This is a genomic window from Sphaerisporangium sp. NPDC051011 (assembly GCF_040653595.1).
Classification (GTDB): domain Bacteria; phylum Actinomycetota; class Actinomycetes; order Streptosporangiales; family Streptosporangiaceae; genus Sphaerisporangium.
Genome location: NZ_JBFAGG010000022.1, coordinates 55614 through 113284, shown reverse-complemented (window position 1 = coordinate 113284; position 57671 = coordinate 55614). Strand labels below are relative to the sequence as shown.

The window sequence follows — 57671 nt, the reverse complement described above, 5'->3', positions numbered from 1 at the left end:
TTCCAGGACAGACCGACTCGTTCGGCGTGAGCGCGGTAGCAGTCTTTGACCCGGCGCCCCTCCCGGCCGAGAAGTTCCTGCCGGGTCAGGCCGGCCACGTCCTCCCCAGGGAAGCGCATACGGTACATCTGGCGGGCCACCTCCAATCGGGTGCGCCGGTTGGCCCACTTGGTGGCCTGGGCTTCGACCAGCGCGGAGGAGCGGTTGAGAGATCGGCCTCCGGAGTAGAAGCGCACTCCTTGCTCGCCGACCCAGACCACGCCCGCGCCGCTGTCACCCAGCACACTCATCGCTTGGTGGGTGACCCGGGTGCCGGGGCCGAGTAGCAGGGTGCCGATGGTCGCGGAGGGGATGTGAGTGATGCCGTCGGCGTCTTCGGCGGTGATGGCGTTGTCGTCCCGGTGGAGGGTGCATCGCTCCAGGTAGACGAAGGAGATCCGGTCGCCCATGCGGGTGAGTTCGCGCGGTGAGGATGCCCCGCGCCGGCCGACGGTACTCAACGGGCTATGCCTCCGCCAAGGTCATGAGGCCGCAGCCGTACGCCTTGGCCTTGCCCAGCCCGCGAACGAGCGTACGTCGGAACGCGTCGGCGTCGGTGATCTCCAGCCGTCCGTCGTAAGTTACGGTGACCAGGGTGACCGGCTGGCGCTGGCCGCTCTTTTTGAAGGAGAGCTGGCGGCGGTCGTGCACGATCAGTTCATGCTCGTCTTGGGGAGCGAGCCGCCGCTCCGGTGACTTTTCCACCACTTTAAAGCCCGCGTTCTGCTGGCGTTTGAGCAGCCAGTCTCGTTGGTGGCGTACGCCGACGTGCGCGGTGAGCTTGGTGGGCTCCTCGTCGTTGCGGCGAGCGGTGTGGACGGGGTTGGCGGTGAGCCGAAACGCCCACTGCTGCCCGGTGGTCAGCCGTTCCAGGAACGTCCCGTAGTCGAAGGTCTGCCATCCGCCGGTCTGCGGCCAGCCGGCTTGCTCCACCAGGTGGGTGAGATCGGGTTTGTCCGGGCTGACCAAGTACAGGTAGGTCTCGGCCTTGCTGTTGCGGTCGATCCGCCAGAGGACCCGCGCGCCGTCCTCGCCGGGCTGAGGGATCTCGGCGAAGGACGACATGACCGCGGCGTGCAGCATCTGAGGCGAGGACAGCACCCGACGGGCACCGATGCGTGCGGTGTTGAACCGGAACCGGGTCAGATGCATCGCACGCCTCCCAGGACGGACGTCGGGTCATGGTCGGGCACCGCTGCTCGCGGGGCGCGGAATGCGGGGTTGTTGACGTTGCACGACCGGTTGCGCACACCGCGCAGCGCGTATTGGCGGTGCAGGGGGTCGAAGCTGATCGGCTGGTCGCGGAGTGTGTCCACCGGCCCGTCCGCGGGCGTGGCCTCCTCCAGGATCGTCAGGCTGACGGTGGCCTGGTCGCGGCGGCGCCGCTGGTACCAAGAGGCGGCCAGCCAGGGTTCCTGCTGCAGGGCCTCACTGAGCGTGCGGTTGTGGTGGGCTCCAAGATCTATGCGCCGCGCCGGGGGGCAGGACCGGCGGCCCAGGTAAGGCAGAAAGTGCGGGTTGCGCACCGCTTGGTGCAGGTTCTCGATCAGGTCGCTGTCGTCGCTTTCGACCGCGGCCACGAAGACGGCGTCGGCGAGGTAGAAGCGCTCGGAAACCGGCAGTGCCTCATCGGTGGTGAACCTGTGGGCGGTGTGGAAGTCGCGCAGCGGCGTGCCGGGCTGGTCGATGCGTACCCCGAAACGCAGGTCGACCAAGCCGTGCAGTAGGTCGGTGCGGGGGCGTCCCTGTGCGGCGGCCAGCAGGCCGATCACCCCGCTTTTGGTGGGAGCGGGCTCGGTGGTGCGCCGGGCGAACCGCGAGGAGGCTCCCCAGGACTGCAACGGTCCGGCGAGCTGCAGCAACAGGACGCTCATACGCCGTCCTGCCGCCGGGCAACCTCCGCACCGACGGTCCTGACCAGCTCCGGCAGCGACAGCTGCGTGCCGATGCCGGACAGTGCCTGAGTGTTCTTGCCCACCCGCAACGTCCAGCAGGGGGTGTTCTCTGCGACGCCGTAGGTCTGCTCGATGTCGGGGATGTAGTCGGCCAGCCGTTCGCAGGCCTGTCGCATGTAGCCGCCGACCTCGGGATCGGTGTGGCACGGTTCTTCGAAGGCTCCCACGAAGTTGATCGGCCGCGTGGAGCGGAGCTTCACGACCACCGCTTCCGGCAGAGTGTGGTTACCGAAGGTGTTGATCTTCCCGGTGGGCAGTGAGGTCAGGAAACACTCGACGAACGCCTCGGCGGCCCGCCGGACCGGCTGGGTAAGCGGCTCATCATCGCGCAGCCCCTTGCCCAGATTCCGGGCGAGCAGGTCGACGTCCACGGCGGCGTAGCGGTACAGGGTGGCGGAGTTGAACTCCACCGTGCCGATCATCCCGGCGCCCAGGTCGTCGGTCTCGCGGGTCTTGTAGTCGTCCACGGCGGTGTAGTAATCGGCCTCGTTCTCCGCACGGTGCACGCTGATGGCGTGGGCGACCTGCGCGGCGGCATCGACGTTGATGTCCGCGCCGTCGGCCACCATGCGGCCGAACAAGGCGATGTCGACCGAGTGGCGACTATTGGCCAGTTGCTTGGCCAGGTCTTTGGTCGCCTTGTCCTTGAAGAAACCTGTGCCGGTGCCGTTGGCTTTGACGGCCAGCTCCGCCAGCCCGTCCAGTTGATGGGCGCTGAGGAACATCAGGTACTTCGATTCCGGTGCCGGAGCGGGCTTGTCCTTGGAGGCGTCCGCCTTGCGCTTGGGCGGCTCGATCTTGGAGCCGGTCGCGGTCTGGATCGCCTCGGCGGCCAGTGCCCACGCTTGCGGCCGTTCGATGGAGCCGTCCAGACGCGTGATGCGCTCGGCCAGCAGTTCGGCGACCTTACGGGTACGGACGCCCAGTTCGCTGGGGTCCAGCAGGTCGTGAAAGCCGTGCCTGGTGGCCCTCTTCCATGCCTGGCTGGAGACCCGCGCCCGCGGCACGCCTCCGTAAGTCGCGGTCTTGGGTGATCCGGTGTCGTCGCGATTGAGGCAGCTCGGCGGGACGGTCTGCAGTGCGTGGACTTCGAGGATCGTCCGAGTGCGGGTCATGTCAGGTCCTTTTTGGGGGATTCGGCGTCGCCGGCCGTGGCGGCGGCGCTGGGCCGGTAGGCGTGGAAGCTACGGCCCCAGCTCTGGCGTACTTTGCGCATCCCGTCCGGGAGCTGCGCCTGATAGAGCTGGCCGGCCAACAGCGCGTAGTCGAGCGGAATGGACTTGCCGCGCAGCAGCGAGATCATCTCGCGCAGCCGACTGGCAAGTGCGTCGCGGGTGGTAGCGGTCCCGACCCGGACGAACCGACGCCGGATGGCCTCGTCGATATCCCCATTGGGCATCAACTGGCGCACAGCGGCTCCGAGTTCGGCGTCGCGGTGTCGCCGGTGCATGCCCTTGTCAGGCCGGGACTGCTGGTGGAGTGCGTACAGGGTCACCGCCAGGAAGTGAGCGGCCTCGGCCTTGTCCTTCGCGTGTCCGGGCAGCTCGACATCCTCGGCAAACAAGTTCTCAGTGCCGGTCACACCCCACAATTCGGGCACGTCCTCAGGGACCTTGCCTGCGCCTCGCCTGAGCTGCGCCAGTGCCGCGACCGCGGCCGGCCGGTCCTGGAGGTAGCCGCGCTGCAGCTCAGTGATGTACGCCCCGGTGATCTCTCCGATCACATCGGTGGTCGGCCTACGGTCGGAGGCGGCGGGTGACGAGGTCATGATGGTGCCTCCACGTGGCTTTTGTCGCTGTGACCGGACTGCGGATCGTGTAACGTTCCATTCGCGGCTGCCGTAGGGAGCATTCTGCGAAGCCGGGCGAGGAACGTCAGGTCGGCTTGTGCGGCGTTCAGCCACAGCTTCTGGCCGTTGCGGGTTTCGATGACGCGCCCATCCCAGGCGGCATCACCGGCTTCGCGTACGAGATCGGCGCCCAGCCTGCGGACGGCCTGGTGAACCTGCGTCTGCCAGATGGCGCGCTGCTCGTGCGGGTCATCCTCGGGGCGAAGCGCCGCAAGCCAGACGCGGAAGGGCTCATCCAGGGCGGCGAATCCGACGTAGCGTGCCGCCTCTTTCGTCTGACCGGATCCCGCTCCCCCGGCGCGGGCGAGGTCAGCGGCGAGATCACCGAGCGCGGTCACCGCGTCTTCGGCATCTCTGACCGCGCCGATGGCGGCCTGGCCCAGGCCGGTGTCGCGCTGATGCAGCAGCACCACAGGCATCGTCACGCCGTCGTCGATGACCTCATCGAAGACCGACTGCTGAGTGCCGTAGACGGCGCCGAACAGCCGCGCCCTGATCAAGAAGTTCGCGGGCAGGTCGCCCTCGACGGTCGTGCGGGCGACCCAGTCCAGGATGCGAGGCCGGACGATGTGCGCGGCCTCACCGCGCTGCTCACTCCACTGAGTGCGCCCGGCGACCAGTGCTCCAAGGCCGCGCCAGGCGCTGCGACTGGGGTCGTGCTCACGCGGCAGATACACCTGGGCCAAGCCGAGCTTCTTCTCCTGTGCCTCGCTGCGCCGCCAGCCGGTCATCGGCTCCCGGTCGTGCCGGTTATGCGGGGCCAATGGATCGCCATAAGCCAGGATGACCCCGTATACGCCCTCGGCGTCGTGCAGGTAGCGCACCCGGCGGGACTGCCAGGTGTACAGGTCCCGCACCCCGGCCGGGCGGCGACTCAACGCCACCGGATCCATCTGACCTGCACCGGCCGGTGCGTGCCGCCAGGCCGGAAGGTCGGGATCGGGCCCGATGCGCAGCGTGTCGGTGTCGAAGGCGATCAGATTGAGCAGCAACGTCTCGCGCAGATTGTTGCCCTCGGCACACACCCCGCCCAGGTTGCCGGCCCAGGCGACGCCCTGCGGGTACACCTTGCCGCCCTTGACTCGGGGGTCGCCCACGGCTCCGGTCTTAATGCCGGAGGTGTCGAAGGTGTGCGCGTGTACCAGCCAGCGCGCGGCCTCGGCGAAAGTGAGCCGTGGGGTGCCGTGGGCCCGCATCGTGAAGAACCGTGCCCCGTTGGGCACATCGGCGACGATGCGATCCAGCGAGGTGAACTCGCCCGTGGCCGTGCGCAGATCGGCCGTCTGGAAGAACGGCGTCTGAGGGTGAAGCAGATCGAACCGCCCCAGGTGCTTGTCCAGGTACGACGTGATGCGTCCGACCGGCAGCCCGCCATCCCAAAGCTCCTGCCACTCCTCGACATCCCCTGGCCCGTCGATCGCGTCATGCAAAATCGCCAGCAGCAGTCGCAGCAGCGCGAACTCCTGAGTGGGAACATCCCCCACAAGCCGCCGCAGACCACCGGCCTGCTCGAAGAGCTCTCTGAGGGACAACACATCCCCCGTACCGTCCTCACGCAACACCGGCAGCCACTTGGCGCGGGTCAGATCGAAGGACCCGGTCGCCGGTTCACTCGGCATGCGTCACCTTCAACCCATCGTCAGCGGAGTAATACAGGTCGTAGCCTGCCAGCCGGGTCCGACATTTTTCGTCGAACATCAAGATCAGCTCCCCGGCCAGCCAGTGGCTCTCCTTGGCCTGCCACGCCAGGACGCACTCGGCCTCCAGTTCCTCGATGGCCTGGTCCATGACCTGCGGGATCGAGAACTGGAAGGGAAGCCGCATGCCGGACGCCGCCACGATGCGGGCAAGGCGCGGCTCCGGCACCGAATCCGTAGGCAGCAGACGCCCGCCGCGTCCCCTGCTGAGGTGCGGCATCGTCGACAGTGTCCCGTCGGCGCGACGCTGGACGACCAGCACCTCCAAGGTCTCCCTGCTGTCGCGGACCTGCGCACGGCCCTTCCGGGAATCGTCGGCGTCGCCCACCCCGGCATCCACCCAGCCGATCAGCGCCCGGCCGGCCTTCCCCACACCATGGAGCTGGAACCGCTCCGCCTTCTCCCTCTGGTCAGCGCGATGAACCTCCTGGTCGGCCTCCGCGCGGTCCATCGCCTCCTGCCACTCCTCCGGACCGACCCGCTCGCCCCCGTACGCGCGCTGGACGAGCGTGCTGATGTCCTCAGGAAGCCGCACGACATGCCCGGTGTCGGCCGTTCCGGAAAGGTACGGCTCCAGTACGGCCGCCGAACGTAGCAACGCGTGCGTCCGGTAGATCCGCCGTGAGCCGCGTACCGGCTCAACCGGAACCGCGTCCCAATCGGCGCCGGTCAGCAGGCAGCGGGCTTCGCGCAGCGGCAGCGGGCGCTCGCACTGCCCCTTCCCTCGCCGGTGCCGGTGCAGCCGCCCCATCCGCTGCAACAACAGGTCCACGGGACACAGATCGGACACCAGGAGATCGAAGTCGATGTCCAGTGATTGCTCCGCCACCTGACTGGCCACCACGATGTGAGCGCTAGAAGGCCGGTGCCCGGCGCTCTTGTCCGGCGGGCCGAAACGCCTCAGCAGATCGGCGTCCTTCTCCGCGCGGTCAAGATCGAGAAACCGGGCGTGCGCCACTGTGACGTTATCGGCACCGAACCGTTCACGCAGGTACTCGGCTGTCTCCAGCACGCGGTCCACCGTGTTCCGGACCACTAGGACGCAGCCGCCTTCGGATAGCTCCTTGGCCAGGCGATCCCCCAGGGCTGCAAGATCGTCTGTGAGTCGCTCGAGGGTTACCTTCACCTCGCGACCTGACGGCGCCACGGTCTCGGTATTGGGCCGGTGGCCTGGCTCGACGACCGTCAGCAGTGGGTAACCATCCGCGCACTCCACCTCATCGAACCGAGCATCGCCCAGAGAGGCTCCCGCGTACGCCTCGGCCAGCTCGCGTCGCCGCCGCGTCGGCAACGTGGCCGACAGCACCACCACCGGCACGCGATAGGCGCCTAGCCACGACAACACCCGGTCCAGATACGAGTTCATGTACGTGTCGTAGGCGTGGGCCTCGTCGATGATGACGACCTTGCCTGCCAAAGCCAGGTGCCGCAGCGCCAGATGCCGGCTCTTCAAGCCCATGAACAGCAACTGGTCGATCGTGCCCACCACGAAGGAGGCGAGCATCCCCTTCTTCTTGCCTCGCAGCCACTGATGCGCGACCAACTCGGCAGACGAGACTCGGCGGTCACCCCGCTGACTCCAGCGCCCCTCCGAGCCATCGGAATCCACACCGCGCACAGCCTGCCGCCCGGCGCGCACCAACCCGGCATAGTCCTCGTTCAGCGCCGCCTTGGAATGCGCCAGCAAAACCGAACGCGGGCCGTGACCGACCTCCGCATCGGGGAGCCGACGCAGCCACTCAATCAGCCGAGGGAACATCGCATTGCTCGTGGCCATGGTCGGCAGCGCGACAAAACAACCACCGGCTCCCGACAGACCGGCGAAGATCTCCGCTACCGCGAGCGCGGCCTCCGTCTTGCCCTCCCCCATGGGAGCCTCGATCACCATCAGACCAGCCGATCCCATGGCACGAGCAAGCGACACCGCTTGCTCCTGCACCGGCCGGATACGCGCACCTTCGGGCAGCTCAAACCGTGAGGAAAACAGCTCAGCCGTGTCGCTCGCAGTGGCGAGGGCCTGCCACGGGGCGGGCAGATCAAGGCCCTGCCATGCGCCGTCGACCCGCTCTTCGTCACTGCGGGATTCCGACTCGGGAAAATACGGAAACAGGTCCGAATTGCTGGCGATCCAGTCGGCCACAATGACCAGCCCAGTTAGCAATACCTGTGCCGGCTGCGAAAGCCTGACTGTCTGCCAGTCACCGAGACGATCCTTGACGTCGCACACCTCCGCACAACGATCGAGAATCTCCCACTGCACGCTCCGCCATAATGACGCGCACCCAGGAGTCCGCAATAGCTCCGGATGCGCGTTCAGCTCGTGAATATCGCTGCTCGTGGGCGGCACACCGTGATGACCACCAGCGATGATCGTGAACTGCGGAGCACGGGTTTTCGGCCACTCATACCGATCCGCCAGCCACTCCTGGAGCAGCGCTTGCCCCGCCAGACCATGCGGCGCAAGCTTGCGGTCGACGAGTTGCTTGTAGGACGGCATGTCAAGCCCGGCCGCGCGCATACGCTCGGCGAGCGATTCCACCTGGCAGGCGAACGCGGGTGTCGCCTTGCCGATATCGTGAGTCATCGCCAGCCACACAACCAGCCGCCGCGCATCCTGGTCCCCTGCAGGCAACTCTTCAGCGATCAGCCGCCGTACCTGCAGCGGAACCCACTCATCCCACAGCAGCCCCGCCACCGCACCGCTATCCGCGAGATGTCGCCACAACGGCAACCACCCGTCGGCATCCCGATCGTGCTTGGCCCACACCGAACGCGCTGCCTGGGAAAGCCCGTACACGAAGCGACCAGCGGGAAGACCCACATTCCCCATGGCCGCATCTAAGGTCTTGCTCACAGCCGGACTGATCTCAAATGCACAGATCCTTATCGAATCGAGATATGGAGAGAAGAGAATGCTTAATTTTGTCCAGTTTTGCACCACAAGTGCGAGAGAACCAACACCCTTGCCAGGATGGCACAGCCATGGCGTCATGCCGCCGCCACGACGGAACTGCGCTCCCATAGACGTTGCCATGACGCCGAAGCAGTCAGGAGACGAGCTACCGCGATGAGGCGGTTCACCACCGACCTCGGACGCAGGCAAGCTAGCGCTCGACCAGGCCGATTCCCCATAGCGAGAACATTCGTCGGCACATAACCTCGATGGGGTCAGCGCCACGACGTCAAATGATCACACCTAGAAACCACACGTCCGAAATGTCCAAATCTTCGAAAGTGCCAAAACTGCGCCCCCTCGGCCGACAACGGTGCAGGTCAGCCAGTGTGCTCCCCGCGCACGCGGGGATGGTCCCATCGCGGCGTTCCTCACTGCCGCGCGCAGTGGGTGCTCCCCGCGCACGCGGGGATGGTCCCCGCCCCGACCAGAGCGGCAGGACCCTCAGTCTGTGCTCCCCGCGCACGCGGGGATGGTCCCCCCGTCGGCGGTGGCGTGCAGCACCACCTGCTGTGCTCCCCGCGCACGCGGGGATGGTCCCTACTCGTGGTGGTCGGGCCGGGCGGACGAGCAGTGCTCCCCGCGCACGCGGGGATGGTCCCGGGACGGCCGAGAACGCCCCCGCGTCCGGGCCGTGCTCCCCGCGCACGCGGGGATGGTCCCCGGAAGTGGCGGAGACCGTGAAGAAGTACATCGTGCTCCCCGCGCACGCGGGGATGGTCCCACGCGAAGCCTGCCTTGACACGGTCAGGGCGAGTGCTCCCCGCGCACGCGGGGATGGTCCCAGCTACGTCACCCCGGACGGGGCTGCAAAGCTGTGCTCCCCGCGCACGCGGGGATGGTCCCGGATTCGGCCTAACACTGGTCGATCTCATAGAGTGCTCCCCGCGCACGCGGGGATGGTCCCGATCATCGGGGCTCAGTAATCGAATCGTGACCGTGCTCCCCGCGCACGCGGGGATGGTCCCTTCTCGAAGACGCTCATTTCCCTCCCTCCCAGATGCTCCCCGCGCACGCGGGGATGGTCCCATCTCGTTCGTGGCGGGCAACACGGCGGAGAAGTGCTCCCCGCGCACGCGGGGATGGTCCCCGACGTACCGGCAGATGGCGCCCGCCTTCTCCGTGCTCCCCGCGCACGCGGGGATGGTCCCGCGTCAGTCTGAGGTGTCCGATCGCGAACCGCGTGCTCCCCGCGCACGCGGGGATGGTCCCCCTCGGCGCCGCCCTTGATGATCGTGTCGCAGGTGCTCCCCGCGCACGCCGGGCACGCGGGGATGGTCCCGGGGGCAACGGGGACGAAATCGCGGTTTCCGCGTGCTCCCCGCGCACGCGGGGATGGTCCCGGGTTGTAGTCGAGCTCCTCGAACTTCACCGGGTGCTCCCCGCGCACGCGGGGATGGTCCCGGGCGCGCCGCCTGGGAAACCCACCGTTCCCGGTGCTCCCCGCGCACGCGGGGATGGTCCCCGCCGCGACCGGGAACGTGTCGCCGTTGTAGTGTGATCCCCGCGCACGCGGGAATGGTCCCATTGGCCGGCCTGGTCGAGCGCTAGCCTGCCTGCGCTCCCCGCGCACGCGGGGATGGTCCCCTGGGCGGGATCTCGAATGTGACGGTGGTGCGGTGCTCCCCGCGCACGCGGGGATGGTCCCCTGGGCGGGATCTCGAATGTGACGGTGGTGCGGTGCTCCCCGCGCACGCGGGGATGGTCCCTTCAAGTTCATCGTGCGGATCCCCGTGGAGATGTGCTCCCCGCGCACGCGGGGATGGTCCCGTGCGATGATCGCGCAGCACCATGCAAAAGAAGTGCTCCCCGCGAACGTGGGGATGGTTCCTGCAGGCCCGCCTAAGGATCCGCGCCGACAGCCACCTGTGGGACAGGGGGTCAGTGCCGGCCGCCCACCACCATCGCGCTCCGGCGAGGCGATCCTTGGCATTCGGCTCCGCGAAGCAGGATGAAAAGCTCAGTGATCGTCCCAGTGGCTTTCGTGGAGGGCGTGCCGGTGGCCGTCGTGAATGTAATCCACGTGGTCCTCGTGGGGTACGGAAACGTGACCACATGCCGGGCCATGCTGGTGATCGTGATGTGAATGGACGGTATGCGTCGCCGGCTCGCATTCATCGACGTGGTCTTCATGCAATTTGTGCAGACATCCGTCATGGACGTAATCGACGTGATCACCGTGGGGCACCGCCACGTGCCCGCAGCCCGGCCCGTGCTGGTGACTGTGGCCCGCATGAGGGCGGTGCTCGGTAGAAGCCGTCATGATTCCCCCTGGTATGCCTACCGGCGAGGTGACGCTCACCGACGCCCTATTCCCCCCTCACGATACTCAGAGGATCAGCTCCGATCCCCAAAGCGACTGCGTACCGCGATAAAACTAGCCGGAAAGGTTTTCGGAATCCCTCAAAAGACTCTGAAAGCGCAGGTACGGGACAACACTCCTCAACTTCTCGCATGTTTCTTCGTATTCGCGCTCGGGAGCGGACTGCCCCATCACTCCGGCTCCGGCACGGAGCCAGGTGCGCCGTCCCCGGCCGAACAGCGTCCGCAGGACCAGCGCGGCATCGAGTGAGCCGTCCGTCCCCGCCCGGAAGACGGCGCCGCCGTAGAGCCCCCTGGGCCCTGCCTCATGCCGGGTCAGGGCCGTGAGGGCGGCGGCTCTCGGCACACCGGTCGCCGTGATGGCCGGGAAGAGAGCCCCGAACGCCGGCCAGGGGCCGACGGCCTCCTCCAACCTCCCGGCGACCCGGGACGCGAGGTGCTGCACCGACCCACGCTCCTTGACCGTCATGAACTCCTCGACGATCACCGACCCGGGCCTGCAGATCGATTCCATCTGCTCGCAGGCGAGCCGTACGGAGATCGCGTGCTCGTGCACCTCCTTCGCGTCGGTGAGGAGTTCGCCGCGCAGACGCTCGTTCTCCTCCGGGTCCGGCCCGAGAGCGCGGGTCCCCGCGAGCGGCTGGGTGGAGACGCGGCCGCTCGGGTCGACCTCGACCACGGTCTCCGGACTGAAGCCGGCCGCCTGCCAGCCCCCGAGGTTCAGCAGGAACGATCGCGCGGGGGTGTTCGCCCGGCGGCCGACGAGGTAGGTGGCGGCGAAGTCGGGCGCGCCGCCAGGGGGCAGCGGCACGGCCCGCGAGAGGACGGCCTTGCCGATGAGACCCGCGTGAATGTCGGCGACGCCCCGGGCGACGGCCTGCCGGTAGGCGTGCCCGCCCGCGGCGATGAGCCGCTCGGCGTCGGGCAACGCCGGAAGGGCCGCCACGACCTGGACATCGGGCGCGGCCTTCGCATCGGGCGCAGGCTCGGCATCGGGCGCGGGCTCGGACGTGAGGAGGGCGCGGATCTTCCTGGTCCAGGCGTCGCCGTCCGCGCGCACCTCGGCCTTGCCGGGGCGCAGCGCGACCTCGACGCTGGGCACGATGAGGTGCAGGAGCGGCTCGGTCCCCGCTTCGGCGGGGTCGCCGTGGAGCACGTGGGCGAGTTCGAAGGCGGCCCACCCGTACAGGTGACGGTCCGCCGCGCCGGTCCGCCCCAGCGCCGCGACCGCGCCGGCGACCTGGTCCAGCGGCCGGCCGTCGACCGGCACGACCCAGGAGCGGCCCCGGGCACGGGCGACGACCCGCGCCGCGTCCACGGTGAGCGTGACGGCGTTCCCCGCGGCGAAGTACCAGATCCCCGCCTGCTCGTAGACCACGTGTTCCTCGCCGAGTCCGGCGCGGGTGAGCAGCACCGCCGCGGCGGCCGGGTCGTCGGGGGCGTCGTGGACGGTCGAGGGCCCGAGGGCGGGCACCGCCCGTGCCCAGTCCGCCCACACCGTAGCGGGCTCGATGCTCATCGTCGTGCTCCTTGTCATGCGGCCACCTCGGCGCGGCCGATCGTGCTCGTCGGCGTGGACGGGTTCATCGGGCGGACTCCAGCCGCCATCCCTCGGCCCGGCCGCGCTGGTCCCAGAAGGTGGCGTAGGTGCCGCGCAGGGCCATCAGCTCGTCGTGGGTGCCGCGTTCGGTGATCCGCCCGCCGTCCATGACGAGCACCTGCTCGGCGGCCAGCACGGTGCTGAGCCGGTGTGTGATGACCAGCAGCGTCTTGTCCGCGGCCAGCGCCCGCACGGTCGAGGTCAGCGCGGCCTCGCTCTCCTGGTCGAGCGCGGCGGTCGCCTCGTCGAGCACGAGGATCGGCGCGTCCTTGAGGAGGGCCCGGGCGATGGCGACACGCTGACGCTGGCCGCCGGACAGGGCGGTTCCGCCTTCTCCGACCACGGTCGACCAGCCGTCGGGCAGCGTCCGGACCACCTGGTCCAGTCCGGCGAGGGCCGCCGCCCGGTGGAGCGCGTCCTCGCTCGCCTCCGGGTCGCCGACGCGCACGTTGTCCTCGATCGTGCCCTCGAAGAGGTAGACGTCCTGGAAGACGATCGAGACCGACGCGGCCAGAACCTCGGGAGAGATGTCCCGCACGTCGACGCCGCCGACGCGCACGACGCCACCGGTAGAGTCCCAGAAGCGGGCGAGCAGGCGGGCGACCGTGGTCTTGCCGGCTCCGGACGGGCCGATGAGCGCGGTCATGCTGCGTTCGGGGATGCGGAAGCTCACGTCGGCGAGCAACGTCCCCCGCCCCGTCCCCACCGGTGTGTCCCGCGGGTAGTCGAAGCTCACCTGATCGAACTCCACGTCGGCACCGCCGGGCGGCCGGGGGTCTGCGGGGCGGGGAAACGGGCGTGTGTCGAGCAGAGCGCGCAGCCGCTGGAGGCTGCCCCGTGCGATCCGCATCCCCGCACCGAGGTCGGCCGCGGTGGACACGCTGTCGGTGAGCCTGCCGACGAGCACCAGCAGGGCGGGCATGGTCGCGGCGTCCAGGGAGCCGTCCAGCGTCCATGACACCGTCAGGGCCAGCAGCAGCGCGAAGACCATCCGGGCGGCGAAGGCGAAGGACACCAGACCGGGGGTGCCGCGGTGGATGAGCCGGCGGTCCCCCCGGGCCTCCTCCACCAGCGCGTCGTCGAGCGCGCCGTAGCCCTCAGCCGTCCTGCCGAACGCGCGCAGCACCGGCTGGTTCCGCACGAACTCCAGGACGCGGTCGGCTGACTCCGCGATCGCGCCGTCGCGGCCGTCGTCCAGCCTGCGCACCACGGAGGTGCTCCACACGTGGACGGCCAGCAGCACGGGGGCGCACAGCACCAGCACGAGCGCGACCCGCGTGTCGAGGAAGAGGCACGCGACGACGATGGTGACCGGAGTCAGCACCGAGGTGACCAGCGGGCGCAGCAGGTGAGCCGGCATGTTCATCACCTGGATGACGTCCTGCCCGGCGAGCCGGCCGAACTCCGCGGCCCGCCCGGCGGTGAACCAGCCGAGGGGCAGGTCCAGGGCATGCCCGGCGAGGCGGCGGTGCAGTACGCGGGACAGCCGGGAACCCGCGGTGAAGCCTTGGCTGAGACCGATCGCCTGCAGGATCGCGTATCCGAGCGAACAGATCACGAGGGCGGTGAGCCACGGCCGGACGTCGCCGGAGACGTCATCGAGCAGGGCCCGCAGGAGCGGCACCAGGAGGGCGAAGGCGACGCCCTGGAGGACGGCGGCACCGGCCTGCACGGCGAGAAGACGGTTCAGCGGCCCCGATCCTTCGGATCCGAGCACGCGGTGAAGATCACGAATCATCGCGGGGTTCCCTCTCGCGGATCGTCGGGTCGTCGGATCGGCCGAGGACGGCCGGAGCCGGGACGGCTGCCTCTTCACGCGTCTCGTCTCGCCCGGTGGACTGCGCCTTCCACAAGGTGGCGTAGCGCCCGCCCGCGGCCAGCAGTTCCCGGTGGCCGCCCCGCTCGGCGACGCGACCGCCGTCGAGCACGACGATCTGGTCGGCGTGGCGGATCGTCGGCAGCCGGTGCGCGATGACGAGGACCGTCCGGCCGGCGGCCAGCGTCGACAGCGCGGTCTGGATCAGCGCCTCGGAGTAGGGGTCGGCATGCGCCGTCGCCTCGTCCAGGACGAGGACGGGCGCGTCGGCCAGCAAGGCGCGGGCGATGGACACGCGCTGCGCCTCCCCGCCGGAGAAGGTGACCCCGGTGCCGACCTCGGTGGCGTAGCCGCCGGGCAGCGCGGCGATCCTGTCGTGGATCTGGGCGGCACGCGCGGCCCGTTCGATCTCCTCGTCGGTGGCCGTGGGCTGGCCGAGACGGATGTTGTCGGCGACTGAGGCACGCAGCAGCCGCACGTCCTGGAGGACGAAGCCGACATTCTGATAGAGGCAGGCGGATGACATGTCGCGGACGTCGACGCCCCCGATGGTCACGGCCCCGGCCGTGACGTCCTGGAAACGGAGCAGCAGGGAGGCGAGGGTGGACTTCCCCGATCCGGAGGGCCCGACGAGCGCGGTGATCGTGCCCGGTTCGAGGTCGAGATCGATGCCGCTCAGCACGTCGGTGTGCCCGTCATAGGAGAAGGAGACCCCGCGCACCGACACGCGGAACCCCTGCGGGGTGAGGGGCGCGTCGGTCTGCGGCAGGGCCGGCATGCCGAGCAGGGCGGAGATCCGGGCCGCCGCCGCCTGTCCGGCCCTGATCTGCTGGACGCGGGTGCCGACCACGCTCATCGGGGCGGCGACTGCGGGCCCCAGCAGCATGAAGGGGACGAGGTCCGCGCCGGTCGTCCATCCGCCGGCCACGAGCGCGGTCCCGGCTGCGGCCAGTAAGAGCAGTACGAGCACCGGGGAGACGACCAGCAGAGCTCCGGTGGAGGTGACCAGCGTGGTCCGGACCCACCTGGTGAAGAAGTCGGAGAAGCCGTCGGTGGCCGCCAGCAACCGGTCGTGGACCCTGCGTCCACGACCGAAGGTCTTCAGCACGGCGATGCCGGTGACGAACTCGACGGCGGTCGAGGAGATCCGGCCGAGGGCCGCGCCGTACTCGGCCATCTGGGCCGCCGCCCCGGACATGGCCCGGCCGAAGAGGTACGCGCCGGCGGCGAGCGGCACGATGCTCAGCAGCGCGAGCCGCCAGTCGACGGTGAACAGGTACACCAGCGCCGCGGCGGGCGCGACGAACAGGGCCGTGACATCGAGCAGGGTGTGGGCGACGAGTGTGTGGAGAGCGCGCACGTCGTCCTGTACGGCCCGCTTGATCTGGCTCGCGCCTCCGGCGCTGATCCAGCCCAGCGGCAACCGTCCGGCGTGATCGGCGAGCCGCCGGCGGAGGGTGAGTTGCAGGTCGTTGTCGGCGATGTGGCTGACGAAACCCGCCGCCGAGCCCAGCGCGAGGGCGGCGAGCCCGGAGACGCAGGCCACGGTGACCAGGGGCCAGAGGTCTCCGGCCTGGGGGCGGGAGCCGCCGGTGAGGTGGGCGGCGATCCGCGCCACGGCGACGAAGGGTGTGACTCCGGCCAGCGCCGCCGCGGCCTGGAGGACGACGGCCGTTGTGAGGCGGCCCCGGACCTGGCGGAGGATGCCGCGCAACGGAGGCGGCGGGGTGTCCGAGGAGTGCGGCGCTGGGGGTGGCTGCGCGACCGGATGGGAGGAATTGCGCATCACTTGACGAGAACTCCGATCTCGGGAATCGCCTGCCCGGCCGCCTCGGTGATGCGACGGCTGGTCATTCCGGACTCACGGGCGAGACGGGCGACGTCGAAGGTGTGCCAGATGTAGTCGTCGGCGACCTCGCGTACGGTTCGGCCGTCCCGGAGCACTTTCCAGGTGGTGGTGAACCGCATGGCGTCGCCCTGCGCGGGCTCGCCACCGATCCACCATTCGTAGGTCTGGCGGCCGATGGTCTCCCGCAGTGACATCACGGGCGGGATGACACGCGGCGAGGAGACGCCCATGAGCTCGACGATGATGAGGCCGCCGTCGGGCAGCCTGCCGGACAGCCGCCGCCACAGCGAGCCCCGTTCGGCGGGGGTGAGGTGCCCCGCCACCCCGAAGATCACGACCGCCGAGAGCCGTTCGGGCGGATCCAGGTTCTGCGCCGAGTGGTCGACGACGGTGACACGGCGGCGCAGGTCGGGGTCGCGGGCCACTCGCGAGGTGAGCATGGCGCGCATGGCGGCGGACGGTTCGGCGGCGATGATCTCCGCGTCCGGAAGCGCGGACGCGATGACCTCGGTGATCCGGCCGGTTCCGGCGCCGATCTCCAGCACGGGACCGTGCGAGACGTCGACGCCGGCGAGCACACGGGCCAGCGGTGGTCCGCTGCTGGCGGTGTGGCGGGTGGCGACCATCTCGTAGAACTCGGCCGACGTCGAGTAATAGTCGATCACGGGAGTGCTCCTGCTCGGAAGGACGGCCTGGCGGTCATGGGAGTGCTCCTGCTCGGAAGGACGGCCTGGCGGTCATGGGAGTGCTCCTGCTCGGAAGGACGGCCTGGCGGTCATGGGGTGCTCGGCCATCTCTGACCGTTCTCGGCCAGCGACGGGTCCAGCCGCCGCAGCAGCGCCGCGACGACCTCCCGGCGCCGCCCGTTGAGGTAGAAGTGGCCGCCCGGGAAGGTGCGGACCTCGGCGCGGGCGGTGGTGAGGTCCGCCCAGCCGCCGGCGCCGCGGGCTGCGCTCCCAGGTGTCAGCTCCGGGTCGGACTCGCCCGTGAAGACCGCGACCGGGCAGCTCAGCGGCGCGCGGGGCGCCGGACGGTAGGTCTCGATAAGGCGGTAGTCATTGCGGATGTAGCCGAGCACCACCGGTCGCAGACCGTCGTCCGCCAGCACTTCGAGGCTGGTGCCGCCGAGCCGCTCCAGCTCCCGGCACAGCACCGCGTCCGTCCGGCGGTGGACCTCTCCGGCCGTGACGGTTCCCGGAGCCTCGCGACCCGAGACGAACAGCCTGCGCGGCCCGGGGGCGCCCCGGCGGCGCAGCTCGTGGGCCAGTTCCCAGGCGACGGCCGAGCCCATGCTGTGGCCGAACATGGCGTAGGGCCGGTCGAGCGCCGACACGAGGGCGTCGGCGATCTGCGTGACCAGTTCCTCCATGTCGTCCACCAGGGGGTCCTGGAAGCGGTCCTCCCGGCCCGGGTACTGGACGGCCAGGAGCTCGACCTCCGGCGGCAGCAGGGCCAGCCAGGGACGGTAGGCGCTCGCGCCGCCCCCGGCGTGCGGCAGGCAGACCAGACGGAACCGGGCCGCCGGACGCGGGCTCCAGCATCTGATCCACGGGCTCGAACGCCATGACGAGCCGTACCCGCCGGCGGCGGGCACGGGCAGGGCGGGGTGGGCGCTCACCAGGTCACCGGCAGCCGTTCGATGCCGAAGGTCGCCGAGTCGTGCTTGAACTCGACCTCCTCGTACGGCACGGCCAGGCGCAGCGTCGGCACGCGGCGGATCAGCGTCTCCAGGGCCACCTCCAGCTCCAGCCGGGCAAGGTGCTGGCCGATGCACTGGTGCACGCCGTAGCCGAAGGCGACGTGATGGTTGTCCGCACGGTGGAAGTCGACGCGGTCCGGGTCGGGGAACTGCTCGGGGTCGTGGTTGGCGGCGGCGAGCAGGCCGATGACGCCGTCGTCGGCGGGCACCACGGCGCCGGAGATCTCGATGTCCTGGGCGGCGACCCGCAGCGGGATCGAATCGGCTATCGACATCACCCGCAGCAGTTCGTCCACGGCGGCGGGCATGAGCGAGGGGTCGGCCCGCAGCTCGTCCGCCAGGTCCGGGCGCTGGATGAGCAGCAGGGCGCTCAGCGCGATCATGTTCGTGCTGGTCTCACGCCCGGCGTTGATGGTGATGCCCACGGTGGACAGAAGCTCCGGCAAGGTGACGTTGCCGGTCCGCAGGTGGCCGGTGACGAGCTTGGACAGCAGGTCGTCGCCCGGCTCCTCCTGGCGCCGCGCCACCAGGTCGGAGATCAGGGCGAACAGTCCGCCGAGGGCCTCGGCGACCTGTTCGGCGGTGCTGGCGCGCGAGCCGGAGACGCGGGTGACGTCGCGGAAGAACTCCAGGTTCTCCTTGGGGATGCCGAGGAGTTCACAGATGACGGAGGTGGAGACCGCGTTCGCGTAGACGGGGACGAAGTCGACGGGCCCTCCGGACGCGAGCATGGAGTCCAGGAGGCCGTCCACGATGGCCTGGACGGCGGGCCGCATGGCGCGGATCCGGCGGACGGTGAACTCCGGGAGCAACATCCGGCGGTAACGGGTGTGCTCGGGGGCATCGGTGCGGATGAAGGGACGCAGCCTGGCCCCGACCTCCTGCTCGCCCTCGCCGAGGGCGGGGAAGTTGGGGCGGCGGATGTCGGCGCTGATCCGCGGGTCGGCGAGCAGCTCGCGCACGTCCTCGTAGCGGGAGACCACCCAGGCCTCGCGTCCGGTGGGCAGGGTGACCCGGGCCACGGGCTCCTCGGTGCGCAGGCGGGCGTAGTCCTCGGGCGGGGAGAAGGGGCAGCCCCGGCGCATGGGGAACCCCTGGGGACGGGCTGCGTCCGCCGCCGGGGCGGCCGCGGACCCGGCGGGCTCGCCGGGTCCGCGCACGGGTACGGCGGTGGGCGGGGTGGGCGGGGTGGGCGGGTTCATCGGTCGTCCTTCGTCGTCGGAGAGAGTGAGCCGGCGGCCGGCCTGTGGGTCAGGATCGCCAGAGGCGGTGCGCCCGGCCGGGTGGGAAGCTCCCGCACCTGGAGCCCGGACTCCTCGGCCACCCGCCGCAGCCCGAAGGGAATCCAGCGGTAGGAGTCGCGCACCTCACGCACCGGCGTGTCGTGGCCGTCCCGGTACACCCGCCAGGTGGTGTGCAGGCGCATCGCGCCCTCGGGGGCACCGTCAAGAGCGCCATCGAGAGCACCGTCGGGAACGCCGTCGAAAGCACCATCGGCACCGCCGTCGAAAGCACCATCGGGAACGCCGGAGAACCACCACTCGTAACGGTGGCGGCCCGCCCGGGCGGTGGCCATCCGGGCTTCGGGAAGGACCAGCGGCGTTTCCAGGCCCATCAGCTCCACGATGACGACACCGCCGGGAGACAGGCGCGGCAGGATCCGCTCCCAGAGCCGCCGGCGCCGCCCTTCGTCCAGATGGCCGAGGACGCCGCACAGCAGGACGGCGCCGACCCGGTCGGGAAGGTCCAGCTCCGGGGCCGCATCGGCGGTGATCGTCACCCGCCGGCGAAGGTGCGGGTCGCTGAAGACGCGGCTGGTGAGCACGGCCCGCATACCGGCGACCGGTTCGCAGGCCAGGATCTCCGCGTCGGGCCGGGCCCGGGCGACGGCCTCGGTCACCAGGCCGGTGCCGGCGCCGATGTCGACCACCGGCCCCTCGGAGAGGTCCACCCCGGCGAGCGCCTCGGTGATGGCGGGAATGCTCGCGGTGGCGGTGTGCCCGGCGGCGACGAGGTCGAAGAACTCGGCCGACGCCGCGTACGGCGCCGCCGCCTCCGCGGCGCCCGGGGGTTCCGGTGACGGCGCCGGTTCCCGCGCCTCGACGGCAACCGAAGGCTCCCGCGCTCCGCCGTCCGGCGACAGGCCGCCGAATACCTCCCGCACTCCGCCCTCTGGCGACAGGCCGCCGAATACCTCCCGCGCTCCGCCGTCCGGCGACAGGTCGGCGAACACCTCGCGTGCTCCGTCGTCCGGCGACAGGTCGGCGAACACCTCGCGGGCGGGGAGCGGGCGCGGGGCGGGGGGCCGGACGATCTCCGGTGGTCCGAGCCGCGCGGCCAGGTCCGACCAGATGCGGCACACCGCCAGGTCGTACTGCGCCGCCCGCAGCGTGTCCCCGCCCTCCGTGACGGCGTCGCGCAGCCCGTCGAGCGCGCGGCCGATGGCACGCGGCCACATCTGGGCGAACACGTCGCGGAACGTCCCGGTGTGACCGGCGACCGTGGTGGTGGCGTGATCGAGGTCCCCGGTGCCGGGCCCGTCCAGGACGAACCGGTGGTCGGCGTCCCGGCCGACGTGCAGCCTCGGGCTCCACAGCAGCGGCCCGTGGGTGTCGGCGAGCGTGAGCACGCCCCCCTCGGTGCCGAGGGACACCCGGTGCCAGTGCAGGGCGTGGTTGTCGCGGTCCGCCGGATCCATCTGGTGGTGGACGCGCAAGGTGAGCGGCACGCCGCCGAGCAGTCCCTGAAGGACGCGGAACGGCTGCGCGCCGAGTTCCTCGGGCACGGCGGCCGGGGCGGCGAACCGCCACGGGCGCAGGGAGCCCAGCGCCCGGCCGAGGATGTCCACCATCGGGTACATCAGGTGGATCGGGGTGGCGGCGTCCACGAACAGGGGTTTCTGGCGGGCGGCGAGCGGGCGGGCGGCCTCGATGAAGGAGAGCACCGGCGCGACGTGCGGGTAGTGCGTGTTGAGCCGGTACTGCACCTTGTGGGCGCGGGCGAGCTTCAGGCATTCGGTCAGCTCGCCGAGGTGGACGGGGTGCTCCTGCAGGACGTGGACGCCCCGGCCGATCAGGGCCTTGGCCAGACCGGTCCCCTCGCCTCCCTGGATCGACGAGCCGACCACGACGCACGCCGCGTCGACGTCGTCCGGCAGCCGGTCGACGTCGGTGTAGTGCGGCACGCCGAGGCGCCGGGCGTGGTCGCGGGAGGCGGCGGAGCCCCGGCTGAGGATTCCGGCCAGGACGTATCCGGGGTGGTCGAGCACGGCCTGGATGTAGAAGCGGCCGAAGTTGGTGCCGCAGACGACCACGCGCAGGGGAGGCGGCCCGCTCACAGCACCCCTTCTTCCACCAGATCGTGCGACCCGCCGGACAGCTCGAACCGGTCGGCGGCCCCGCCGCTCCGGATCCGTCCGGCGACGACGCCGGGGTCGAGCACGTCGCAGGCGAAGTGCACGCCGGGCGGCACGGTTCCCCGCAGGACCGCGTCCACCGCCAGGGCGCCGACGGCCGCGGTGAGCCGGTAGCTGCTGGCGGTGCGCACGGTCAGGCGGCGCTCCGCGGGCTCCCCGCCCGCGGTGCCGGACATGCGGAAGTCGAGCACGTAGTACGGCGTGCGCCCGGCGAGGTCGAGCTCGGCGGCGAGGATCAGCCGCCGGGCGAGCCCGTCCATGTCCTCCCCGGCGGCGAGGCGGGCCGGCAGCAGGTTCAGCAGGGCGTACACCTGAGGGCCGGGGTGGACGTTGAACCAGTCCACCCGGTCCAGCCCGAGGCGCGCGGCGAGGCGTTCGGTCTCACCGCTGAGGTAGGGCTGGACGGCGACCCGGCCGGGGAAGCCGGGCGCCTCGGCGTCCTCGGCGGCCCGCAGCGCGCGGGAGGCCCGGCGCCCGCCGCGGACGGCGGCCAGCGGCTCTCCGTACGCGGCGCCGTCCGCGCCGCCGGAGGTGAGGGAGAGCATCAGGTCCACGGCCACGGTCGGGGAGCAGAACTCCAGCCCGCCGCAGTGGGCGGTCAGCGCGGATACCTCGTCCAGGCCGTGCCGGGCGAGCCATCGGGGAAGGATGGAGGACAGCCCGGGCAGCGCCCCGGCGGACAGGACCACGGTCTTGCCGTTCTCGGCGGGGTCGCCCGCGGCGAGGAGGTCCTCCGCCGCGGGGTCGTCGCCGGCGACGTCGACGCAGTGCGCTCCGGCGGCCAGCGCGGCGGAGGCCACGGTGGCCCTCAGCCGGTAGGTCGGGCCCGCGCAGTTGAGGACGACGTCGCATCCGCCGGCGAAGGCGGCCAGGCTCCGGGGGTCTTCCACGTCCGTCCGCACGACATCGCCAGCGGATTCGTTCACCTCCCGCAGCGCGTCCACGCGGCGGCCACCGAGGCGCAGCGCGGTGTGGCCGAGGTCCCGGAGTTCGCGCACGGCGGCCCGGCCCACCGCTCCGGAGGCGCCCAGCACTCCTACGACACGCCGCCCCGTCATCGGATCACCGCCCCGCCGGTCAGCTCGCCGAGGATCTTCAGGATCGCGGGGGCGTGTTCGACCGACAGGCAGCTGAAGTGGTCGCCGCCGATGTCGATGATGTCCAGGTCGCCGAGGGTCAGTTCCTCCCAGTACTCGGTGACGGCGGCCTTGCTGCCGGGGAAGGGGTACGCCCCGTCGTGCCGGAGGAAGGTGATGTCGCCCGCGTACGGCTCGGCGTTGTAGCGGGTGATGGCGAAGACGCTCTGCCGGAAGGCGGAGAACAGCCGGGTCATGTGGTCCGGCTCGTAGTTCCCGGCGGACGCGGGCACCGCGTCGCACATCCGGGCGATGCGGGTGGCGCGCGGCATGCGGGCGAGGGCACGGAACCGCTCGGCGACGTCGGAGAACTCACCGGTGAGGGCGGCGAGCCCGCCGTCGGGCATGACACCGGGGCTGCCGGCCAGGACGACGTCCGCGGCGGCGGCCACCCGGTACTGGTCTTCGGGGAAACCCAGGTCGGCCGGGTCGATGCCCATCATGACGGCGAACGCGTACTCCGACAGCAGCTCGTCGTCGAGGCGGAATCGGGGGCTGTGGCTGCTGATGACCGTCAGGGTCTCCACCCGCGCGCCCGACTCGGCCAGGTTACGGGCGACCTCGGTCGCGATCAGGCCGCCGAGGCAGTAGCCGACGACGTGGAACCGTCCGCCGCCGCCCGCGTCGAGCGCGCGGGCGTAGTCGGCGGCGAGCCGCTCGATGAGCCCCTCCGGCGGGGCGGCCAGGTAGCCGTCGAGCTCGGGCACCTCCACACCCACGACATTGGCGACGCCCGGGGAGCGGCGCCTGATCTCGGTGATCAGCGCCCGGTACGGCATGATCGTCCCGGTGCCGGCGTGGACCAGGACCGTGGTGGGTTCGCCGGCCGAGCGCGCGCCGTGCAGGTGGATGACGGGGTCGCGCGGCCCCTCGGACCGGGCGGCCGGCGTCTCCCCGGTCAGGCCGCGCAGGAACGCGGCGAGCCCGGCCACCGTGGGCCGTCTCAGCATGTGGCGCAGCACGAGCTCCCATTCGAGCTCGGCGGCCTGGGGGATCCGCTCCCGCAGCCGGCCGACCATGCGGGCGACGAGCAGGGAGTCCCCGCCGAGCGCGAAGAAGTCGTCGCCGCGGCCGACGTGCTTCGTCGCGAGCAGCTCCGCCCACAGCTCGGCGAGCCTGCTCTCCAGCTCGTCCATCGGCCGGTCGTCGGCGGTCGGGGCGGCCTGGGCGGTCTCGCGGGGCAGCCAGGAGCGCAGCAGCGCCCGGTCGGTCTTGCCGTTGGCGGTGCGGGGAAGCGCGTCGACGATCTGCCACACCGAGGGCGCCATGTACTCGGGCAGCCGGGTCGAGGCGCCGCGGGCGAGTTCGCCGATGGTCGTGTGGACGCGGTCGGTCTTCATCCGGGCGAGGAACAGCTCCTGGCCGGTCGCGGCCAGCGGGTCGCCCGGTTCGGGGAGTGTGAGAACGTCCGCGGCGCCGTGACGGGCCAGCACCTCCCGCCACTGGGAGGCGGTGAGGAAGGACTGCCCGGTGTGCGCGCGAAGGTCCGTCCAGGCGCGCCCGGCGACCTCCAGGAACTCCATGGACACCAGCAGCGGCGCGTGGTCGTCCTTGGTGTTCTCGACGAACACCAGATGGCCTCCGGGTACCAGCAGCTCACGCAGCCGGGACATCGCCGTCTCCGCGTCGGACGCCGCGTGGAGCGTGTTGGCGCACACCACGACGTCGAAGGAGTTCGGCACGAACCCCTGTGCGCGGATGTCCTCGTCGACGTCGAAGCGTTCGTAGCGCACCCAGGGGTGGTCGGCGAACCGTTCCCGCGCCTCGTTGAGGAAGAACGCGGAGGAGTCGGTGAACAGGTAGTCCACGCCGAACTCCGCGAGCGCCGGCACGAGCTCGCCGGTCGTGCCGCCGACGCCTCCGCCCACCTCCAGGACGCGCAGCCGCTCCTCCCCCGCGTGGCCCGCGGCGATCTCCCGGACGGCGGCCACGACGCCCTGGTTGAGGTGCCGGATGGCCAGGTTGTCGCGGTAGGCCGCGTCGGCCGCGTCCGTGCCGGCCCCGGGGAAGAGCAGCGCGCGGATGTCGACGTCGCCGGCCACCAGGTCGGCGAGCCGATCAGCGCAGGTGCGCATCACCTCCAGCAGTTCGGTGCTCCAGCCCACCTCGCGTTCCAGGTCGGCCGCCCGCTTCCAGGCGTCGTCCAGTTCCTCCGCCGAGGCGGCGCGCAGCAGGGTGAAGGTGCCGTTGTCGGACGTCATGCGGCCCCGTCCGGACAGCACGCGCAGCCAGCGGCGCACGACGTGCCGGTGACGGGGGGTGGAGCGCAGCGCCGCGCAGACCTCCTCGGCCGTGTGCGCGGCGCCGCCGGCGAACAGCCCGGCCTCGGTGAGCACCCGGCTCATCACCGACAGCGCGACCTCGTCGAGCGCCTCCAGGAATGCGGCCAGCCGCTCGGCGTCGACCTCCGCCGAGGCGTGCCGTACGGCGCCGGCCGCGGCCTCGTGAACTCCGGCGGCGGCCCGGGACCCGGAGGCGCCGGGGTCGCGGCGCGCGGTCTCGACGAACGCCGCCAGGCGGCGTCCACCGGCGGCCGAGTCGTCCACGACGACCGCGCCGGCGGCGACCGCCGGGTGCGCCTGCACGGCGGCCTCCACCTCGGCCAGTTCGATCCGGTAGCCGCGGATCTTCACCTGGGCGTCCTTGCGGCCCAGGAACTCGATGGTCCCGTCCGGAAGGTAACGTCCGAGGTCGCCGGTGCGGTAGATCCGCGCGCCGTCGGCAGGGTCGGTGACGAAGCGCTCGGCCGTACGGGCGTCGTCGTTGAGGTAGCCCATGGCCACCCCGGCGCCGCCGATGTACAGCTCTCCGGTGACCCAGTCGGGCCGGGGCCGCATGGCGTGGTCGAGCACGGCGAAGTACTGGTTCGTCAGGGGCTTGCCGTACGGGATGCTGGGCCTGGCGGTGTCCACCCCGCCAATCGGGTGGGCGATCGACCAGATGGAGCCTTCGGTGGCGCCGCCGAGGGAGACGACCCGCAGGCCGGGGAGGAGCGTGCGCGCCTCGTCGGGCAGCGCCACCGGAATCCAGTCCCCGGACAGCATGGCCAGGCGCAGCGTCCGGCCGGCGCTCGGGGGCTCGGAGCGCAGCCAGTCGCAGAGCATCTGCATCTGGCCGGGCACCGAGTTCCAGACCGTGACACCCTGGCCGGAGATGAGCTCGGCCCAGTGGGAGGGGTCGCCGCGGCGTGCCGCGTCGGGCAGCACGAGGACGCCCCCGGCCGACAGCGGGCCGAAGATGTCGTAGACCGACAGGTCGAAGCCGAGGCCGGCGATGCCGAGCACGCGGTCGTCCCCGGTGACGCCGTATCGGCGGTTGATGTCCTCGACGGTGTTGAGCGCGGCCCGGTGGCTGATCATCACGCCCTTCGGCGTGCCCGTGGAGCCGGAGGTGTAGATGACGTAGGCGAGATCGTCGGGCGCCACGCGGCGTGCGGGCAGGGCATCGGGCGGGGCGCCTTCCGGCAGCCCGTCCACGACGACGGCGGACACGCCCGCGGGCAGGTCGCCGATCTCGGCCAGCCACGACTGGGTGAGCGCGATCCGCACGGCGGCGTCGGCGAGGATGGCGTCGCGGCGGACCACGGGCTGCGCGGTGTCGACGGGCAGGTAGGCGCCCCCCGCCATCAGGGTGCCGAGGACGGCGACGATCTGTTCCCAGCCCTTGTCCATCCACACGGCCACCGGTTCGCCGGGGCGCAGGCCCGCCGCGGCCAGCCGGTCGGCGACCGCCGCCGCCCGACCGAGGAGCCGGCCGTAGGTCAGGGTGCGGTCCGGCGTCTCCACCGCGGTCGCGCCGGGGGCGGCGAGCGCCCGGGCGAGGAAGGCTTCGTGGAGCAGCGCGTCCGGCAGCGGGCCCTCGGTGGCGTTGACCTCGGCCCGCCGGGCGATCTGGGCCGGGGGCGGCTCGACGCGGGCCGGGGCCGTCCACGCGGCGAGCGCCTCGCCGCCCTCCGCGCCCAGAAGCTCCACCAGGGCGACGTAGCTGCCGAACATGTCCTCGGCGAGGCCCTCGGGCAGGACGCCGTCGCGGACGTCCCAGGACAGGACGAGGGCCTCTCCCCGCTCCATGACCTGGCAGTCCAGCCACACCTGCGGGGTCTGGGTGATCGCGTAGGAGACCTCCGGCCCCGTCCCGTCCGGCCCTGTCCCGTCCGGTACGGCCGTCCCGAGGGCGCTGGTGAACACGACGGGCATCAGCACCGGCGCGGCGGCGCGGCGGGACAGCTCGGCCAGCACGTCGGACCCGGTGAACCAGGGTGTGCTCCAGGTCTTCGAGCAGACGGGCGCTCACGGCCCGCACCCGCTCGGTGAAGCCGACGGGCTCGGTCAGGTCCACTTCGAGCAGTTCGAGCGTGGTGAAGTCGCCGACGATCCGGTCGATGTCCTCGTGCAGGGGCGGGCGGTCGACCGTCGGCACGTTGAGGGTGAACCTGGCGCCGCGCGACCAGCGGCCGACGACCTCGGCGTACGCGGTGAGGAGCACCGTCGGCAGGGTCAGGCCGTGCTCGGAGGCGCGCCGGATCAGGCGTTCCCGGGCGGCCGGAGGCAGCGACCGCTCCAGGCGGTGGAACGCGACGGGGCCGGCGGCGGGCCGCTCGCCGGCGGCCCAGGGCTCGGCGAGCGGCAGTTCCGGAGCGGGCGGGAGAGACTCCAGCCGCCCGGTCCAGTACTCGCGGTCGCGGGCGCAGGCGGGGGTGTCGGCCAGGGCCCGCCGGGCGAGCACCACGTCGCGGAAGGTCACCGCGAGCGGCGCCGGCTCGGCCGCGCTCCCCTCGTACAGGGCGTGGAACTCGGCCAGGAGGATCCGCACGCTCGCGTGGTCGACGGCGAGCATGTCGAACGACAGGTGCAGGACGGCCCCACCTGGTCCGCGCGTGATGTGCGCGTCGAAGAGCGGCCACCGGTCGGCCGGGCTCCGGCGCGTCGACATCCTGGCGCGGGTCTCCCGGCGGGCCGCCTCGGCCTCCGGCGCGCCGGCCGCGCGCGTGACGGTGACGGCCAGGCCGGGTACCTCGGGCAGGACCCGCTGGTAGCCGTCGGCGTGCACGACCGCGCGCAGCATGTCGTGTCGTGCGATGAGGCTCCGCCAGACCGCGGCGACGCGCTCCTCGCCGAGGTCGGGGTAGTCCAGCTCGACGTAGGCGTGGCAGGCGACGCCCCCGTAGGCGTAGGCGTCGGCCCGGCCGATCAGGTAGGCGGCCTGGACGCTGGTCAGGGGAAAGGCGTCGTGACGTGCGGCCTCGTCGTGGCGGAGCGTGGCGGCCTCCTCCGTCTCGGCCAGGTGGCGAAGGATCGCGTCCTTGTGCGCGCGCAGCTCCGCCCGCCGTTCCTCGGTCAGGTAGCCCTTCGGCGCGCGGAACCGCAGGTGGCCGTCCTGCGCCCACAGGTCGACACCGTCACGTGCGTACCGGGCCAGCAGCTCGGTGATGGTCACAGCTCCCCGCTTTCGATCTCGGCCGCGTCGGCGGCCACGGTTCTGGTGATCTCGGCGCCCAGGGCGGCGATGGTCGGTGCCGCGAGGAACCTGCGTATCGGGACGCCGGCCCCGAACCGCCGTTCCACGGCGGTGAGCAGGCGGATCGCGGACAGGCTGTCCCCGCCGATGGTGAAGAAGTTGGCGTTCCGGTCCCGGGCCGTGCCGGGCAGCCGGGTCTCCCACAGCTCGGCCAGAGCGGTTTCGACCTCGCCCCGGGGGGCTTCGGCCGCGGTGGACCGCGCCTCCCGCAGGGCCAGGGCGGTCAGGGCGGTGCGGTCGACCTTGCCGTTGGCCGTCAGCGGCAGCGCGGGCAGCGTCAGCACCTGGGAGGGGACGGCGTAGGCGGGCAGGCGCTCGCCGAACCAGGCGTGCAGGCGGTCGGCGAGGACACCTGAGCCGGGCCCGTCCGCAGCACCATTCACAGCACCGACCACAGCACCGTCCACGTCGTCGCGGACGACGGCGAAGGCGACCATCCGCCGGGCGGTGCGCTCCCCCACGGCCACCACGGCGGCGCGCGTGACGTGCGGGTGGGCTTCGGCGACCGCCTCGACCTCGCCGGCCTCGATCCGATGCCCGGCGATCTTGAGCTGGGTGTCCATCCGGCCGAGGAACTCGATCAGCCCGTCCGGGCGGTATCGGCCGAGGTCTCCCGTGCGATACCAGCGCTCCCCGTCCCGCATGACGAACTTCTCCGCCGTTCGCGGCGGGTCGCCCTGGTATCCGTCGGCGAGTCCCGCACCGCCGATCCAGAGTTCTCCTGCCGTCCAGTCAGGGCAGTCGCGGCCGCCGCCGTCGACGACCCAGTAACGCTGACCCGTCAGCGGGCGCCCGTAGGGGATGGACGCCCAGCTCGGGTCCACCTCGTCCACGGTGAAGGTGTTGGACCAGATGGACGCCTCGGTCGCGCCTCCCATGGCGACGAAACGGCACTCGGGTGCGCGCTCGCGCAGCCTGCCCGGCAGGTCGAGGCCGATCCAGTCGCCGGAGATCAGCGCGGCCCGCAGGCCGCGCAGGGCCCCGGTGGGGGCGTGTTCCTCGGCCTCCAGGAGGAGGTCGAGGAGCGCCGGCACGGTGTTCCACACCGTCACGCCGTGCCGGCGCACGAGCTCGGGCCATTTCGCGGGTTCGCGCCGCAGGTCGTCGCCGGGGATCAGCAGGGAGCCGCCCGCCGACAGCAGGCCGAAGACGTCGTAGACCGACAGGTCGAAGTCCAGCGCGGACAACGCGAACACCCGGTCGGCGGGGCCGACGCCGTGGCGCGCGTTGATGTCGAAGACGGTGTTCCAGGCCGCGGCGTGCGTGATCCGCACTCCCTTCGGCTCCCCGGTCGAGCCGGACGTGAAGATCACGTAGGCGAGCGTGTGGACGGGCGGGCGCGCGGGGCCGTCCAGCGGGGAATGCTCCAGCGCCTCGCCGAGGGCCAGCACCCGGTGCCCGGCGGGCCGCGGCGCGGCCTCCCCGAGCGAGGCCGGCCCGATGGTGAGGCGGATCCCCGCGGCGGCCCGCATCCTGTCGCGCCGCTCCGCGGGCTGGTCGAGGCCGATCGGCACGTAGGCCGCTCCGGCCGCGAGGACGCCCAGCACCGCCATGACCTGGTCGGGCCCCTTGGGGAGCGTGACGGCGACGAGGTCGCCCTCGCGGACGCCGTGCGAGCGGAGGGCGGCGGCGACGCGCAGCGCCCCGTCCGCCAGCGCGCCGTACGACGTGGTGGCGCCGTCTGCGGTGACCAGGGCGACCCGCGTCGGCGTCGAGGCCGCGTGCGCGAAGAAGCCCTCGTGAAGCAGCCGCGGCGGGATGGGCATGCCCTGCTCTTCCAGAGCCGCCGCGGCGCGCCGTTCCCGCTGGGCCGCCGGAAGCAGGTCGGGAAGCGCCGCCGCCCAGTCACCGTCGGCCAGGTGGTGGAGCAGCCGCGTGTGGGCGGCGAACATGGCGTCCAGCACGCCCTCGCCGAACAGCTCCTCGACGGCGTCCCACGTGACGACCAGCTCGCCGGACTCCTCGGTGACCTGGTTGTCCAGGCAGACCTGGGGCGACTGGGAAATTCCCCATACCTTCCGCGGGAACCCCTTGGCGGGGTCGGCGAGTGCCGCGTCACCGACGCCGAGCGCGCTGGTGAACACCACAGGCGCGGCGGCGTCCACGGTGCCGGCGCGGCGGGCGAACTCCCGCAGCAGCCACGCGATCGGCACGTCCTGGTGGTCCAGGTCCTCGGCCTGCCGCCGCTGCAGGGCGGAGGCCGCCGCCGGCCAGCCGCCCTCGTCCCGGTGGTAGGCGGCCAGCGACAGGGACGTGAAGTCGCCGAGCACGCGATGGACGTGCGGGTGCACGTCACGGCGGTTGAACAGCGTGAGGGTGACGGTGACCGACTCGGCGCCGCTCCAGGTCGTGAGGACCTCCCCGTACGCCGCGAGCAGGACGGTGGACGGGGTCAGGCCATGGCGCGCCGCCTGATCTCTGACGCGTCCCCAGCGCGCCGCGTCGAGGCGCAGTCGCCTGCGGGTGAACCGGGGCGGTCCCAGCAGCGCCGGATCCCGGCTGAACGGCAGCGCGGGAGCGGGCGGCAACTCCTCCAGTCGTTTCTCCCAGTGGGACCGGGCCCGCTCCACGGACGCCGGGTCGAGCGGGAGCTGGGTGAGGTAGTCGCGGAACGACAGGTCGATGGGGGGCAGCTCGGCCTGGGGATCGGCGTAGAGCGTGTTGAGCTCGGCGTAGAGGTTCGTGATGGACAGCGCGTCCAGCACGAGGTAGTCGAGACCGACGGCGACGCGGGTGCGGGCCTCACCCGCGGGCCCGGGGTAGCGTACGGCGGCGATGTCGAACAGCGGCCACCGCGCCGGGTCGCGCACCTGATGGGACATCCGTTCGCGCAGCGTCGCCAGGGCGCGGGCGGCTCCGGACGCGTCCGCCTCCTCGCACTCGATCACGAACGGGGGCACGGTCTCCAGCACGGTCTGCGTGCCGTCCTCGATGACGGCGCGCAGCATGTCGTGGCGGGTGACGAGGGCGCGCCAGGCCCGGCCGAGCCGTTCCACGTCGACGTCCGTACCGTCGAACTCGCTGTAGTGCCAGGTCCCCACGCCGCCGAGGGCGAACCCGGGGTCGCGTCCGGTGTGATAGGCGGCCTGCACGTCGGTGAGCGGGAACGGGTCGTGGGCGTGACGGCGATCCGGCGTGATGACCGCCCGCGCGGCGTCGCCGGGCTCGCTCCCGTCCCGAAGGTGCGCGCAGAACTCGCGCAGGACCGGGTTGGCGAACAGCGTGGCCACGCGAGCGCCCGCGAGGCCGGCGACGCGCAGGCGGCCGATCACGCGGGTGGCGACCAGCGAGTCGCCGCCGAGGGCGAAGAAGCCGTCGCCGCGCCCCACGTGGGGGACGTCCAGGAGCTCGCGCCACACCTGCGCGACCGCGGCCTCCACCGGTCCGGCCGGTTCCTCCGACCGCACGGGGCGATCCCTGGCGGCGGCGTCCAGGGCCCGCTGGACGGCCGCGCGATCGAGCTTGCCGTTGCCGGTGAGCGGCATCATGTCCAGCACCAGGACGCGATCGGGCAGCATGTGGGCGGGCAGCCGCTGCGCCGCCCGGTCGCGCAACGCCTCCGGGTCCAGCTCGCCGCCCGCCGGCGACACCGCGACGGCGAGACGGCGGGCGGGCGTCTCCACGACGGCGGCCACGGCGTGCAGCACACCGGGATGATCCTCGAGCGCCGCCTCGACCTCGCCGAGCTCGATGCGGTGCCCGCCGATCTTCACCTGGTGGTCCGCGCGGCCGAGGAACTCCAGAACGCCGTCGGGCCGGTATCGGGCCAGGTCGCCGGTGCGGTACCAGCGTTCGCCGTCGTGCTCGACGAACCGGTCCGCGGTGCGCTCCGGATCGCCCCGGTACCCGGTGGCGACGCCGCGACCACCGAACCACAGCTCCCCCGGCACGTGGTCGGGGCAGTCCCGGCCGCGTCCGTCCACGACACGGGCCAGCGTGTCGCGCAACGGCACGCCGTACGGGATGGACCGCCACGAGGGGTCGACCCGCGTCACCTCGAAGACCGTGGAGTGGACGGCGGCCTCGGTCACGCCCCCGAGCGCCACGAACCGGCAGCCGGGGACGAGCGCCCGCAGCCGGGCCGGCTGGTCGAGCCCGACCCAGTCGCCGCCGAGCAGGACCAGGCGCGGCGTGTCACCGAGCCCGGGGCCGGTGGCGGCCGCGAGGAGCAGGTCCAGGAGTGCCGGCACGCACTGGACGATGGTGACGCCATGCTCGCGGACGAGATGGGCCCACTGATGGGCGTCGCGCCGGTACTCCTGGCCGACTGCGACCACCCGCCCGCCGGCCGACAGCGGCGCGAAGATGTCGTAGGCCGCCAGGTCGAAGTCGAGGGCCGAGATCGCGAGCGTGCCGTCGCCGGGGCCGAGATCGAACTGGGCGCCCATCGCCTCGACCGTGTTGACGATGGCGCGGTGCGGGACCTCCACCCCCTTGGGGGTGCCGGTCGACCCCGAGGTGAACAGCAGGTAGGCGGGGCTGTCCGGCCCCGGGCGCGCGACGCTCGCGGGAGCCTCGGCCTCCGCGTCGGCGAGCCGGACGACGGTGAGCCCGGGCACGTCCGCCGACAGGTGCGCGTGAGCGTCGTCGGTGATGATGACGGACGCGCCGGCCACCTCGTGGATGCGGACGCGGCGGACGGCCGGCTGCTCGACGCCGATGGGCGCGTAGGCGGCGCCCGCGGCGAGCACGCCGAGGACGGCGGTGATCTGGTCGGCCCCCTTGGGCAGGGTGACCGTCACGATGTCGCCGTCCCGCACACCATGGCGGCGCAGCAGGGCGGCCATCTTGCGCGCCGAGGTGGACAGCTCGCCGTAGGTCATCGTGGAGCCGTCCTCCCGCACGACGGCGATCCTGGTGGGGTGCTCGTCGGCCAGCCGGAAGAACGGGACGTGCACGGCATGGCCCGGCGGCGGAGACGGCGGCAGCGCGGCGACGGCGCGGACCGCCGGCAGGCGATCGGCCGGCATCGGCTCAAACGGCCGCAGCCAGGCCTCGCCGGTGGTGACGAGGTCGGTGACCAGGCGGCGGTAGGCGTCGAAGGCCGCGTCCGGCACGCCGGAGGCGAGAACGCCGTCGCGGACGTCCCAGTTGAGCAGGAGGCCGCCGTCGAGCTCGGTCACCTGGGCGTCGAGGAAGACCTGAGGCCCCTGGGAGATGATCCAGACAGGGCGTCCGAAGCTCGCCTGCACGTCGGGGGCGAAGATCTCGCCCAGGCCGATGGCGCTGGTGTAGACGACGGGCGCGAGCACCGGGCCGCCTTCGGCGCGGGCGAGGTCGCGCAGCACCTCGACGCCGCCGTAGGCGCCGTGGGAGATCGCCTCGCGCAGGCCGCCCTGGAGCCGCAGGGCCTGCTCGGCGAAGGGCAGCGCGGCACGCAGGTCGGCGTCGAGCAGGACGGAACCGCTGAAGTCGCCGACGAGTCCGGCCACATCGGGGGTGAACATCTCCCGGTCGAACAGCGGGAGATTGAGCAGGAAGCGCTGGGTGTCGCTCCAGGCGGCGATGACCTCGGCGAACGCGGTGGCCAGCACCGCGGCCGGGGTGATGCCCCGTTCCCGCGCCCGGGCGTAGAGCGCGGCCTTGGCGTCGGGGTCGAGCCAGTGGTGCAGCCGCCGCGAGTGGGTGAGCGCGGAGTCGGCGGCCGACACCGGCCGCAGCGGGTCGACGGTCGTCGGCAGCCGGGGCGCCCGCGGAAGCTCGGGAAGCCGGTCCCGCCACCATCGGGCGGCGCGCTCGCGTTCGCCGCCCCGCCTCCGGGGGCGTTCGGCGAGGTATCGCCGGTAGTCGAGGGTCAGGGCGGGCAGCGGCTCGCCGGGGTTCTCGTAGAGCCGGCGCAGGTCCGCGAGCAGGACGCGCAGGCTCATGGCGTCCCCGGCCATCATGTCCAGGTCGAGCTGGAGCCGGGTGCGCCCGCCGGGCAGCAGGCACAGGGAGACCTGGAACACCTGCCCGGCGGCGAGGTCGAGCCGGCCGTGGGTCTGCCGCTCGCGCAGGCTTTCCAGCGTCCGCGCCACGTCGTCCGGCTCCTGATCCCGCAGGTCGTGCACGACGAGGCCGCCCGTGGCGTCGCCGACGTGCTGACGGCCGTCGTCGTCGAACCGGGCCCGCAGCATGCCGTGGCGTTCGGTCAGGGCCCGCAGGGCGACGCCGAGCCGTCCGGGGTCGACGCCCGCGCCGTCGAGTTCGACGTAGAAGTGGGCGGCGACCCCGCCGAGGGGCTGACCGTCCTGCCGGCCGATCCAGTAGGCGTGCTGCATGGTCGCCAGAGGGAACGGCGTCTTCTCGTCGTCCTCGGAGGCCGGCTCGGCGGCGGGCACCGGAACGGGCCCAGGTGATTCGGGCCGAGGTGATTCGGGCCGCGGCGATCTCCGCCTCAGCAGGGCCGACCAGGCGCTGAGCGTCGGTTCCTCGACCAGGTCCTGGAAGGTGACGGCGCTGCCCTCGCGGCGCCAGGCGCCGACGAGCCCCATCAGGGCGAGGGAGTCGAGGCCGATCTCGAAGAGGTCGCGCTCCTCACCGATCTCCTCCGCAGGCAGTTTCAGCGCCTCGGCCACCGCGGCGCGCACGTCGTCCACTGCTCCGGTGGGTGGTGGCGACTCGGGATGGTCCGGCGCGTACTCGATGACGGACTGCTCGTCACTCACGGATGAACACCCCTCGGGTCGGGCTCTCAGATTTGCGCGGGTTCTCGCCGGTACGGCCATCCGGGACGGACATCCAGCGCGATAGTAAGGAAAATGGTTATCATTTTCGTCGCCCGATCTTAGACACAAAACCCGAGCACGCGCCACAACGGATCAGAACTCGAGAAGGGATCACCATGACGACAACCCACCCGGGCTGGCCCGGCGACGCCGCGGAGCGGTACCGCGCCGCCGGCCACTGGACCGGCCGTACGTTCGCCGACCTGCTGGACATATGGGCCGCGGACCGTCCGCTGCGGACCGCCCTCGTCGACGGTGACCGCTGCTGGACCTACTCCCGTCTCCAGGCGGACGTGGACCGGCTCGCGGCGGGATTGCGGCGGCTGGGGCTGCGTCCGGGTGATCGTGTGGTCGTCCAGCTCCCGAACCGCGCGGAGTTCGTCCTGCTCTGGTTCGCCCTGCAGAGGGTCGGCGCCGTGCCGGTGCACGCCATGCCGGGACACCGCCGCACCGAGATCGGCCATCTGCTGCACGTCTCCGGCGCGACGGTCTGCGTCATCCCCGACAGGCACGCCCGCTTCGACTACCGGGAGATGCTCCTGGAGGTCCTCGCCGGGCAGCCGGGCGGCGGCACGCTACGGCGGGCGATCGTGCTCGGCGATCCGGGGAACCATCCGCTGTTCACCGCGTTCGGCGACCTCCTGGAGGGCACCGCGGACGGTCTCGCCCATGGCTCCGCGGACGTGCCGCGGGATCGGCCCCAGGGCGAGCCGGCCGCGGGTGACCTGGCCCTGCTCCTGCACTCCGGAGGCACCACGGGTCTGCCCAAGCTCATCCCGCGCACACACGACGACTACGCCTACAACGCCCGTGCCGCGGCCGAGATCTGCGGTCTCGGCGACGACTCGGTCTACCTCGCCGTCCTGCCGATCGCCTTCAACTTCACCCTGGCCTGCCCGGGCGTGCTCGGCACGCTCACCGCCGGGGGCACGGTCGTGGTGTCGCCCGACCCGAGCCCGCAGACCGCCTTCCCTCTCATCGAGCGTGAGCGCGTGACCATCACCTCGCTCACCCCGCCCCTGGTCCCGCACTGGATGGACGAGGCCGCGTCCACCGACGCGGACCTGAGCAGCCTGAAGGTGCTCCAGGTCGGCGGGGCGCGGCTCCCCGACGACGTCGCCCGCGCCCTCGGTCCCGCGCTCGGCGTGACGGTCCAGCAGGTCTTCGGCATGGCCGAGGGGCTGATCAACCTCACCCGGCTGGACGACCCCGAGGACCTCGTCTGCACCACCCAGGGCCGCCCGATCTCCCCGGACGACGAGATCCTCGTCGTCGACTCCGGCGGCGCCCCGGTGCCGGACGGTGTCGCGGGCGAGTTGCTCACCCGCGGCCCGTACACCCCGCGCGGCTACTACCGGGCCGAGGCGCACAACCGCGTCGCCTTCACCGCGGACGGCTTCTACCGCACCGGAGACGTCGTCCGCGTGCTCCCCTCGGGGCATCTCGTCGTCGTCGGCCGGGTCAAGGACCAGATCAACCGCGGCGGCGAGAAGATCGCGGCGGCCGAAGTGGAGGAGCACCTGCTCGCCCACCCCGCGATCACGTCCGCGGCCCTGGTGGGGGCTCCGGACGAGCGGTGGGGTGAGCGGTCCGTGGCGTTCCTGGTCTCCACGGGAGATCTTCCTGGCACGCGTGAGCTCGCCACCTTCCTCAAGGAGCGGGGCCTGGCGAGCTACAAGAGCCCCGACCAGGTGGTGGAGGTCGCGGCCATGCCGCTGACACCCGTCGGCAAGATCGACAAGCAGGCCCTGGCCGAGATGGTCCCTCCGATGTGAGGCACCCGCAGGGGGCCGGGAGGAGGCGACCACCACGCGTCCTCCCGGCCCCGTTCATTCCGCCGGGTCCGCCGCCGGACGCAGGAGTGGAACACGGAACGGGTCATCGGCCGGGCTCGGCGAAGCCCGCACCAGGCCCGGCACGCCCGCCTCGGCGATCCGGCCGCCGTCGAGCGCGACGACCTGGTCGGCGTACCGCGCCGCCGCGGCCGGGTCGTGCGTCACCAGGAGCACGGTCAGGCCCAGCGTCCGGCGCAGCGAGGTCAGGAGGTCGAGGACGCCGTCGCCGATCTCCCGGTCCAGCGCGGAGGTGATCTCGTCGCAGACCAGCACGCGGGGTGCGCCCGCCAGCGCGCGGGCGAGGTTGACCCGCTGCCGCTCGCCTCCGGACAGCTCCCCCGGCCGCCGCGCGAGGAAACCCGGAGCCAGGCCGACGAGCCCGAGCGTCCGCTCCGCCTCGGCGGCGGCGTCCCGCGCGGGCATGCCGCGCAGGCCCCTGAGCGGCCGGAGCAGAGCCGTCCGCACGGTTTCGCGCGGATTCAGCGCGCCGACGGAATCCTGAGCCACGTACTGCACCGCTCGACCGCGCCCCCGGGCGTGCGGCGTCTCCGCCTCCCTCCACGAGACCGTGCCTCCCGCGATCGGGTGCAGCCCGGCCAGGCAGCGGGCCAGCGTGGTCTTGCCGGAGCCGGACGGCCCGACCAGCGCGGTGCACGTGCCACCGGGGACGGTCAGCGAGACGTCCTGGAGGACCGTGGTGCGGCCGTGCCGCGCGGACAGGCCGCGCACCTCGAGCACGCCGGCTCCAGCGGCGCCCGCCCGCCGGGTCGGGGCGCGCGCGTGGTCCGCCTCCGGCGTGACGCGCGCGGGGAGCACCTCGGCCGGCGACCCGGACGCGACGATCCGTCCGTCCTCCAGCCGGACCACCTCGTCGGCCAGGTCCGCCACCAGGCCGGGATCATGGCTGACGAGCACCATCGCGCGGCCGGCGCGCCGCAGCGAGGCGGCCACGAGTTCCCGCATCTGACGGGCCAGCGGGACGTCCAGTCCGCTGGTCGGCTCGTCCAGCACCAGGAGCCGCGGCGCGCCGGCGAGGGCGGCGGCGAGGGCCACCCGCTGCGCCTGCCCGCCGGAGACCTGATGGGGACGGCGCCGCAGGAACGCCCGGTCGGTCGGCAGCCGCACCGACGCCAGGAGCTCGCGGACCTGCCCGGCGACGTCCGCCGTCCCCGGGGAGCGGACCCGGACCGCCTCCGCCATCTGTGCGCCGATCCGCAGGGCGGGATTGAGCGAGGCGGCCGGGTCCTGCCCCATGTACGACACCACCCGGCCGCGTAGCAGGCGCGGCGCCCGCGGGTCGAACGGATCGAGCCCCGCCACCCGCACCATGCCGGACCGGCGCTCAAGACCGGGCCGCACGCGGCCGAGCAGGCTCAGCGCCAGGCTGCTCTTGCCGGAGCCGGACCGCCCGACCACGCCCAGGACCCGTCCGGGCGCCAGAGTGAGCGTCGCCTCCCGGAGCACGGGCCGGCCGCCGCCGACCGGGCCGAGCGTCAGTCCCGCCACGCGTAGGAGGTCTTCGGCGTCCCCGCTCACCGCCGGCCTCCCGACGCGATGCCGGCGAACCGGTCGGCGAGCAGGCCGACGCACACCGACAGCAGTACGAGGAGCAGCGTCGGCGCGAGGAAGGGCGCGGCGGACAGGGAGGCGCCGGAGAGGTTCTCGCTGACCATGCGCCCCCAGTTCGCAGTCGGTGCCCCGCGGCCGAGGCCGAGAAAGCCGGCCGTCGCCGTGAGGTGGAGGGCCGCGACCAGGCGCAGCGCCGCGTCCGCGAGGGCCGGTCCGGCGATGTTGGGCAGGACGTCATGGAGCAGCACGGCCCACTTGCCGTCTCCGCGGGCCAGCGCCGCCTCGGCGTAACCGGTGGTCGCGATCCGGCGGGTCGCCGCGCCCAGCACTCGGACCGAGAACGGGGCGGTGGCGAGCGCGACGGCGGCCACCACGGCCAGGTCGCTGCCGGGGAAGCCGGCGGCGAGCACGAGGATGAGCAGCAGCGCGGGAAGCACCGTCAGCACGTCCACGAGCCGCGACACGACCTCGCCGGTACGGCGGGACGCGAGCCCGGCCAGCACGCCCGCGGTCATTCCCACGACCGTCGCCACGACGGTCGCGCCGATCGCCGTGAGGACGAGCGTCCGGCCTCCCCACAGCACGCGGCTCAGCACGTCACGTCCGAGGAAGTCGGTGCCCAGCGGGTGCCCGCCGCCGGGGCCCTGAAAGGGCAGTCCGAGCCGCTCGGCCGGACCGTACGGCGCGATCAGGGGTCCGGCCAAGGCGATCGCGACGACCACGAGCGTCCCGGCCGCGGCGAGCAGCGGCGGACGCCGGCCCGGCCGCGCCCGCGGACCGCCGGGCCGGACCCGCGCCTCCAGGGTGGCCGTCACCGCCGCTCCCCCCGCATCGGGTCGAGCGACCGCCCGCAGACGTCCCCCAGCAGAAGGATCAGCAGCATCATCGCGGCCGACGCCATCGCGATGCCCTGCACCATGGGGATGTCCCGGGCGGCGACGGCCTGTTCGAGCTCCCTGCCGATCCCCGGATAGTCGAAGACGGTTTCCACCACCACGGCGCCGCCCACCAGCGCGCCCGCGGCGAGCGTGAGCGCCTGGACGGCGGGGCCGGCGGCGTTGGGCAGGACGTGACGCAGCGCCAGGCGCAGGCCGCGCACGCCGTTGAGCCGGGCCGCCTCCACGTAGGGGGACGCGACGACGTCCGCCACCGACGCCCGGATCAGGCGGGTGGCGGTCGCCGTCACGACCCCGGTGAGGGTGAGGACGGGCAGCACCAGGGTCCGCGGGGCGTCGAAGGGCCCGCCGCCGAGCGGCACGAGCGACACCCGGGGAAGCAGCCCGAGGCGCACCGACAGCACGGTGATCAGCAGTGCCGCCGACACGAACTCCGGGACTCCCGCCGCCACCTGTGCCGAGGTGGTGACCAACCGGTCGGCGGCGCCACCCGCCCGCAGCCCGGACCACAGCCCGAGCAGCACCGCCGCCGGCGCGGCGACGACGAGGGTCAGACCGGCGAGGATCACGCTGTTGGGGAGACGGTCGGCCAGCACCTGGGCGACCGGCCGGTTCCCGACGAACCCGGTGCCCAGATCACCGCGCAGCGCGTGGGACGCCCACGCGGCGTACCTTTCGACCACCGGCCCGTCCAGGCCGAGGCTCGCCCGCACGCGGGCCCGGTCCTCCGCGGACGCGTTCACCCCCGCGACGGCGCTCACCGCGTCCCCCGGCAGCACCGCCGTGGCGGCGAAGACGACGCCCGACAGCACGGCGAGGGACGCGGCCGCGAGCGCGAGACGGCGGCCCACGAAGACCGCCCAGCTCACGGCAGAGCCGCCCGGGAAAAGCCGGGGAACTGCTCGAACAGGTCGTCCTGGATACCGGTCAGCCCCTTCACCTGGGCGTTGACGTAAGGCTTGAAGACCGGCACCACGGTGTTGCCGCCCTCCCACAGCTTCTGCTGCGCCTCGCCACCGGTCTTCTTCGCCTCCGCCGGATCGCTCTGCGCGCGGGCCTCGGACACGAGCGCGTCGACGTCCGGGCGCTTCCAGCCGAAGGCCGCGGGAGTGCCCCCGGCCGTGGTGATCTGGTAGGTCGAAAGGGCGGGGACCGGTACCTGGTAGGACCCCGCCAGCGGCAACCGCGCGTAGGACGCGAAGTCGGCGAAGAGCTGCCCGGGCGGCAGTTCCTTGAGCGTGGCCTTCACCCCGATCTTCTTGAGGTCCTCGACGTAGAGCGTCGCCACCTCCACCATGCCGGGGGTCTCCGGGCCGGTGGTCAGCACGACCTCCATGCCCTCGGCACCCGCCTCCTTCAGCAGGGCGCGGGCCCGGTCCGGGTCGTGCGCGCGCTGCGCAAGACCCTCGGCGTAGTCGGGGAAACCCAGCGCGGGCAGGTCGTTGCCCACGGTGGCGTTGCCGTAGAACACCGTCCGCACCATGGCCTCACGGTCGGCGGCGAGCTTGAACGCCTCGCGAACCCGCTGGTCGTCGAACGGCTTGACGTTCATGTTCATGCGGAAGGACAGGCCCACCAGGTAGGGGCTCTTGGACGGCACGACGTCGATCGCGCTGTTGCCGGACAACGTGTGCGCGGTGACGGGGGCCAGATCGTGCACGAAATCGACCTCGCCGCTGGTCAGCGCACCCGCCCGGGCATCGGAGTCCGCGATCGAGCGCAGTTCCAGCCCGTCGAGGCGAGGGGCGGGGCCGTAGTAGTCGTCGTTCCGCGTGAACGCGGCGCCCTGCCCCGCGGTGAAGGCGGTGAGCTTGAAGGGCCCGCAGCTCGGCATTCCGATCGAGAACTGCTTCGTCCCCTCCTTGACCACGAGGAAGTTGCCCTGGCACAGGATCATGCGTCCGTCCGCGATCGGGCGGACGGCCGGCAGCACCACCTTCAGGTCGCCGTCCGCCTTGGCCTTGGCGAGGTCGAAGTTGGCCGCGGCCATCCGGAAGACCGGCAGCTTGCTCGCGGACGCGAGCGTCGTCAGGGAGTACAGCACGTCGGCGGACGTCAGCGTGGACCCGTCGGTGAACCGCACCCCGGGCCGCAGGTGCAGCGTGTAGGTGCCCAGGTCCTGCGACACGTCGATGCCTTGGAGCACCCCGTAGCGCACGCCGTCCGCGGCGCCGGGGTCGAGATCTCCGAGACCGCCGTGCCACGCGCGGGCCCGCACCAGGTCGAGCGGGGTCGGCCCGTTGAAGAAGTCGAGGGTCTCGGACGCGCCGCCGCCGACGAAGGCCGCGCGCAACGTGCCACCGGCCCGGCGCGTCCCGGAGGAGGCGCCGACGGACGGAGCGGCCACCGGTTCGCCGGAGCCGCAGGCGGAGATCAGGCCACCTCCCGCGGCGATGGTCACGGCGGCCAGGGCCCCCTGGCGCATGAAGAGACGTCGGTTGAGAGGGCGAGACATGGTTCTCCTGTAGGCAGTCGCCCGGCTATGGGAAAGTCCGGGCGGGGCGGGGGGACGCTCAAGGAGCGGAGGCTCGGCGGAGATCGATCACCGGGGACGAGACGAGTACGGGAGCAGGGCCATCTCCCGGGCGTTCTTGATGGCCTGGGCGAGCCGCCGCTGCTGCTGAACGGTCACGCCCGTCACGCGGCGGCTGCGGATCTTGCCCCGATCGGAGATGAACCTGCGCAGCAGATCGGTGTCCTTGTAGTCGATGTAGGTGACCCCGAGCAGCGGGTTGCTCTTCTTCTGGGGAGTACGGCGGGGCTTCACGCGATCTCCTTCATGTCGATGAGGTCGGCGAACGGGTCGGAGTAGGCGGCCCACTCCGCGGAGCCGGGCAGGGCGTCTCGTTCGGTGAGCAGGCAGGAGTCGAGCAGGGCGCAGATGTCCTCGCGGTCGAGGTCGGGCCCGGTGAAGACCAGGTGCTGGATCCGATCGCCGGTGACGGGGTTCCAGTCCAGGGCGGCGGCGGTGCGGCGTGCCGGAGAGGCCAGGTCCCAGGCGGCCTCGGGCAGCGCGGCCAGCCAAGGCCCGGCGTCCTCGACCGAGACGACGCCGGCCACGGCGTCCCAGGCCAGCATCCGCTCATGCCGGTTGGCCAGCCAGAACCGGCCACGGGAGCGGACGGAGCCGGTCACCAGCTCGTCGATCGCGTCGAACAGTCGTCCCGGGTGCAGCGGGCGCAGCCGGCGCCACACCACCGTGGTGATCTCGCCGGTCCGCGCCTCCCCGGGAAGCTGGGCGGTCGCCGGGTCCACTCGTTCTCCGAGTTCGTGCACGCACACAGCGGTGGAGGTCACCTCGGGCAGCGACGTGGAGAAGACCGGGGTGTGCGGAGCCAGGTGGCCGAGCACCGCGGCGGACAGCTCCATGTCCTCCTCGTCGTCGCCGAGGAGGAAGAGTCCCGTGGCGTACTCCACCTGGCGGGCCAGCACCTCGGCGAGGTAGCGCTGGTCGCCGGCGGCGGCACGCTGCCCGGTCTCGGCCAGGGTCTCGCCGCGGCAGATGTCCACCGGCATCAGCGCGGCGTCGAGCGCGGTCAGCACGCCGGTCACGGCCAGCAGGTCGGCCGCGTCCTCGTGGCCCACCGCCTCGGCCACCGGGCGTGGCTCGACCGAGTCCCACAGGTCGGCGATCAGCAGGGACGCCGTTTCCGCGTGCCGTATCAGCCAGGGGAGGAGGTCCTCGCGGACCGTGCAGGTGACGCAGCCGTGGGCCAGGCGCACCTCGGTCCGATCCAGGATGCCTGAGGCGTCGCGGGTGACCCGCTCGACCCGTCCGGCGGCGACGGCGGTCAGATCGTGGTGGATCGCGACGGCTCCCGGGTGTGCGCTGAGCAGCCGATCGACCACGGTCGTCCGGGCGTCGCCGTACAGGCCTGCCACGAGGACGACGGGCGTGGGCATGTGACCTCCCAAGGCCAAAACGAAAACGGTTGTCGTTATCATTACACGACCGTCGACCAGAAGGACGAGAGGGATGGCCAGAAACGAGCTACGACCGGTGATCAAGCTGCGGTCCACCGCGGGCACCGGCTACACGTACGTGACCACCAAGAACCGGCGCAACGACCCCGACCGCATGACACTGCGCAAGTACGACCCGATCATTCGCCGCCACATCGAGTTCCGGGAGGAACGATGAAGAAGGGCATCCATCCCGACTACCAGCCGGTCGTGTTCCGCGACCCCGGCGCGGACTTCGCCTTCCTCACCAGATCCACGATCAGCAGCAGCAAGACCATCGTGTGGGAGGACGGCAAGACCTACCCGGTGGTCGACGTCGACGTCTCCTCGGCGAGCCACCCCTTCTACACCGGCCGCAACCGGGTCCTGGACACCGCCGGCCGGGTCGAGCGGTTCAAGCAGCGATACGGGAGAAGCTGATGTCCGCCCACTGCCAGCTCACCGGCGTCAAACCGGTCTTCGGCAACAACATCTCCCACTCCCACCGCCGCACCCGGCGGCGCTGGAACCCCAACATCCAGCACCGCCGTTACTGGCTGCCGACCGAGAACCGGTTCGTACGGCTCACGCTGAGCGCCCGAGCGATCAAGACGATCGACAAGATCGGCATCGAGAGCGCCGTGGCCCTCATCCGCGCCAGGGGGGAACGCGTCTGATGGCGAAGAAGAGCAAGATCGCGGCCAACGAGCGCAGGAAGACGGTCGTCGCCCGCCACGCCGAGCGCCGCGCGGAGCTGAAGGAGCTCATCCGTACCGGCACCCCGGAGCAGCGGGCCGAGGCCGTACGGCTGCTGAGCCGTCAGCCGCGCGATGCCAGCGCCACCCGGGTGCGCAACCGCGACTCCGTCGACGGCCGTCCTCGCGGCCACCTGCGCGCGTTCGGCCTGTCCCGCATCCGATTCCGTGAGATGGCGCACCGCGGCGAACTGCCCGGCGTCAGGAAGGCGAGCTGGTAACCGTGGCCGTGCCCAAGCGCAAGACCTCCCGCAGCAACACCCGGCACCGCCGCGCCCAGTGGAAGGCACAGCGCCCCGACCTCGTCCCGATCACCATGAACGGGCGAGAACTGCTGGTGCCCCGCCGCCTCGTCCGCGCCTACCAGCACGGTCTGATCGACCCGCCGGCGTGACACGCGCCGCCACCGCTGCTCCGATCCTGACAGCGGTGGCGGCACCACCCAGGGGACCGATGCGCGCCGTCACACCCAGCCCCGGCAGCGCCTGGTCAGCTATCCCGAAACGTCAGGCATCTCGTGGGACTGGACATGGTGCGGTCATCGGTGTCCAGTCCACCTGACGCTTGACGTTCCGTTCCGCGGAACGTCAAGGACGGTCTGCGAAGCCTCGACCGAGGTACGCGGTCCGATGCCAGATTTGGCGCCATTGGTATGCCACACGAGAACGTATGTCGTTTGGAAGCTGGGCAGTGGGGCCACGCGGGTCGACGCCACAACCAACGCAAGGTTCGACCATGGATCGGCTGTGACCACACACCGGGCAGATGGCCGACCAGTCCCCGTCAGAGCTATATGCGTCGATGACCCGGTGCACCACGACGGCAAGGCGTTCGGAGGGATGCACCGTGGGATTCGGGCAGTACGCGAGTTGCCCTGCCCACGAGTACCACCGCTCCGTGCGGCGCGGAGCGCGTCGTCCCACGGACTTCTCCCGGCGACGGCGTGCCGCATAGGCGTTGCTGCACTCCATCCACAGATGGCGGGCCTCGTCGAGTTCGGCGACGGCCCGCACTAGCGAGGCAGAATCGTCCTCCAAGCGCCGAGGGATGCGTGCATTGACCAGCAGGTGATGCCACGTGGCCCGGAATCCGTACGGCGCGAAGTGCACGACGCACTCCCGCAGCGCCAGCAGCCGATCCTGAGGCGGCAGCTCAGCGTCGCGGACCCGACGGGCCTGGGCAGGGAAGCTGGTCATTGCGTGACGCTACCGAAGAACGCAGTGGTTGTGTCGGCCCGTACTCGGTCCTCAGCGGGCCTACCGGCGTCGGAGCGTGGGATGCCGAGGTAGATGAGGCTATCTCGCCGGTGACACGGGGCCGAGGCCCCAGATGAGGTCGAGAGTATGAGTCTGCCAGAGGGCGATGACGTCTGCGACGGTTCGGGGGCGGGCGTACGGGGCGCCGTAGGCGTGGGCGAGGGTTTGCAGGCCGCGGCTGAGCGCAGGAGGTTTGAGGCAGTCGATGAGGCAGGCCGGCGTTATGGCGTCGGTGTCATGAGCTGCTGCGTGCTCGGCAGCCGGGTGCGGGGGGCCAGGTCGCCCGCCATGATCAGGGTTCGTATCTCGGCGGCGATCTGCTGGTGCCTTGGACGACCGTCGGTCTTCGTCGCCACTCTGTCAGCCAACCTTCACTTGGTAGCGGAAGCGCCGGCCCTCCGGGCGCATCGTCATCACACTGACCTCGAACGGTACTCCGTCCTCGCCGAGCACGATCCGAAACAGCACGATGACAAGCGAGCCCGGCGCCAGCCCAAGGGCCTCGGCTTCGTGGTCGGTGGCCGGACGTACGGTGAGTTCTTCGAGGGCGTCCGTGGCGTGGTGGCCGAGTTCGGCGAGGAGTGCAGGAGCACCGCCGGGGATCTTGCGCATGGCGGCCAGATCTGTGCCGCCCGCCACGCTCACCGGGTAGTAGGAATCGGTCAGCTCCACGGGTCGGTCGTCAACGAACAAGCGCTTTTAGCAAGTCTGTTAGCCAAAGGCCCTTGTGGTGGGTTGATCACAAGGGGCCTTTGACGCGGGGGAATCGAACCCTGACCTACGGTTTACAAGCTGGCCGATCAGCGGAGCTGGTCCTTTTCGGCGGGTGAGCAGCAGCCGTCCGAGCACGCGGCGGAGCCGGCGAGCGGGGTGGACGAGGGCGGCGAGGTGGTGGGCGGGGCGCAGCAGGTGTCCCCGCGCCAGGCTTCGCGGCCTTCTTTGACGGCGACGGCGGCGATGACCAGGGCCGCGATCGGGTCCGCCCACGACCAGCCCAGCAGACTGTTGAGCACGAGCCCGGCCAGCAGCACCGCCGACAGGTAGGTGCACAGCAGGGTCTGCTTGGCGTCGGCCACGGCCGAGGCCGAGCCGAGCTCGCGTCCCGCGCGGCGCTGCGCCTGCGACAGGACCGGCATGACGACCAGGGACAGGGCGGCCAGGATCAGGCCCGCCGTGGAGTGCCCGGCCTCGTCCGCGCCGAGAAGAGCACGCACAGCGTCGACGGTGACGTAGGCGGCCAGCGCGAAGAACGACACGGCGATGACGCGCAGCGCGGTCTTCTCGCGGCGCTCGTGGTCGGCGGCGGAGAACTGCCAGGCCACCGCGGCCGCGGAGGCGACCTCCACGACCGAGTCCAGGCCGAAGCCGATCAGCGCCACCGAGGAGGCGACGGTGCCGGCGGTGATGGCGACGGCGGCCTCAATGAGGTTGTAGGTGATGGTGGCGGCCACAAGCAGCCGAATCCGGCGCCTGAGCCTGCCACGACGCTGCGCGGAGGACCCTTGAGCGCCGACCAGGGGGATCGCGCTCATCCGCAGCAGCCTTCATGGTCCGCTTCGACGCAGGTACGGTCGGCGGCCACCGCCAGCACCGTGCCGCGCAGGTCGTCCAGCGCGCGGCCAAGCCGCTCGTCTGCCAGCTCGTATCTCGTGCGGCGGCCGACCGGCACGGCGACCACCAGACCGCAGTCGCGCAGGCAGGCCAGATGGTTGGACAGGCGGGATCGTGAGATGCCCAGCGATTCGGCCAGCTCGGCGGGATGCGCGGGAGCCCGGCGCAGCGCGATCAGGATCCGGCAGCGAATCGGGTCGGCCAGCGCGCGGCCGAACCGCGCGAGCACCTCGATGTCCGAAGCGAGCGTCAACATACCCTCAAAATACAGGCCTTCCTGAATTCAGAGAATGGTGAACCGTTGAGATATCCCTGGCGGGATGTGCAGGAGTGTTACCGCAGACGGCGTACAAGCTGTGGCGTCGTCGTCGGCGGCGTGCCGGTGCCTGGCACAGGATCGTGGCCACGCGGTGGATCGAGGCTGACGCTGTAGTACAAGCCACCCATCACCCGGCTGACCGACCTCCCCGGACATCACACCTAGAACTGGCGGTTCCCGGCGAGGTGCGCTGAGGCGCCTCACCGGGCAACTCCGGGCGCCACAAGTGGCCCGGCCGGCGACCCCTGCAGTCAGCGAGGTGGGAACCGCTCGAACAATTTCTCAACGACCTCCGCTGGAGCAGTGTCCGGGGATCCCGCGTTATAAGGCGGCTCTGGTGCGTACTCGATGATGAGCTGAACGGTCTGCGCCACGACGTCGCCCGCAATCAAACCAGCCAGGGACAAAGCCATGTCGATGCCCGCCGAGACGCCTGCTGCGGTCGCGTAGTGACCGTCGATGACGACCCGCTCGTTCGTCGGCGTCACACCGAACTCGGCGAGTTGCTCGAGCGCGCCCCAGTGGGTCGTCGCCCGACGACCATTGAGGACTCCAGCGGCGGCAAGGATCAAGGACCCCGTGCAGACGGAAGCCGTCCACGCAGAGGTCCGATCGACCGTTCGCAACCACTCGTGCAGGCTCCCGTCAGACATCTGCTCCGCCTGACCCGGGCCTCCACCGATGATCACCACGTCCGGGTTCGGCACGTCGGCGAGACTTGCGACGACGTTGATCGACAGACTACGCAAGTCGTTGATGACAAGGCCCGGATTCTCAGCGGTGAAGACGACCTCGGTGTCCGGGAGGCGGCCCAAGACCTCATAGGGTCCGATAACGTCCAGCGAAGTGAACTCGGGATAGAGAACGATCGCGACCTGCATACAGGGACTCCTTCAGTTGCTCTGGTGCTGGAATAGTTCGAGCGGACGAAAAACTTCCGGCCATGCGGCCGGCTACGCCGGGGCCGGAACCGGCAGCCCCGCCAGGAACTCACCCAGGTCGGGCGGCGTGCCGGCGATGGACAGGAAACGTCGGCTCGGCCGGTCGAAATCCGGCAGTGCCGCGACCAGGGCCCTGCGGGACTGACCTCGCTCATCACTCATACGCGCTCGTCATCGCCTACGGTAGTCATCGGACCGTAGGTGGCGGAGGCGACCGCGATGCGAGGCCGGCCTGTGATCGGGTGGGTGTCGAGTACCGCACGCACCCCGAACACGTCATGCACGAGGTCGGGCGTCAGTACATCGGTCGGGGCCCCCACCGCCACGAGCTTGCCCTCCGCCATGACCGCGACGCGGTCGCAGTAGGAGACCGCATGGTCGAGATCGTGCAGTGCCGTGAGCGTCGTCATGCCCAAGTGCCGAAGCATGTCGAGGACCTCGAACTGTGCACGCACGTCGAGGTGGTTCGTCGGCTCGTCGAGTATCAGCAACCCGGCTTCCTGCGCGAGCGCGCGGGCGAGCAGGACACGCTGTTGTTCGCCGCCGGAGAGCGTCCTGAACGATCGCTGAGCCGCCCAGCGCATGTGCACATCGTCAAGTGCCTGTTCGACTATCTGGTGATCCCGGTCACTGTCTCGATCGAGCATCCCCTTTCGAGGGGTTCGGCCCATGGCGACAACCTCTTTGACGGAGAACTCGGCACCGAGCACGGTGTGCTGGGTGACGATCGCGCGACGGCGTGCGGCCTCCCGCGCAGACATGCTCCACACGCTCTCGCCGCCGATGAGCGCCGCCCCACCGCTGGGTCGAAGCACCCGGTACGCGCTGCGCAGGAGCGTGGATTTCCCGCTGCCGTTGGGTCCGACAAGTCCCACCATCTCACCTGGCGCGATGCGCAACGACACGTCGGAGACGATTCGGGTTGTGGCGATGTTGATGCTGACGCCTTCGAACTCGAGCTGCATCACGATCCCTCCGATCGCCTGGTGCGTTGGAGCAACCACAGCAACACGGGCACGCCGATACCAGCGGTGAAGATGCCGACCGGCAACTCGTTGGGACGAGCGACCGTGCGGCTTGCGAGGTCGACGAGCACGAGGAAGGTCGCCCCTACGAGCATGGACGTTGGCAATACGCGTCGGTGTTCGGCGCCCACGACGAGGCGAGCGATGTGGGGGATCATCAGTCCGACGAATCCGAGCCCGCCGGCGACCACGACGACGGTCGCGGTCATCAGCGACATCACCACGAGCAGCCGACGTCGCAGGCGGTGCACGTCGATTCCGAGCCCGGCCGCCGCGTCATCGCCGATCATGAGCGCGTTGAGGGCGCGCCCCTGAGCGAATAGCCAGATGACGCCCAGCGCGAGGGCAATTGTCGGTATGCGAAGGTCAGACCACGCGGCCCCCGCGAGGCTGCCCATGAGCCAGAACATGATGCCTGCAAGCTGGTTCGCGTTCGTTTGCAGCTGCACAAAGCTCGTGGCTGCGACTGCGAGATAACCTACTGCGACTCCGGCAAGGATCAACCGCGTGTCAGCGAGTTGGCCGCTTCGCTGGGCGATCAGGAACACCGCAGTCATGGTGAGCACCGCCGCGGCGAAGGCGGCGCCGGTCACTCCCAGTCCGTAAAACGCCGCGGAGCCGGTCGCCAGAACGAGTACTGCCCCGAGAGACGCACCAGGAGTTATCCCCAGCATGTAGGGATCTGCGAGCGGATTGCGAACCAGCGCTTGCAGGCCGACCCCTATGACGCTCAAGCTGGCACCGACAACCGCAGCCACGAGGACTCTCGGTAGACGGAGATCCCAGACGATCTGGTTCTGGAGCGGGTCCAGACCGCCGGTGTCGCCCATGATGTGACGCAGGATCACATTCCATACGTCACGCGCGGGGACGGTGACTGTTCCCATTGATACCGCGGCGGTGATAGCCGCCATGAGCGCTACGGCGAGCGTCGCATACAGGACAACCGTCGCGCGGCCCGATACCAGGTGTGGACCGCGCGACGGCGCGTCCTGCCTACTGAGGGTGCGCTTCATCGGCGATCTTCTCCACAGCGTACGCGTTCGTCGGCCCGATGAACGCCCCGTCGGAGATGGTGGTGTAGGTCTTGGTCTTCGATGCCTCCCATTGCGGGTACTTCTTGAACAGTTGGTCGGCGAGTTGCTCTACCTTGTCCTTTTCTGATGGATCAGACAGTCCGATCACGAGCACGTCGACATGAGCGGATGCCAGGGCCTCGGCACTCAGGTTCGAGGTCAGCTCCGGATTCGGCTTGTCGCTGGGGAAGGCGTTCTCGCCGCCTGCCGCCTTGATGATGTCGTCGTAGACACCGCCGGAAAACACAGCAGGCACGTTGTTGGCGCTCATCATCGCCATGCCGGGATACGCCAACAGCACCTTCTTGCGATCCTTGTCCTTGACGCGATCCCTGACGGACGAGATCCGATCCTTGAGCCCGGCGACCAGGTCTGCCGCCTTCTGCTGCTCGTCGAAGATGACCCCGGTCTGCGTGATGAAATCAAAAGTCGATTCGATCGACTGTTGGTCATAGACGGCTTGGTCCGCAGCTGACGGGTTTATCGCTCCGTACGCGCAGTCGACCGGGTTGACGTACGAGTTGATCCCCGCATCCGCCAGCTGTTCTCGGGTAGCGAATCCGCTCTTCGCGTTGAAACTGCCGCTCCACGTCGACACCACGAGGTCAGGCTTGAGTTCGAGCACCTTCTCAGCGGGCACATCGAAATTCTTGTTCCACTCGGCACCTCCGGTCGGCAGCTTTGCGACCTCTGCGACCATCGTCGGGTCATCGGAAATGGTAACGCGTTGCGCATTCGCGAGAATATGACCCTGGAGACCGAGAAGGACGTACGTTTGAACCTCTCCGACGGACGCACCATTCATGATCAGTACACGCTTGGGTGGCCCGTCGAACGTCACCTTCCGGCCGCAGTTCTCAATCGTCAACGGATACGATGTCCTGGTCGGCGCGGCGTGCTTTTCCGTGGCCGCCGCGCTGCCTGAATCGGATCCCGACGAGTCGTCGGACCCGCAGCCCGTGATCAGCAGGCTCAACGTGGCCGTGAGCACGACAACACACCGCTTCGGTCCCACGGACCTGTGCGATATCAAGAGCATCCTTATGTCTACCTTCCGATATTTACAGATCGGCCCGGTCGAGGCCGAGCGGGCCGCGCGCTTCAAAACCGAGAAGGAGCGAGCGCAGCGTTCAACCCGAAGGGATGGAATGCCGCTCAGGACGCCCAGACGGACGCATGGCGGCAAGCGCCGGGCAGGCGCGATCAGACCAGCAGCACGCGTGGCGGCTCACGGCGACCGAGCGCGCGTGAGCACCAGCGGGTGACACGCCAGATCTCAGAAGCCGAAGCGACGATCGAGACGAGTGCCACCCGATATTCGCGACCGCGATGTCCCATAGCCTCGAACAAGCGACACGATTCGCGCCACCACGGCCCGATCGTCCAAACAGGCCCAGCACTCGAGCCGTCGCAGAACCAGGAAGTCGATCACGTTCCGGCGATCACGGCCCAGGGGCACATTCGTACCTGCTCGGTTTACCGGGCCGAAAGCCGAGGCGCCGGCGCGGCGCAGAAAAGTCGACGTGACGTCAGGGTCATGCAGTGCCTCAATTCCGATCAACCGTTGGATCACCAAGCGTAAAAGCGCCCCACCCATGACGTCTATGTCATGCAGACCAACAAATCTGCCATCTCGTAGATCGGGAAGACGCGAGCAGACGGTGCGGCTACTGCCGGTCGCGCGCCGTCCGGAAGGCCATCGCCGTCCGGAAGGCCATCGCCGTCCGGACGGCCATCGCCGTCCGGAAGGCCATCGCTGTCCGGATGGGAGGACGCCGTCCTGCGTTGTGAATCCGGCGGCGCCGGTGTGGCGGGCCAAGGAGCCCGTACGCCCTGGCCGCCTGGCCAAAGCGATCACCCGCACCCGCAATCGCCTGCTCAAACGGCTGATCCCCAACGCGACCCCCCGCGTCTGGCCACGCACGCTCAAGAAGGCCTGGCACCGCTACCAGGCACGCCGGCCCGGCCATCACGGTCGCCGCGTCACCCGCGACCTGGTCACCTACCGAGTCCGCCCAGCCCCAAGCGGATAACCGAATGACATCGAGTCATGACGACAACGCCGTTGGATGGCGGCTTTCCGTGTAGGGCGCTCGGCTCCGAAGTAGATCGCCGACGTCGTCCTATCGAGGGTCAGGGTTGAGCGTCGACGACTTCGCGAATGAACGGCGGTACTCCGTGGGCGAGAGGCCGACTTCACGCATGAACGCGCGACGCATCGCCTCCGGCGTCCCGTATCCGCAACGGCGCGCGATACGGATTACGCCGTCGCGAGTGTCTGTCAGCATGCGCTGCGCGGCCTCCAGACGGATGAGGTCCACGTAGCGGCCTGGGGTCATCCCGACCTGCTCGGCGAACGCGCGAGCGAATTGACGGGTGGACAAGCCGGCGCGCTGCGCGATTGCAGGAACCGACAGGTCGGAAGCCAGGTTGGCGACGGCCCAGTACTGGACCTCACGAAGCGGATCCGAGCGGGCGATCTGCGCCGAAAGCGGCACGCTGAACTGTGCCTGGTTGCCTGGCCGACGCAAGAAGACCACCAGGAGCCGAGCGATCTCGTGTGCCACCGCGCGACCGAAGTCCTCCTCGACCAAGGCCATAGCAAGGTCCACCCCGGCCGTCACTCCCGCCGACGTAGAGATGGAGCCATCCCGGACGAAGATCGGGCTCGGATCAATCTGTATCTGGGGATAGTTGCTCGCGAGGTAGTCACAGGATGCCCAGTGAGTCGTCGCTCTGCGGCCATCGAGCAGCCCGGCCTCAGCCAAGAGATACGCCCCGGTGCACACCGACACCACACGCTTCACGTTAGGGGCACGCTCGCGTAGCCATGTCACGAGTCGGTTGTCGACGTCTCCCACGCCCGGCCCACCTGGTACGAGAAGAAGGTCGGGATCCTCGACATCAGCCAAATCAAGATCAGGAGCCAGCCGCAGACCCCCGGCGGACCGTACGGTCTCGCCTCCAAGCGAAGCCGTGCGAACGATATAGGGAGGCGTGCTCGCGCTTCCGGTGAAGCGCGCTGCCGCCGAGAACACGTCCAGAGGCCCCGCCACATCGAGGGGCTGTACTCCGTCGAACAGGATGACGAGTATCGAATGGGTTCTCACCTCGGCAATACTGCACTGCGGAATCGTTCATCACACCGCCGGGGCTACTGGGTCTTCGCATGTGGCCGGGGTGGTGTTGTGGTCCGGTGCTCACGCCACGGTTCCTGGTCTGCGACGCCCAGACGATGTTTCCGGACCTCCGGCCTGCCGATGTGGCGCCGGCCGGTCGAGGACGGAGACGATCGCGTCGATGTTGCCCGCCACGAAGTCCGCCAGCTCCGGCGGCATGAGGTCGAGCTCGCCGACCGCCTCGGCCGTGAACGGGATGCGGACGATCTCGTACCCGCCGCGCTCCGGCTTGGAGAACTCTGTGCCCGTTCGTGCGGACAGGTCCATGCTCGTCAGGCGGGCGGCGAAGATGTGCTGCACGCCGATGCCGCCCTCCAGTTCGTCGGTGATCAGGTGGACCAGCTCCGCCCGGTCCATCTTGCCGCCCAGTTCCTCGAACACCTCGCGGTTCAGTGCCGCTTCGATGCTGTCGTCCTGATTTTCGACGCCCCCGCCGACGGTGACCCAGTACGGGTCGCGGCCGGGCTTGCTCCGCTTGATCAGGATCAGCTCGTTACCGTCAAGCAGGATGGCGCGGGCGTTGCGCTTGATGATGTTGGACATGTCGAGGTCTCCTCCATTACGGATGCTTTCGTGACCGGCTCCCGCAGCGCGGTGGTTCGGCGGGGGGTTGGCAGGCCAGGGCCGTGACTTCGGCGCGTTGCCAGCCCACTACCGGTGCGGTCGGACTCCGAGAAGGAGGCCGCAATGGAAAGACTCGCCGCGGAAGTCCGCGCACACAAGCCGCACCCTCGACCGGCCGCACGGGAGTAGCGCTTCGGAGGCCTACAAAACTTCCTCGCCCAGCTTCGCGGACGCCCGCACTCCGGCGAGGATCACCTCACCCCTGGGCACGCAACCAGAGCCGAGTCCCTCCAAACGACCTGCGCGCCTTGAACCCAGCGAGAGCAGCTGATATTCACCTATTCACTAAAGAAACGGACACTAATCCAAAAAGTAGACATGAGAGATTAGTTGCCCTGCATCCGATAAGCCATAAATCGGACCGCAATTTAGTCAACCCGTTCGGCGAGATCGAGATTTTGTGATGTAATTCTCAGGCTCTTCAGGGGTTCAGGGTTTGCAAAGAGCGCACAGATGGGATGATGCGCAACATGAGCGTCGTCGTCGACCTCCTCGCACGGCCGACCTACACAATGTCGCAGGTCGATCGTCTGCTCGGCCTGCGCTCAGGCACCGCACGTCGCTGGGTCGACGGATATACCCGCAATGGTCGCGCCTACGATCCGGTTGTCCGGCAGCGCCATACCGGCGAAGAGCTGGCGACGTGGGGAGAGTTCGTCGAGACCCGCTTACTGGCCGGCTACCGCAACGCGGGCGTCCCCATCATCAACATGCGACCGGCCATAGCCAAGCTGCGGGGCGAGACCCGGTCACAGTATCCCCTCGCCCACTCCGCGAATTTCGTGACGCCTCATGGCAAAGAGCTCGTCCAGCGGGTCCAGGAGCAGGTCGGCCTGCAAAGCGAGCTGCTGCTCGTGGTCGTGCGCATCGGTCAACTCGTCATGGCCGATCCGGTCGAGATCTTCGTCAACGCCATGGAGTTCGACGACGGAACCGCCGTGCGTATGCTTCCCGATCCGACGCTCCCCGAAGTCAAGATCGATCCACTGCGGGCGTTCGGTGAGCCGACGGTTCGATCCGTCCCCACCGAAGTGATCGCCGAGCAGGTCAGGGCGGGCGACTCCGAAGAGTTGATCTCCGAGTTGTACGACCTGTCGCCTGAACAGGTACGCGATGCCGTCTTGTTCGAGAAGCGCCGCAGCGCCTGATCTTCTGGAAAGTCGTGCCCCCCACAGATCCGCATAACTTGCGCTTTTTTGTCGACGAGACCTCCCTCGGCGTCGGCCGGGCGTTGGCCCTGCTACGCCGGGACGTCATCCATACCAACCATCGGCTCATCCCCGAAGTGCCTCTCGGCACGCTGGATGACGAGTGGATTCCCAAGGTCGCGGCCAAGGAACTGGTGGTGATCACGCGCGACAAGCGCATCCGTACGAAGCATGCGAAGGCCATGCTCTATGCGGAGAACGGGCTACGCGTGTTCTGGATCGCCGGGAAGAAGGACCTGTCCAACTGGGACACCATGTGTCTGCTCACGCGCCGCTGGAATGACATCGAGCGAGAGATCAAGGAACGCGGTCCGGGGCCTTGGTTCATGGCGGTCAACGACGGCAAGCTCAGTGACATGAAGATCAGACATCGCGACCAATAGGGTGAGCCCCGAGAGGGCACCCACTGGCCTGAGCCGCCGAGCAGCCTTGTGTGCACGTCAGAACTGCTCATCCGAGGAGAAGACCCTGAGCAGCGGCCAAGGACGTCTCGCGATGCCGCGGATGGGCTACTACCCGCCGCATCGCGCGGCAGGACCCCGACGGGGTTACCACGTTTCGCAGGTGTGAGACTCGACCGGGTCGGGCGCCTTCTATCCCCCGGGACCATGGTGCCTACGCGACCGGAACCCCGTAGACGGTCTGGTGCCGATGGCACCTGTCCCCCCACACGAACGCCCCTCAAGCCACCTGACGCCGACCACTCCGACCAGGTCGGGGGACTCCACCGGAGTCGCGGCTCTCAGGGGCCGACGCGGTAGGGGCGCATCATCTCGTTGTCCTCGTGTTCCAGCAGGTGGCAGTGCCAGACGAACAGGCCCGCGCGGTCGAAGTTCGCCACGATGCGGGTGATCTGGCGCGGATAGGCGATGACCGTGTCCTTGTACCCCCGCTCCCACGGCTCGGGCGGCCGCGGGTCGCCGCCGAGGCGCCTTCGGTCGAGGACGTGGAACAAGACCTCGTGCACGTGGATGGGATGGGCGTCCGGGGTGAAGTTGTGGATCTCCCATACTTCGGTGGCGCCCACGGCGGGGTTCTCGGTGATCGGGTCGGACCACATGCGAGGCGAGGGCCTTCCCCGTCCATCGACGGTGCCGAGCAGGACGGCCGTGGGGCCGACGCCGTGCACGACGGCCGAGTCCCGTTCCACCAGGGCGAGCCTTCGCGTCACGCTCGCCGGTCCGAGCGGCGTGAGCGGGGGCAGGGTGAGCCGGTCGGGCGGCACGCTGCGGTCGGGTCCCCGCGCGTCCCGCACGACGAACTTCATCACCTGCCCCGTGGTGGACGGGTCGGCCGGCGCCGCGTGGGGGTCGCCCTTGAACGCGCCGTCCGGGCCCTCGTTGATCAGGTAGAGCTCCGTGCCGGGCCGCACGCCGGTGAAGTCCACGATCACATCGGCCCGCTCGGCCGGGGCGATCAGCACGCGGCCGAGTTCGACCGGAGCGGGCAGGAAGCCGCCCTCCGAGCCGATGTGCCAGAAGGGCAGGGCGGCAGGCGCGGGACGCCTGGCCAGGGGGTCGGCCACGATCTTCAGGTCCAGGACACGGCCGTTGCACCCGTTCAGGAACCGGAAGCGGAACCTGCGCGGCTCGACCTCCAGGAAGGGCCATGTGCGGCCGTTGACCATCATCGCCGTGCCGAAGAACTCCGGGTTCCAGATGGGCGGGATGTCGCTGCGTGGGATGTACGGCCCGCGGAAGCGGTCGAAGAAGACACGGCTCCCGGGGTAGAACAGCGAGCCGTCGGCGGCGAACGACCGGTCCTGGATCACGATCGGGATCTCGTGGTAGGGGCCGCGCCCGCCGTCCCCGGCCGAGGGCGCCGGGCCCGGCAGCACGCCTGGCGGGAGGTCGGCGGGGCCGCCGCGCAGCAGGTAGAAGCCGGCGAGGCCCGCGTAGACGTTCAGCCGGGTGATGCCCAGCGCGTGATCGTGGTACCACATCGTGGCGGCCCGCTGCTCGTTGCGGTAGTGGAACACCGCAGACCCGGGGCTCCAGGACCCGCCGTGCGCGGCGGCGTACCGGGCGGCGAACTCCGCGTACCAGGACCCCTCGGTCGCGTAACCGGCGGGCAGATTCCCGGCCCGGGGCAGGTACCACGCCTCGGGGAACCCGTCACTGTGGTCGGCGCTGTGCCCGCCGTGCAGGTGGGTGACCAGCGGAACCGGCCCCCGATAGCGGCCGGGCGCCGAGCGGAGGCGGGGGCGCCGGTCCCGCCCGGTGGTGCCGCCCTCGGGGTGGGCCCAGTGCAGGGTGGGATCCACGGGCAGCAGGTGCGGCAGGTAACCGCCGTCTCCGTCGACCAGTTCGTTGGACCACTTGACGCGGACCGGGCGGCCGGCGATCGCCTCGATGGTGAAGCCGGGGCTGGCGAAGGTCCGCGGGTCCTGCACGGCTCCGTACCCCCAGACCGTGGTGGGCGGGTGGCCCGGTGGCAGGATCCGCTGCCGGAGCCGGCGCGACCCGATCACGTACCGGTCGACCGGCTCGCCTTCGCCGGACAGCGGCGGCATCACCGGCGGGACGGCCAGCGGCATGGCGTACTTGGTGATCTCGTGAGGGTTCAGCAAGGCCAGGGGGGCCACACCTCTTCCGAGGTCGTACAGCAGGACGGCCGTCCCGCCGATCGTGGCCTTCAGGAATTCGCGTCTTGTGAACACCCCAGCCTCCCCTCACCGGCCCGGGTACGAGGGAGGCGTGGACCGCGGCGGCGCGGTGTGGCAGGACGCACGCTCGCCGAGCGGATGAACCCGCGCGGCCCACAAAGCCCCATATATGGACATATCTACCCAACGGGCCGGGCATCATCCTGACGTGGGGCCGTGCCCAGGACTAGCGACCCTGACGTCAGGGCCCTGACGATAGGGCCCTGACGATAGGGA

The 57671-nt window shown here is 70.7% G+C and carries 44 protein-coding genes, 1 pseudogene and 1 CRISPR repeat array (1 of these 46 only partly in view); of the genes and pseudogenes, 9 read left to right on the top strand and 36 right to left on the bottom strand.

Going from position 1 to position 57671, the window contains the following annotated elements; genetic code table 11:
• The 18 genes and pseudogenes from cas1e to AB0H21_RS36420 all read right to left on the bottom strand — a co-directional run.
• On the bottom strand, positions 1 to 500 hold the 5' portion of the coding sequence (gene cas1e, locus AB0H21_RS36505; protein ID WP_358525994.1) for a type I-E CRISPR-associated endonuclease Cas1e. The gene continues 469 nt to the left of window position 1, outside the view; only the first 500 of its 969 coding nucleotides appear in the window; the start codon lies at positions 498 to 500; its stop codon lies beyond the left edge, outside the window.
• Between the two features lie 4 nt (positions 501 to 504).
• Positions 505 to 1191, bottom strand: a complete 687-nt coding sequence (cas6e, locus tag AB0H21_RS36500) for a type I-E CRISPR-associated protein Cas6/Cse3/CasE (protein ID WP_358525992.1) — start codon at positions 1189 to 1191, stop codon at positions 505 to 507.
• Positions 1182 to 1913 carry a type I-E CRISPR-associated protein Cas5/CasD gene (gene cas5e, locus AB0H21_RS36495; RefSeq protein WP_358525990.1) on the bottom strand — a complete coding sequence of 244 codons (732 nt, stop codon included), beginning with the start codon at positions 1911 to 1913 and terminating at the stop codon, positions 1182 to 1184. Before cas5e ends, cas6e begins: the two co-directional genes overlap by 10 nt.
• A complete protein-coding gene (cas7e, locus tag AB0H21_RS36490) occupies positions 1910 to 3109 on the bottom strand; it encodes a type I-E CRISPR-associated protein Cas7/Cse4/CasC (RefSeq protein ID WP_358525988.1) in 1200 nt (399 codons plus the stop codon). Before cas7e ends, cas5e begins: the two co-directional genes overlap by 4 nt.
• On the bottom strand, positions 3106 to 3762 hold the full coding sequence (gene casB, locus AB0H21_RS36485) for a type I-E CRISPR-associated protein Cse2/CasB (protein WP_358525986.1): 657 nt from the start codon (positions 3760 to 3762) through the stop codon (positions 3106 to 3108). Before casB ends, cas7e begins: the two co-directional genes overlap by 4 nt.
• Entirely contained in the window at positions 3759 to 5462 is a 1704-nt protein-coding gene (gene casA / locus AB0H21_RS36480) for a type I-E CRISPR-associated protein Cse1/CasA (protein WP_358525984.1), read from the bottom strand. The genes casB and casA overlap by 4 nt, the downstream gene beginning before the upstream one ends.
• On the bottom strand, positions 5452 to 8370 hold the full coding sequence (gene cas3, locus AB0H21_RS36475; RefSeq protein ID WP_358526031.1) for a CRISPR-associated helicase Cas3': 2919 nt from the start codon (positions 8368 to 8370) through the stop codon (positions 5452 to 5454). The genes casA and cas3 overlap by 11 nt, the downstream gene beginning before the upstream one ends.
• Positions 8371 to 8822: 452 nt before the next feature.
• Positions 8823 to 10324: direct repeats of the CRISPR family, unit length 29 nt; unit sequence GTGCTCCCCGCGCACGCGGGGATGGTCCC.
• A gap of 546 nt (positions 10325 to 10870) precedes the next feature.
• On the bottom strand, positions 10871 to 12334 hold the full coding sequence (locus AB0H21_RS36470) for a salicylate synthase (RefSeq protein ID WP_358525982.1): 1464 nt from the start codon (positions 12332 to 12334) through the stop codon (positions 10871 to 10873).
• A 64-nt stretch (positions 12335 to 12398) separates the two neighbouring features.
• On the bottom strand, positions 12399 to 14132 hold the full coding sequence (locus tag AB0H21_RS36465) for an ABC transporter ATP-binding protein (RefSeq protein WP_358525980.1): 1734 nt from the start codon (positions 14130 to 14132) through the stop codon (positions 12399 to 12401).
• Between the two features lie 10 nt (positions 14133 to 14142).
• The gene (locus tag AB0H21_RS36460) at positions 14143 to 16017 is read right to left on the bottom strand and encodes an ABC transporter ATP-binding protein (protein ID WP_358525978.1); all 1875 of its coding nucleotides are present in this window, start codon (positions 16015 to 16017) and stop codon (positions 14143 to 14145) included.
• Positions 16017 to 16745, bottom strand: a complete 729-nt coding sequence (locus AB0H21_RS36455; RefSeq protein WP_358525976.1) for a class I SAM-dependent methyltransferase — start codon at positions 16743 to 16745, stop codon at positions 16017 to 16019. Before AB0H21_RS36455 ends, AB0H21_RS36460 begins: the two co-directional genes overlap by 1 nt.
• Positions 16746 to 16855: 110 nt before the next feature.
• Entirely contained in the window at positions 16856 to 17698 is an 843-nt protein-coding gene (locus AB0H21_RS36450) for an alpha/beta fold hydrolase (protein ID WP_358525975.1), read from the bottom strand.
• Positions 17695 to 18981: a cytochrome P450 gene (locus AB0H21_RS36445; RefSeq protein WP_358525973.1), complete on the bottom strand. Its 1287-nt coding sequence runs from the start codon at positions 18979 to 18981 to the stop codon at positions 17695 to 17697. The genes AB0H21_RS36450 and AB0H21_RS36445 overlap by 4 nt, the downstream gene beginning before the upstream one ends.
• Positions 18978 to 21116 (bottom strand): Gfo/Idh/MocA family oxidoreductase, encoded by a 2139-nt coding sequence (locus AB0H21_RS36440; protein WP_358525972.1) that lies wholly within the window; start codon positions 21114 to 21116, stop codon positions 18978 to 18980. The genes AB0H21_RS36445 and AB0H21_RS36440 overlap by 4 nt, the downstream gene beginning before the upstream one ends.
• Positions 21113 to 22252: a saccharopine dehydrogenase NADP-binding domain-containing protein gene (locus AB0H21_RS36435; protein WP_358525970.1), complete on the bottom strand. Its 1140-nt coding sequence runs from the start codon at positions 22250 to 22252 to the stop codon at positions 21113 to 21115. Before AB0H21_RS36435 ends, AB0H21_RS36440 begins: the two co-directional genes overlap by 4 nt.
• The gene (locus tag AB0H21_RS36430; protein WP_358525969.1) at positions 22249 to 26568 is read right to left on the bottom strand and encodes an amino acid adenylation domain-containing protein; all 4320 of its coding nucleotides are present in this window, start codon (positions 26566 to 26568) and stop codon (positions 22249 to 22251) included. The genes AB0H21_RS36435 and AB0H21_RS36430 overlap by 4 nt, the downstream gene beginning before the upstream one ends.
• Positions 26569 to 26650: 82 nt before the next feature.
• A pseudogene (locus tag AB0H21_RS36425) lies at positions 26651 to 27766 on the bottom strand (condensation domain-containing protein); the annotation flags it as partial.
• Positions 27763 to 34494: an amino acid adenylation domain-containing protein gene (locus tag AB0H21_RS36420; protein ID WP_358525968.1), complete on the bottom strand. Its 6732-nt coding sequence runs from the start codon at positions 34492 to 34494 to the stop codon at positions 27763 to 27765. The gene AB0H21_RS36420 and the pseudogene AB0H21_RS36425, both read right to left, overlap by 4 nt.
• 176 nt (positions 34495 to 34670) lie before the next feature.
• On the opposite strand from AB0H21_RS36420, the gene AB0H21_RS36415 reads away from it, so the two are divergent.
• On the top strand, positions 34671 to 36329 hold the full coding sequence (locus AB0H21_RS36415; protein WP_358525965.1) for a (2,3-dihydroxybenzoyl)adenylate synthase: 1659 nt from the start codon (positions 34671 to 34673) through the stop codon (positions 36327 to 36329).
• Between the two features lie 54 nt (positions 36330 to 36383).
• Here AB0H21_RS36415 and AB0H21_RS36410 read toward each other — a convergent pair whose 3' ends face one another.
• The 6 genes from AB0H21_RS36410 to AB0H21_RS36385 all read right to left on the bottom strand — a co-directional run bounded on the left by AB0H21_RS36410 (position 36384) and on the right by AB0H21_RS36385 (position 42757).
• Positions 36384 to 37925 carry an ATP-binding cassette domain-containing protein gene (locus AB0H21_RS36410; RefSeq protein WP_358525964.1) on the bottom strand — a complete coding sequence of 514 codons (1542 nt, stop codon included), beginning with the start codon at positions 37923 to 37925 and terminating at the stop codon, positions 36384 to 36386.
• Positions 37922 to 38773 carry an ABC transporter permease subunit gene (locus AB0H21_RS36405; RefSeq protein WP_358525962.1) on the bottom strand — a complete coding sequence of 284 codons (852 nt, stop codon included), beginning with the start codon at positions 38771 to 38773 and terminating at the stop codon, positions 37922 to 37924. Before AB0H21_RS36405 ends, AB0H21_RS36410 begins: the two co-directional genes overlap by 4 nt.
• The gene (locus AB0H21_RS36400) at positions 38770 to 39723 is read right to left on the bottom strand and encodes an ABC transporter permease (protein ID WP_358525960.1); all 954 of its coding nucleotides are present in this window, start codon (positions 39721 to 39723) and stop codon (positions 38770 to 38772) included. Before AB0H21_RS36400 ends, AB0H21_RS36405 begins: the two co-directional genes overlap by 4 nt.
• Positions 39720 to 41309: an ABC transporter substrate-binding protein gene (locus tag AB0H21_RS36395; protein ID WP_358525959.1), complete on the bottom strand. Its 1590-nt coding sequence runs from the start codon at positions 41307 to 41309 to the stop codon at positions 39720 to 39722. The genes AB0H21_RS36400 and AB0H21_RS36395 overlap by 4 nt, the downstream gene beginning before the upstream one ends.
• Before the next feature lie 87 nt (positions 41310 to 41396).
• The gene (rpsR, locus tag AB0H21_RS36390) at positions 41397 to 41621 is read right to left on the bottom strand and encodes a 30S ribosomal protein S18 (RefSeq protein WP_358525958.1); all 225 of its coding nucleotides are present in this window, start codon (positions 41619 to 41621) and stop codon (positions 41397 to 41399) included.
• Positions 41618 to 42757: a GTP-binding protein gene (locus AB0H21_RS36385; protein WP_358525957.1), complete on the bottom strand. Its 1140-nt coding sequence runs from the start codon at positions 42755 to 42757 to the stop codon at positions 41618 to 41620. Before AB0H21_RS36385 ends, rpsR begins: the two co-directional genes overlap by 4 nt.
• 73 nt (positions 42758 to 42830) lie before the next feature.
• Here AB0H21_RS36385 and rpmG point away from each other — a divergent pair, with 73 nt between their 5' ends.
• The 5 genes from rpmG to rpmF are packed head-to-tail and all read left to right on the top strand — an operon-like array spanning position 42831 to position 43945.
• Positions 42831 to 42995, top strand: coding sequence for a 50S ribosomal protein L33 (rpmG, locus tag AB0H21_RS36380; RefSeq protein WP_358525955.1), 165 nt, complete (start codon positions 42831 to 42833; stop codon positions 42993 to 42995).
• Complete coding sequence (locus tag AB0H21_RS36375; protein WP_358525953.1) at positions 42992 to 43237, top strand: type B 50S ribosomal protein L31; 246 nt, start codon at positions 42992 to 42994, stop codon at positions 43235 to 43237. The genes rpmG and AB0H21_RS36375 overlap by 4 nt, the downstream gene beginning before the upstream one ends.
• Positions 43237 to 43473: a 50S ribosomal protein L28 gene (gene rpmB, locus AB0H21_RS36370; RefSeq protein WP_358525952.1), complete on the top strand. Its 237-nt coding sequence runs from the start codon at positions 43237 to 43239 to the stop codon at positions 43471 to 43473. Before AB0H21_RS36375 ends, rpmB begins: the two co-directional genes overlap by 1 nt.
• Positions 43473 to 43772, top strand: a complete 300-nt coding sequence (gene rpsN, locus AB0H21_RS36365; RefSeq protein WP_358525950.1) for a 30S ribosomal protein S14 — start codon at positions 43473 to 43475, stop codon at positions 43770 to 43772. Before rpmB ends, rpsN begins: the two co-directional genes overlap by 1 nt.
• Before the next feature lie 2 nt (positions 43773 to 43774).
• Positions 43775 to 43945, top strand: coding sequence for a 50S ribosomal protein L32 (rpmF, locus tag AB0H21_RS36360; protein ID WP_358525949.1), 171 nt, complete (start codon positions 43775 to 43777; stop codon positions 43943 to 43945).
• A gap of 1083 nt (positions 43946 to 45028) precedes the next feature.
• On the opposite strand, the gene AB0H21_RS36355 is transcribed toward rpmF, so the two are convergent.
• The 9 genes from AB0H21_RS36355 to AB0H21_RS36315 all read right to left on the bottom strand — a co-directional run bounded on the left by AB0H21_RS36355 (position 45029) and on the right by AB0H21_RS36315 (position 50770).
• Entirely contained in the window at positions 45029 to 45163 is a 135-nt protein-coding gene (locus tag AB0H21_RS36355; RefSeq protein WP_358525947.1) for a hypothetical protein, read from the bottom strand.
• A gap of 4 nt (positions 45164 to 45167) precedes the next feature.
• Positions 45168 to 45500 carry a UTRA domain-containing protein gene (locus tag AB0H21_RS36350; RefSeq protein ID WP_358525945.1) on the bottom strand — a complete coding sequence of 111 codons (333 nt, stop codon included), beginning with the start codon at positions 45498 to 45500 and terminating at the stop codon, positions 45168 to 45170.
• 107 nt (positions 45501 to 45607) lie between these two features.
• On the bottom strand, positions 45608 to 46339 hold the full coding sequence (locus tag AB0H21_RS36345) for a cation transporter (RefSeq protein WP_358525943.1): 732 nt from the start codon (positions 46337 to 46339) through the stop codon (positions 45608 to 45610).
• Positions 46336 to 46674, bottom strand: a complete 339-nt coding sequence (locus AB0H21_RS36340) for a metalloregulator ArsR/SmtB family transcription factor (RefSeq protein WP_358525941.1) — start codon at positions 46672 to 46674, stop codon at positions 46336 to 46338. The genes AB0H21_RS36345 and AB0H21_RS36340 overlap by 4 nt, the downstream gene beginning before the upstream one ends.
• A gap of 314 nt (positions 46675 to 46988) precedes the next feature.
• Positions 46989 to 47618, bottom strand: a complete 630-nt coding sequence (locus tag AB0H21_RS36335) for a DJ-1/PfpI family protein (RefSeq protein ID WP_358525940.1) — start codon at positions 47616 to 47618, stop codon at positions 46989 to 46991.
• A 72-nt stretch (positions 47619 to 47690) separates the two neighbouring features.
• Positions 47691 to 47840, bottom strand: a complete 150-nt coding sequence (locus AB0H21_RS36330; protein WP_358525939.1) for a hypothetical protein — start codon at positions 47838 to 47840, stop codon at positions 47691 to 47693.
• Positions 47837 to 48643, bottom strand: a complete 807-nt coding sequence (locus AB0H21_RS36325) for an ABC transporter ATP-binding protein (protein ID WP_358526030.1) — start codon at positions 48641 to 48643, stop codon at positions 47837 to 47839. Before AB0H21_RS36325 ends, AB0H21_RS36330 begins: the two co-directional genes overlap by 4 nt.
• Positions 48643 to 49719 carry an iron ABC transporter permease gene (locus AB0H21_RS36320; RefSeq protein ID WP_358525938.1) on the bottom strand — a complete coding sequence of 359 codons (1077 nt, stop codon included), beginning with the start codon at positions 49717 to 49719 and terminating at the stop codon, positions 48643 to 48645. The genes AB0H21_RS36325 and AB0H21_RS36320 overlap by 1 nt, the downstream gene beginning before the upstream one ends.
• Positions 49700 to 50770, bottom strand: coding sequence for an ABC transporter substrate-binding protein (locus AB0H21_RS36315; RefSeq protein ID WP_358525936.1), 1071 nt, complete (start codon positions 50768 to 50770; stop codon positions 49700 to 49702). Before AB0H21_RS36315 ends, AB0H21_RS36320 begins: the two co-directional genes overlap by 20 nt.
• A gap of 796 nt (positions 50771 to 51566) precedes the next feature.
• Between AB0H21_RS36315 and AB0H21_RS36310 the strand changes: the two genes are divergently transcribed.
• Positions 51567 to 51812, top strand: a complete 246-nt coding sequence (locus tag AB0H21_RS36310; protein WP_358525934.1) for a hypothetical protein — start codon at positions 51567 to 51569, stop codon at positions 51810 to 51812.
• Positions 51813 to 51902: 90 nt separating this feature from the next.
• Here the strand turns inward: AB0H21_RS36310 and AB0H21_RS36305 are convergent, their stop codons facing one another.
• Positions 51903 to 52889 (bottom strand): GlxA family transcriptional regulator, encoded by a 987-nt coding sequence (locus tag AB0H21_RS36305; RefSeq protein ID WP_358525933.1) that lies wholly within the window; start codon positions 52887 to 52889, stop codon positions 51903 to 51905.
• 90 nt (positions 52890 to 52979) lie between these two features.
• The gene (locus AB0H21_RS36300; protein ID WP_358525932.1) at positions 52980 to 53501 is read right to left on the bottom strand and encodes an NUDIX hydrolase; all 522 of its coding nucleotides are present in this window, start codon (positions 53499 to 53501) and stop codon (positions 52980 to 52982) included.
• Positions 53502 to 54052: 551 nt separating this feature from the next.
• Here AB0H21_RS36300 and AB0H21_RS36295 point away from each other — a divergent pair.
• Both AB0H21_RS36295 and AB0H21_RS36290 read left to right on the top strand, forming a co-directional pair.
• Entirely contained in the window at positions 54053 to 54730 is a 678-nt protein-coding gene (locus AB0H21_RS36295; protein ID WP_358525931.1) for a DUF433 domain-containing protein, read from the top strand.
• Positions 54731 to 54744: 14 nt separating this feature from the next.
• A complete protein-coding gene (locus AB0H21_RS36290; RefSeq protein WP_358525930.1) occupies positions 54745 to 55173 on the top strand; it encodes a hypothetical protein in 429 nt (142 codons plus the stop codon).
• Positions 55174 to 55532: 359 nt separating this feature from the next.
• Here AB0H21_RS36290 and AB0H21_RS36285 read toward each other — a convergent pair whose 3' ends face one another.
• Positions 55533 to 57449, bottom strand: a complete 1917-nt coding sequence (locus AB0H21_RS36285) for a multicopper oxidase (RefSeq protein ID WP_358525929.1) — start codon at positions 57447 to 57449, stop codon at positions 55533 to 55535.
• Between the last annotated feature and the right edge of the window lie 222 nt (positions 57450 to 57671).

Bases quoted from the DNA above. Each gene is read 5' to 3' on its own strand.
- cas3 (WP_358526031.1), bottom strand. From the start codon at position 8,370: ATGGGGAATGTGGGTCTTCCCGCTGGTCGCTTCGTGTACGGGCTTTCC.
- AB0H21_RS36470 (WP_358525982.1), bottom strand. From the start codon at position 12,334: ATGAGCATCGAGCCCGCTACGGTGTGGGCGGACTGGGCACGGGCGGTG.
- AB0H21_RS36445 (WP_358525973.1), bottom strand. From the start codon at position 18,981: ATGAACCCGCCCACCCCGCCCACCCCGCCCACCGCCGTACCCGTGCGC.
- AB0H21_RS36460 (WP_358525978.1), bottom strand. From the start codon at position 16,017: ATGCGCAATTCCTCCCATCCGGTCGCGCAGCCACCCCCAGCGCCGCAC.
- AB0H21_RS36340 (WP_358525941.1), bottom strand. From the start codon at position 46,674: ATGTTGACGCTCGCTTCGGACATCGAGGTGCTCGCGCGGTTCGGCCGC.
- rpmG (WP_358525955.1), top strand. From the start codon at position 42,831: ATGGCCAGAAACGAGCTACGACCGGTGATCAAGCTGCGGTCCACCGCG.
- AB0H21_RS36345 (WP_358525943.1), bottom strand. From the start codon at position 46,339: ATGAGCGCGATCCCCCTGGTCGGCGCTCAAGGGTCCTCCGCGCAGCGT.
- AB0H21_RS36395 (WP_358525959.1), bottom strand. From the start codon at position 41,309: ATGTCTCGCCCTCTCAACCGACGTCTCTTCATGCGCCAGGGGGCCCTG.
- AB0H21_RS36325 (WP_358526030.1), bottom strand. From the start codon at position 48,643: ATGCAGCTCGAGTTCGAAGGCGTCAGCATCAACATCGCCACAACCCGA.
- AB0H21_RS36375 (WP_358525953.1), top strand. From the start codon at position 42,992: ATGAAGAAGGGCATCCATCCCGACTACCAGCCGGTCGTGTTCCGCGAC.
- AB0H21_RS36320 (WP_358525938.1), bottom strand. From the start codon at position 49,719: ATGAAGCGCACCCTCAGTAGGCAGGACGCGCCGTCGCGCGGTCCACAC.
- rpmB (WP_358525952.1), top strand. From the start codon at position 43,237: ATGTCCGCCCACTGCCAGCTCACCGGCGTCAAACCGGTCTTCGGCAAC.
- cas6e (WP_358525992.1), bottom strand. From the start codon at position 1,191: ATGCATCTGACCCGGTTCCGGTTCAACACCGCACGCATCGGTGCCCGT.
- casB (WP_358525986.1), bottom strand. From the start codon at position 3,762: ATGACCTCGTCACCCGCCGCCTCCGACCGTAGGCCGACCACCGATGTG.
- AB0H21_RS36335 (WP_358525940.1), bottom strand. From the start codon at position 47,618: ATGCAGGTCGCGATCGTTCTCTATCCCGAGTTCACTTCGCTGGACGTT.
- cas5e (WP_358525990.1), bottom strand. From the start codon at position 1,913: ATGAGCGTCCTGTTGCTGCAGCTCGCCGGACCGTTGCAGTCCTGGGGA.
- cas7e (WP_358525988.1), bottom strand. From the start codon at position 3,109: ATGACCCGCACTCGGACGATCCTCGAAGTCCACGCACTGCAGACCGTC.
- AB0H21_RS36300 (WP_358525932.1), bottom strand. From the start codon at position 53,501: ATGTCCAACATCATCAAGCGCAACGCCCGCGCCATCCTGCTTGACGGT.
- AB0H21_RS36415 (WP_358525965.1), top strand. From the start codon at position 34,671: ATGACGACAACCCACCCGGGCTGGCCCGGCGACGCCGCGGAGCGGTAC.
- AB0H21_RS36295 (WP_358525931.1), top strand. From the start codon at position 54,053: ATGAGCGTCGTCGTCGACCTCCTCGCACGGCCGACCTACACAATGTCG.
- rpsN (WP_358525950.1), top strand. From the start codon at position 43,473: ATGGCGAAGAAGAGCAAGATCGCGGCCAACGAGCGCAGGAAGACGGTC.
- AB0H21_RS36385 (WP_358525957.1), bottom strand. From the start codon at position 42,757: ATGCCCACGCCCGTCGTCCTCGTGGCAGGCCTGTACGGCGACGCCCGG.
- AB0H21_RS36435 (WP_358525970.1), bottom strand. From the start codon at position 22,252: ATGACGGGGCGGCGTGTCGTAGGAGTGCTGGGCGCCTCCGGAGCGGTG.
- casA (WP_358525984.1), bottom strand. From the start codon at position 5,462: ATGCCGAGTGAACCGGCGACCGGGTCCTTCGATCTGACCCGCGCCAAG.
- AB0H21_RS36330 (WP_358525939.1), bottom strand. From the start codon at position 47,840: ATGAGTGATGAGCGAGGTCAGTCCCGCAGGGCCCTGGTCGCGGCACTG.